60 protein-coding genes and 3 pseudogenes (1 of these 63 only partly in view) are annotated in these 56,646 nt (G+C 40.2%); 8 read left to right on the top strand and 55 right to left on the bottom strand.

Going from position 1 to position 56,646, the window contains the following annotated elements; translation table 11 throughout:
* From HMPREF9189_RS03350 to HMPREF9189_RS03165, 37 genes and pseudogenes are all read right to left on the bottom strand, one after another.
* Positions 1-29: the start of a single-stranded DNA-binding protein gene (locus tag HMPREF9189_RS03350; RefSeq protein WP_000282437.1), read on the bottom strand. 367 nt of this gene lie to the left of the window's left edge; 29 of the gene's 396 nt are visible here — the first part of the coding sequence; its start codon is at positions 27-29; its stop codon lies off the left edge, out of view.
* Between the two features lie 77 nt (positions 30-106).
* Complete coding sequence (locus HMPREF9189_RS03345) at positions 107-868, bottom strand: SDR family NAD(P)-dependent oxidoreductase (protein WP_001107780.1); 762 nt, start codon at positions 866-868, stop codon at positions 107-109.
* Positions 869-909: 41 nt separating this feature from the next.
* Positions 910-1,536: a YtpR family tRNA-binding protein gene (gene ytpR / locus HMPREF9189_RS03340; RefSeq protein ID WP_000578297.1), complete on the bottom strand. Its 627-nt coding sequence runs from the start codon at positions 1,534-1,536 to the stop codon at positions 910-912.
* Between the two features lie 15 nt (positions 1,537-1,551).
* Positions 1,552-1,869 carry a thioredoxin family protein gene (locus HMPREF9189_RS03335; protein WP_000615780.1) on the bottom strand — a complete coding sequence of 106 codons (318 nt, stop codon included), beginning with the start codon at positions 1,867-1,869 and terminating at the stop codon, positions 1,552-1,554.
* Positions 1,866-2,165, bottom strand: a complete 300-nt coding sequence (locus HMPREF9189_RS03330) for a DUF4651 domain-containing protein (protein ID WP_009755236.1) — start codon at positions 2,163-2,165, stop codon at positions 1,866-1,868. Before HMPREF9189_RS03330 ends, HMPREF9189_RS03335 begins: the two co-directional genes overlap by 4 nt.
* A 92-nt stretch (positions 2,166-2,257) precedes the next feature.
* Positions 2,258-3,517 carry an N-acetylmuramoyl-L-alanine amidase family protein gene (locus HMPREF9189_RS03325; RefSeq protein ID WP_000724448.1) on the bottom strand — a complete coding sequence of 420 codons (1,260 nt, stop codon included), beginning with the start codon at positions 3,515-3,517 and terminating at the stop codon, positions 2,258-2,260.
* Between the two features lie 119 nt (positions 3,518-3,636).
* Positions 3,637-5,244 carry a CTP synthase gene (locus tag HMPREF9189_RS03320; protein ID WP_000105259.1) on the bottom strand — a complete coding sequence of 536 codons (1,608 nt, stop codon included), beginning with the start codon at positions 5,242-5,244 and terminating at the stop codon, positions 3,637-3,639.
* 331 nt (positions 5,245-5,575) lie between these two features.
* Positions 5,576-6,166, bottom strand: a complete 591-nt coding sequence (rpoE, locus tag HMPREF9189_RS03315; protein WP_000418420.1) for a DNA-directed RNA polymerase subunit delta — start codon at positions 6,164-6,166, stop codon at positions 5,576-5,578.
* A 131-nt stretch (positions 6,167-6,297) separates the two neighbouring features.
* Entirely contained in the window at positions 6,298-7,875 is a 1,578-nt protein-coding gene (locus HMPREF9189_RS12370) for a hypothetical protein (protein ID WP_000263673.1), read from the bottom strand.
* Positions 7,876-8,046: 171 nt separating this feature from the next.
* Positions 8,047-9,279, bottom strand: coding sequence for a DNA cytosine methyltransferase (locus HMPREF9189_RS03305; protein WP_000185420.1), 1,233 nt, complete (start codon positions 9,277-9,279; stop codon positions 8,047-8,049).
* Between the two features lie 22 nt (positions 9,280-9,301).
* Complete coding sequence (locus HMPREF9189_RS03300) at positions 9,302-10,111, bottom strand: hypothetical protein (RefSeq protein WP_001005796.1); 810 nt, start codon at positions 10,109-10,111, stop codon at positions 9,302-9,304.
* Positions 10,108-11,283, bottom strand: a complete 1,176-nt coding sequence (locus HMPREF9189_RS03295; RefSeq protein ID WP_000244297.1) for a DUF3696 domain-containing protein — start codon at positions 11,281-11,283, stop codon at positions 10,108-10,110. Before HMPREF9189_RS03295 ends, HMPREF9189_RS03300 begins: the two co-directional genes overlap by 4 nt.
* A 1-nt stretch (position 11,284) precedes the next feature.
* Positions 11,285-13,516 (bottom strand): DUF262 domain-containing protein, encoded by a 2,232-nt coding sequence (locus tag HMPREF9189_RS03290; RefSeq protein WP_000213323.1) that lies wholly within the window; start codon positions 13,514-13,516, stop codon positions 11,285-11,287.
* Positions 13,517-13,575: 59 nt separating this feature from the next.
* On the bottom strand, positions 13,576-16,224 hold the full coding sequence (locus HMPREF9189_RS03285; RefSeq protein ID WP_000811702.1) for a valine--tRNA ligase: 2,649 nt from the start codon (positions 16,222-16,224) through the stop codon (positions 13,576-13,578).
* Between the two features lies 1 nt (position 16,225).
* Positions 16,226-17,116 carry a hypothetical protein gene (locus HMPREF9189_RS03280; RefSeq protein WP_000948434.1) on the bottom strand — a complete coding sequence of 297 codons (891 nt, stop codon included), beginning with the start codon at positions 17,114-17,116 and terminating at the stop codon, positions 16,226-16,228.
* Positions 17,109-17,678, bottom strand: a complete 570-nt coding sequence (locus HMPREF9189_RS03275; RefSeq protein WP_000196130.1) for a GNAT family N-acetyltransferase — start codon at positions 17,676-17,678, stop codon at positions 17,109-17,111. Before HMPREF9189_RS03275 ends, HMPREF9189_RS03280 begins: the two co-directional genes overlap by 8 nt.
* A gap of 280 nt (positions 17,679-17,958) precedes the next feature.
* Positions 17,959-18,354, bottom strand: a complete 396-nt coding sequence (locus tag HMPREF9189_RS03270) for a helix-hairpin-helix domain-containing protein (RefSeq protein ID WP_000038708.1) — start codon at positions 18,352-18,354, stop codon at positions 17,959-17,961.
* Positions 18,355-18,451: 97 nt separating this feature from the next.
* The gene (locus HMPREF9189_RS03265) at positions 18,452-18,706 is read right to left on the bottom strand and encodes a DUF1912 family protein (RefSeq protein WP_000119707.1); all 255 of its coding nucleotides are present in this window, start codon (positions 18,704-18,706) and stop codon (positions 18,452-18,454) included.
* Between the two features lie 9 nt (positions 18,707-18,715).
* Positions 18,716-20,050, bottom strand: a complete 1,335-nt coding sequence (locus HMPREF9189_RS03260) for a DUF438 domain-containing protein (protein WP_000752879.1) — start codon at positions 20,048-20,050, stop codon at positions 18,716-18,718.
* Complete coding sequence (locus HMPREF9189_RS03255; protein WP_000368739.1) at positions 20,050-20,283, bottom strand: DUF1858 domain-containing protein; 234 nt, start codon at positions 20,281-20,283, stop codon at positions 20,050-20,052. The genes HMPREF9189_RS03260 and HMPREF9189_RS03255 overlap by 1 nt, the downstream gene beginning before the upstream one ends.
* A gap of 265 nt (positions 20,284-20,548) precedes the next feature.
* On the bottom strand, positions 20,549-20,731 hold the full coding sequence (locus HMPREF9189_RS03245) for a hypothetical protein (RefSeq protein WP_000522921.1): 183 nt from the start codon (positions 20,729-20,731) through the stop codon (positions 20,549-20,551).
* A gap of 216 nt (positions 20,732-20,947) precedes the next feature.
* Positions 20,948-21,298, bottom strand: a complete 351-nt coding sequence (gene rbfA / locus HMPREF9189_RS03240; RefSeq protein WP_001273601.1) for a 30S ribosome-binding factor RbfA — start codon at positions 21,296-21,298, stop codon at positions 20,948-20,950.
* Positions 21,299-21,548: 250 nt separating this feature from the next.
* Positions 21,549-24,335, bottom strand: a complete 2,787-nt coding sequence (gene infB / locus HMPREF9189_RS03235) for a translation initiation factor IF-2 (RefSeq protein WP_000039180.1) — start codon at positions 24,333-24,335, stop codon at positions 21,549-21,551.
* 16 nt (positions 24,336-24,351) lie between these two features.
* On the bottom strand, positions 24,352-24,651 hold the full coding sequence (locus HMPREF9189_RS03230) for a YlxQ-related RNA-binding protein (protein ID WP_001041395.1): 300 nt from the start codon (positions 24,649-24,651) through the stop codon (positions 24,352-24,354).
* Entirely contained in the window at positions 24,644-24,937 is a 294-nt protein-coding gene (gene rnpM / locus HMPREF9189_RS03225) for an RNase P modulator RnpM (RefSeq protein WP_000857555.1), read from the bottom strand. Before rnpM ends, HMPREF9189_RS03230 begins: the two co-directional genes overlap by 8 nt.
* A gap of 21 nt (positions 24,938-24,958) precedes the next feature.
* Positions 24,959-26,095 (bottom strand): transcription termination factor NusA, encoded by a 1,137-nt coding sequence (gene nusA / locus HMPREF9189_RS03220; protein WP_000032282.1) that lies wholly within the window; start codon positions 26,093-26,095, stop codon positions 24,959-24,961.
* Between the two features lie 42 nt (positions 26,096-26,137).
* On the bottom strand, positions 26,138-26,617 hold the full coding sequence (rimP, locus tag HMPREF9189_RS03215) for a ribosome maturation factor RimP (RefSeq protein ID WP_000338696.1): 480 nt from the start codon (positions 26,615-26,617) through the stop codon (positions 26,138-26,140).
* A gap of 126 nt (positions 26,618-26,743) precedes the next feature.
* Complete coding sequence (gene trmB / locus HMPREF9189_RS03210; protein WP_001266089.1) at positions 26,744-27,379, bottom strand: tRNA (guanosine(46)-N7)-methyltransferase TrmB; 636 nt, start codon at positions 27,377-27,379, stop codon at positions 26,744-26,746.
* Positions 27,376-28,170 carry a cell cycle regulator CcrZ gene (ccrZ, locus tag HMPREF9189_RS03205; protein WP_000363024.1) on the bottom strand — a complete coding sequence of 265 codons (795 nt, stop codon included), beginning with the start codon at positions 28,168-28,170 and terminating at the stop codon, positions 27,376-27,378. Before ccrZ ends, trmB begins: the two co-directional genes overlap by 4 nt.
* 162 nt (positions 28,171-28,332) lie before the next feature.
* Positions 28,333-28,943: pseudogene (locus HMPREF9189_RS03200) on the bottom strand (lysostaphin resistance A-like protein).
* Positions 28,944-28,973: 30 nt separating this feature from the next.
* Positions 28,974-29,222, bottom strand: coding sequence for an immunity protein BlpZ (blpZ, locus tag HMPREF9189_RS03195; RefSeq protein ID WP_000276517.1), 249 nt, complete (start codon positions 29,220-29,222; stop codon positions 28,974-28,976).
* Between the two features lie 79 nt (positions 29,223-29,301).
* Entirely contained in the window at positions 29,302-29,520 is a 219-nt protein-coding gene (locus HMPREF9189_RS03190; RefSeq protein WP_000438252.1) for a hypothetical protein, read from the bottom strand.
* A gap of 5 nt (positions 29,521-29,525) precedes the next feature.
* Entirely contained in the window at positions 29,526-29,900 is a 375-nt protein-coding gene (locus HMPREF9189_RS03185; protein WP_001270580.1) for a hypothetical protein, read from the bottom strand.
* A 33-nt stretch (positions 29,901-29,933) separates the two neighbouring features.
* Positions 29,934-30,161 carry a Blp family class II bacteriocin gene (locus HMPREF9189_RS03180; protein WP_001093264.1) on the bottom strand — a complete coding sequence of 76 codons (228 nt, stop codon included), beginning with the start codon at positions 30,159-30,161 and terminating at the stop codon, positions 29,934-29,936.
* Between the two features lie 194 nt (positions 30,162-30,355).
* Positions 30,356-30,760, bottom strand: coding sequence for a hypothetical protein (locus tag HMPREF9189_RS03175; RefSeq protein WP_000719141.1), 405 nt, complete (start codon positions 30,758-30,760; stop codon positions 30,356-30,358).
* Positions 30,761-30,788: 28 nt separating this feature from the next.
* Positions 30,789-31,109, bottom strand: a complete 321-nt coding sequence (locus tag HMPREF9189_RS03170; protein ID WP_000645118.1) for a hypothetical protein — start codon at positions 31,107-31,109, stop codon at positions 30,789-30,791.
* 14 nt (positions 31,110-31,123) lie between these two features.
* A complete protein-coding gene (locus HMPREF9189_RS03165) occupies positions 31,124-31,351 on the bottom strand; it encodes a bacteriocin class II family protein (RefSeq protein ID WP_001093265.1) in 228 nt (75 codons plus the stop codon).
* Between the two features lie 281 nt (positions 31,352-31,632).
* Between HMPREF9189_RS03165 and blpA the strand changes: the two genes are divergently transcribed.
* Genes blpA through blpC form a run of 3 tightly spaced genes read left to right on the top strand, consistent with a single transcriptional unit; the run spans position 31,633 to position 35,370 of the window.
* Entirely contained in the window at positions 31,633-33,786 is a 2,154-nt protein-coding gene (gene blpA, locus HMPREF9189_RS03160) for a peptide cleavage/export ABC transporter BlpA (RefSeq protein WP_000205155.1), read from the top strand.
* Between the two features lie 10 nt (positions 33,787-33,796).
* Positions 33,797-35,158 carry a bacteriocin secretion accessory protein gene (locus tag HMPREF9189_RS03155; protein ID WP_001069096.1) on the top strand — a complete coding sequence of 454 codons (1,362 nt, stop codon included), beginning with the start codon at positions 33,797-33,799 and terminating at the stop codon, positions 35,156-35,158.
* 56 nt (positions 35,159-35,214) lie between these two features.
* Positions 35,215-35,370 (top strand): quorum-sensing system pheromone BlpC, encoded by a 156-nt coding sequence (gene blpC, locus HMPREF9189_RS03150; RefSeq protein ID WP_000360258.1) that lies wholly within the window; start codon positions 35,215-35,217, stop codon positions 35,368-35,370.
* 42 nt (positions 35,371-35,412) lie between these two features.
* Here the strand turns inward: blpC and HMPREF9189_RS03145 are convergent, their stop codons facing one another.
* Genes HMPREF9189_RS03145 through HMPREF9189_RS03135 form a run of 3 tightly spaced genes read right to left on the bottom strand, consistent with a single transcriptional unit; the run spans position 35,413 to position 37,847 of the window.
* Entirely contained in the window at positions 35,413-36,753 is a 1,341-nt protein-coding gene (locus tag HMPREF9189_RS03145) for a sensor histidine kinase (RefSeq protein ID WP_001017631.1), read from the bottom strand.
* A 13-nt stretch (positions 36,754-36,766) separates the two neighbouring features.
* Positions 36,767-37,504: a LytTR family DNA-binding domain-containing protein gene (locus HMPREF9189_RS03140; RefSeq protein WP_001219130.1), complete on the bottom strand. Its 738-nt coding sequence runs from the start codon at positions 37,502-37,504 to the stop codon at positions 36,767-36,769.
* A gap of 4 nt (positions 37,505-37,508) precedes the next feature.
* Complete coding sequence (locus tag HMPREF9189_RS03135; RefSeq protein WP_001106571.1) at positions 37,509-37,847, bottom strand: LytTR family DNA-binding domain-containing protein; 339 nt, start codon at positions 37,845-37,847, stop codon at positions 37,509-37,511.
* Between the two features lie 278 nt (positions 37,848-38,125).
* Between HMPREF9189_RS03135 and HMPREF9189_RS03130 the strand changes: the two genes are divergently transcribed.
* A complete protein-coding gene (locus tag HMPREF9189_RS03130; protein ID WP_000132577.1) occupies positions 38,126-38,455 on the top strand; it encodes a hypothetical protein in 330 nt (109 codons plus the stop codon).
* A gap of 59 nt (positions 38,456-38,514) precedes the next feature.
* Here HMPREF9189_RS03130 and HMPREF9189_RS03125 read toward each other — a convergent pair whose 3' ends face one another.
* Together HMPREF9189_RS03125 and HMPREF9189_RS03120 are read right to left on the bottom strand one after the other, a co-directional pair.
* On the bottom strand, positions 38,515-39,564 hold the full coding sequence (locus tag HMPREF9189_RS03125; protein WP_000653803.1) for an ABC transporter permease: 1,050 nt from the start codon (positions 39,562-39,564) through the stop codon (positions 38,515-38,517).
* The gene (locus HMPREF9189_RS03120) at positions 39,561-40,292 is read right to left on the bottom strand and encodes an ABC transporter ATP-binding protein (protein ID WP_000889936.1); all 732 of its coding nucleotides are present in this window, start codon (positions 40,290-40,292) and stop codon (positions 39,561-39,563) included. The genes HMPREF9189_RS03125 and HMPREF9189_RS03120 overlap by 4 nt, the downstream gene beginning before the upstream one ends.
* A gap of 67 nt (positions 40,293-40,359) precedes the next feature.
* On the opposite strand from HMPREF9189_RS03120, the gene HMPREF9189_RS03115 reads away from it, so the two are divergent.
* The 3 genes from HMPREF9189_RS03115 (at position 40,360) to HMPREF9189_RS03105 (ending at position 41,781) form a co-directional block, all read left to right on the top strand.
* The gene (locus HMPREF9189_RS03115) at positions 40,360-40,770 is read left to right on the top strand and encodes an HIT family protein (protein ID WP_001278312.1); all 411 of its coding nucleotides are present in this window, start codon (positions 40,360-40,362) and stop codon (positions 40,768-40,770) included.
* 9 nt (positions 40,771-40,779) lie between these two features.
* Positions 40,780-41,058, top strand: a complete 279-nt coding sequence (locus HMPREF9189_RS03110; RefSeq protein ID WP_000777742.1) for a hypothetical protein — start codon at positions 40,780-40,782, stop codon at positions 41,056-41,058.
* A 63-nt stretch (positions 41,059-41,121) separates the two neighbouring features.
* Positions 41,122-41,781 carry a hypothetical protein gene (locus HMPREF9189_RS03105; RefSeq protein WP_000865426.1) on the top strand — a complete coding sequence of 220 codons (660 nt, stop codon included), beginning with the start codon at positions 41,122-41,124 and terminating at the stop codon, positions 41,779-41,781.
* 79 nt (positions 41,782-41,860) lie between these two features.
* Here the strand turns inward: HMPREF9189_RS03105 and dnaJ are convergent, their stop codons facing one another.
* The 12 genes and pseudogenes from dnaJ to HMPREF9189_RS12475 all read right to left on the bottom strand — a co-directional run bounded on the left by dnaJ (position 41,861) and on the right by HMPREF9189_RS12475 (position 54,193).
* On the bottom strand, positions 41,861-42,997 hold the full coding sequence (dnaJ, locus tag HMPREF9189_RS03100) for a molecular chaperone DnaJ (protein ID WP_001066318.1): 1,137 nt from the start codon (positions 42,995-42,997) through the stop codon (positions 41,861-41,863).
* 196 nt (positions 42,998-43,193) lie between these two features.
* Positions 43,194-43,826 (bottom strand): DJ-1/PfpI family protein, encoded by a 633-nt coding sequence (locus tag HMPREF9189_RS03095; RefSeq protein ID WP_000756338.1) that lies wholly within the window; start codon positions 43,824-43,826, stop codon positions 43,194-43,196.
* Between the two features lie 215 nt (positions 43,827-44,041).
* Positions 44,042-45,868: a molecular chaperone DnaK gene (gene dnaK, locus HMPREF9189_RS03090; RefSeq protein WP_000034656.1), complete on the bottom strand. Its 1,827-nt coding sequence runs from the start codon at positions 45,866-45,868 to the stop codon at positions 44,042-44,044.
* Positions 45,869-46,123: 255 nt separating this feature from the next.
* Positions 46,124-46,627 carry a nucleotide exchange factor GrpE gene (gene grpE, locus HMPREF9189_RS03085; RefSeq protein WP_000046055.1) on the bottom strand — a complete coding sequence of 168 codons (504 nt, stop codon included), beginning with the start codon at positions 46,625-46,627 and terminating at the stop codon, positions 46,124-46,126.
* Positions 46,628-46,653: 26 nt separating this feature from the next.
* Positions 46,654-47,688 carry a heat-inducible transcriptional repressor HrcA gene (gene hrcA, locus HMPREF9189_RS03080; protein ID WP_000255783.1) on the bottom strand — a complete coding sequence of 345 codons (1,035 nt, stop codon included), beginning with the start codon at positions 47,686-47,688 and terminating at the stop codon, positions 46,654-46,656.
* A gap of 160 nt (positions 47,689-47,848) precedes the next feature.
* The gene (locus HMPREF9189_RS03075) at positions 47,849-48,361 is read right to left on the bottom strand and encodes a DUF2812 domain-containing protein (protein WP_001086359.1); all 513 of its coding nucleotides are present in this window, start codon (positions 48,359-48,361) and stop codon (positions 47,849-47,851) included.
* 34 nt (positions 48,362-48,395) lie between these two features.
* Positions 48,396-48,971 (bottom strand): DUF2812 domain-containing protein, encoded by a 576-nt coding sequence (locus HMPREF9189_RS03070; protein WP_000412257.1) that lies wholly within the window; start codon positions 48,969-48,971, stop codon positions 48,396-48,398.
* Positions 48,971-49,291, bottom strand: coding sequence for a PadR family transcriptional regulator (locus HMPREF9189_RS03065; RefSeq protein WP_000423981.1), 321 nt, complete (start codon positions 49,289-49,291; stop codon positions 48,971-48,973). The genes HMPREF9189_RS03070 and HMPREF9189_RS03065 overlap by 1 nt, the downstream gene beginning before the upstream one ends.
* Before the next feature lie 310 nt (positions 49,292-49,601).
* The gene (locus tag HMPREF9189_RS03060; RefSeq protein WP_000932116.1) at positions 49,602-51,347 is read right to left on the bottom strand and encodes an ABC transporter ATP-binding protein; all 1,746 of its coding nucleotides are present in this window, start codon (positions 51,345-51,347) and stop codon (positions 49,602-49,604) included.
* Entirely contained in the window at positions 51,340-53,106 is a 1,767-nt protein-coding gene (locus HMPREF9189_RS03055) for an ABC transporter ATP-binding protein (protein ID WP_000730543.1), read from the bottom strand. Before HMPREF9189_RS03055 ends, HMPREF9189_RS03060 begins: the two co-directional genes overlap by 8 nt.
* Before the next feature lie 18 nt (positions 53,107-53,124).
* Positions 53,125-53,736, bottom strand: a complete 612-nt coding sequence (locus HMPREF9189_RS03050; protein WP_000712306.1) for a TetR/AcrR family transcriptional regulator — start codon at positions 53,734-53,736, stop codon at positions 53,125-53,127.
* Between the two features lie 254 nt (positions 53,737-53,990).
* Positions 53,991-54,193, bottom strand: a pseudogene (locus HMPREF9189_RS12475) (hypothetical protein).
* A 5-nt stretch (positions 54,194-54,198) separates the two neighbouring features.
* Here HMPREF9189_RS12475 and HMPREF9189_RS12210 point away from each other — a divergent pair.
* Positions 54,199-55,728 (top strand): annotated as a pseudogene (locus tag HMPREF9189_RS12210) (IS1182 family transposase).
* Positions 55,729-55,732: 4 nt separating this feature from the next.
* Here the strand turns inward: HMPREF9189_RS12210 and HMPREF9189_RS03030 are convergent.
* Positions 55,733-56,646: MucBP domain-containing protein (locus HMPREF9189_RS03030; protein WP_000296063.1), on the bottom strand; the 914-nt coding region annotated here is incomplete at its 5' end.

The following is a 56,646-nucleotide window of genomic DNA, read 5'->3' as shown; positions in this document are numbered from 1 at the left end:
CGCCCAATAAGAATAACTTTATTATACATATTTTCTTCCTCCTACTTATCTATTCGCAAGGAATCAAAAAAAGTTACAGAAATTTGTAACTTTTCGAGAAAATTTTTTATTTTTTATGAACCATGAAACCTGTCGCCTGTTGATTGGCCATAATGGTCATATCTGTAATCTGCACACGACGGGGCTGACTGGTCACATAGACAACAGTGTCTGCGATGTCTTGTGCTTGCAGAGCTTCAATTCCCTGATAGACGGTGGCAGCACGCTCTTTGTCACCATGAAAACGAACTGTAGAGAAATCTGTTTCGACAATCCCTGGCTGAATGGTGGTCACCTTGATATCCGTTGCGATGGTATCAATTCGCAGGCCATCTGAAAAAGTCTTAACTGCTGCCTTAGTGGCTGAGTAAACAGCTGCCCCAGCATAGGCATAAATTCCTGCAGTTGAGCCCATATTGATGATATGACCTTGATTGGCTTTTACCATTGCTGGCAAGAAAGAACGAGTGACTGCCATCAACCCCTTGACATTGGTATCCAACATGGTCAGCATATCCAGCTCTTCATAGTCTTGATAGGGAGCTAAGCCAAGAGCCAGCCCGGCGTTATTGACCAAGATATCAATCTGACCTATCATTTCTAGAATATCGGAACAAACAGTCTTTACCATGGTCATATCCGTCACATCCAGTGAAAAGGTCCAAACTGTTTGATTTGGAAAGACTTCTGCAAACTCCGCCTTAAGAGCTTCTAGTCTGTCTGTCCGTCGTCCTGTTAGAACGACATTCTCCCCCTGCTCCAGATAAGCACGCGCAATCGCTTCACCGATTCCTGAGGTCGCCCCTGTAATCACTACATTTTTTGCCATCTTATTTCCTTCTATCTGGTGTATCAGATACTGACAACCTCCTAGGTAGTCCAGTGTTTAGCTGGGTCGAATGGAGTTCCGACAACTTGATCTTCTGATAATTCAATAACACCACGTTTTTGCGGAGCATTTGGCAAATGCAATTCACGAGGGCTACACATCATACCAAAACTCTTTTCGCCACGAAGTTCGCCTGGGAAAATGAGATTACCTTTTGGCATCATGGCACCTGGAAGAGCTACAATGGTTTTCAACCCGACACGCGCATTGGGAGCACCTGCAACAATTTGTACCGTCTTGTCACTCGATACTGCTACTTGGCAGATATTGAGGTGGTCACTATCTGGATGGGCTACCATCTCGACAATTTCACCGACAACAAACTTAGGTTCTTTGTCATTGATAATCTCTTCTGCAAAGCCTTCCGCCTGCAACTCTTGGTTCAAACGAGCTACTTGCTCATCTGTCAAAAAGACTTGACCACGCTCTGCAATTTCAAACAAACTTGAAAGGTCGAAAATATTCCAAGCCACTGTTTCCCCATTTTCTTTGAGGAAAACACGGGCAATATTGCCTTTGCGCTCCACGTCCAACTTGGCATCTCCGCTGTTTTTCACTATAACCATAAGGACATCGCCAACATGCTCTTTATTATATGTAAAAATCATTCTTTCCTTTTTCTCCTATTTCAGTACTGCTAAAAAGTCGTTAATTTGTTCCTTGCTTTTACGGTCACGGTTGACAAAACGGCCGATTTCCTTGTCCTTTTCTAGCACAACAAGGCTAGGAATTCCGTAAACATCCCACAACTTGGCAAGATCCAGATACTGGTCTCGGTCCACTCGAATAAAGGTGAACTCTGGATTAGTCTCCTCAATCTCTGGCAAGGATGGATAGATATAACGACAATCGCCACACCAGTCTGCCACAAAAAGAAAAACTTTCTTGCCATCTTTTTCTACTAAAGATGCCAATTCTTCTAAACTTGCTGGTTGTATCATAAGACTTCCTCCTCATAGACTAGGTCTTCATTTTCATAGACAAAAGTATAGTGACGACCATCCTCGAAAATGACTCCTCCGACGAGTCGCTCTAGACTACTTTCGTATACTTGAACATAGAGAGTCGCAATCTCACCCATATCTGAGAAAAGATCCCGCACGATAGCGGTCAACTCTTCTTGAGTCTTCATGAGTTTGTGGTTATCTGCTGCTTTTTTGGCACCCAAAGCAAGGGCACTTAGACCAGCCACAGTCAAGCCAGTCATCCATAATTTCTTAGCTTTCATACCTTTCATTGTAACACAAAAAGTGCTCTAGGACAAATAGGGAAGCAGTATATGGCAAGGAAAATCCCCTTCCCTCAATGAGGAAAGAGGACATCTTATCCTTATTGCCAAGCGCCTGAACTGCCCACATAATAGCCATCAGGTGTGTAGGTATTGCGAAGCATTTTACCAGATGAGTCTAAGTAGTACCACTTGCCTTGGACTTGAATCCATTCGTTACTTGCCATAACTCCTGAGCCTTTAAGATAGTACCAAGTATCACCATAGTAGAACCAGTCATCTCTCAAGAGAGCGCCTGAATCGGTTAGGTAATACCAGTCACCTCGGTAGAAGAACCATGTGCTCTTTTTCATGACACCTGATGATTCAAAATAATACCATTTACCTTGGATATACACCCATTCTTGGCTTGCCATAGCTCCTGACGATTTTACAAAATACCAGTTGCCTTGGTCATAAATCCATTCGTTACTCGCCATGGCTCCTGAAGATTTGAGATAGTACCAACGATTATTGTAAAATTTCCACTCATTACTCATCATAATGCCAGAATCTTTGAAATAGTACCAAATATCTTCACTGCAGATCCAACCACCATGAATCATGCCACCAGCCCCATCCATGAAATACCAATATCCTTGGTATTTTAACCAGTCATTTTTAACTAGCTCGCCTTGTTTTTGGTAGTACCAGATTGAGTCTGATTTGAACCAGCCTGCAGTTTCAAAAATTGGATAAAAACTTAGCAAACTAGTTCCGCTGTATGGTCGAGTTATTTCTCCGGGTTTCTCAAGCTTCACACTATCATATTGACTTCCTCTCCATGCTACGACCTTCTTACCCTTAGAAGTATCAGGCAGGGTTGCTGTATAAGTCTTTGTTTTATAATCCCACTTGGTATCTAAATAAGTGTACTGGTCTTTTTCCTCCTCAAGGCGATAATAACTACTCTTTCCTCCGTGATAAATATCGTCCATTACTTTTGTAGACCAAGTCTTGACTTCATCTCCACTCTTGGCCTCCACCTTGATATCCCCGCTATAGCCATAAGGAACGTAGAAATTCAAGTAACGTCCTTCCTCTCCGACCATGGATTTTTCCTTTTCTTCACCTAGGAAATTTGTCGTTTGATCCTGACCGTTTAGACTGATCGTCCATTCGATTTTTTCAGTTTTTGGCAAATCCAAGACCTGAATATCTACTTCATGACCATTGTTAAAACGAGCTACCTTGCCATTTTCATAGATAATACCACCCTTAATAGGCCAAACCTCTTTCAGTTCAAACGCTTGACCAGTTTGGGGGAGAGCTAGTAGGGCTAGACCTGCTAGAGACAAACCAAATAGTGTGATTTTTTTCATTGTAAATCCTCCTCAGATGTTGTTACGTTAATTATATCACTATGTTTTTTGTTTGCAAATCTTATCCTAAATATGCAAGCAAAAAACCTCTGAGATTGTTCTCAAAGGTTCTGATTTTACTAATTACTATTCTCAACTGCTGCAGTCACAAAGGCAGTGTAGAGTTCTTCTGGACGGTTTGGACGGCTTGACAGTTCAGGGTGATACTGACAAGCCACAAAGAATTTATTTTCAGGAATCTCCACTATTTCTACCAAACGATTATCAGGAGAAACTCCTGAAAAGACAAAGCCTGCTGCCTCAAACTGTTCACGAAAGGCGTTGTTAAACTCATAACGGTGACGGTGACGGCGTTGCACCACTTCTTGATTGTGATAAGCAGCCGCTGCCTTAGAACCACGTTTCAACTTAGATGGATAAAGTCCCAAACGAAGGGTTCCACCCATATCCTCAACATCAACCTGGTCACGCATGATATCAATGATAGGGTATTTTGTATCTGGTGCAAGTTCTGCAGAATTGGCACCTTCAAGCCCTAAAACGTGACGAGCAAATTCGATACAAGTCAACTGCATTCCCAAGCAGACTCCCAACATTGGAACATCATTCTCACGTGCATAGCGAATGACTTGGATTTTCCCTTCCGTACCACGTTGACCAAAACCGCCTGGTACGATGATCCCGTCTGCATCAGACAAAAGCTCTGCTACATTCTCTGCTGTCACATCATTGGCATTGACCCAATTAATCTTCACTTCTGCGTCGTTGGCATACCCAGAGTGTTTCAATGCTTCGACCACTGAGATATAAGCATCTTGCAACTCAACATACTTACCGACAAGGGAAATCTTGACTTGCTTCTTGAGGTTCATGACCTTGTCCACCATGGCTGACCATTCTGTCATATCCGCTGCTGGTGCGTCTAATTTCAAATGGTCACAAACAATTTGGTCCATGCCTTGTGCCTGCAAGTTCAGTGGAATTTGGTAAAGATGTTCAACATCCAATGATTCGATGACAGCTTCTGGTGCTACGTCACAGAACTGGGCTAGTTTGTTTTTAATTCCTTGACCAGCTGGTTTTTCTGTACGAATGACCAACATATTTGGCTGGATTCCCAAACCGCGCAATTCTTTTACAGAATGCTGAGTCGGCTTAGTCTTCATTTCACCAGCAACCTTTAGATAAGGAAGCAAGGTTGTGTGGATATACATAACATTATCTGCACCCACATCTGCCTTCATCTGACGAAGGGCCTCTAGAAATGGCAAGGACTCGATATCTCCAACGGTTCCACCAACCTCTGTGATAATGACATCAGAGTCGGTCGTTAGAGCGGCACGCTTGATTTTTTCCTTCAAAGCATCTGTGATATGAGGAATAACTTGAACAGTTGCCCCAAGGTACTCGCCACGGCGTTCCTTACGAAGAACTTCACTGTAAATTTTACCAGTTGTCACGTTTGAATATTTGTTGAGGTTGATATCGATGAAACGTTCATAGTGACCCAAGTCCAAATCTGTCTCAGCCCCATCATCTGTCACAAAGACTTCTCCGTGCTGGTAAGGACTCATGGTTCCCGGATCGATATTGATATAAGGGTCAAACTTCTGAATAGTCACTTTTAGACCACGATTTTTCAAGAGACGACCCAGACTTGCTGCCACAATCCCTTTCCCAATAGACGACACCACACCACCAGTTACAAAAATATATTTCGTAGACATAGATTCCTCTTTCTAAAATGCTCAAGGCCTTGTTAACTACGAGGGGAGATCGAAAACAAGACCCTTATGGATAACGACTTTTCAAGAAAACTTCCTGAAAAAAACAAAAATAGCCCCCTAGTAACTAGGGAGCCCCGACCTCTAAAAGAGGTGCCCGAACAATATGATACCTTAAAGCAGAACATTTGTCAACTCGAATTGGTAAAACCTGAAAATAAGAAGATTGCTTTCAGAAAACCAACTAAAGAGTCGCATCCAAACGGATGTATCACTCAACTACTTTGCCCAAGCAACAAAAAAGGAGATCAGGCAATCTCCTCTGTGAAGTCTTTTACTCTTCTTCACTTGTTTCAGCGTCATCGTCTGAAAACTCGTCGTCTTCTTCGTTGAGATCCACGTCTTCACCCAAGTCATCAGGAGCGATTTCGTTGATTTCTGCATCGTAAGCTTCCACTTCATTTTTCTCATCATCTGGATTTTCATCATCGTATGAAAGAGCTGGATCTGCTTCGTATGCATCTTCGTCTTCTGGATCATCTGCATTGTAGTCAATGGCATCTGAATCACCATCCATGAAGGCATTGACACGCTGCTTCTTAGCTTTTGGTGCTACTTCATCGTCGTCACTTTCTTCAAGAGCGATGATTTCTTCGTCGATTTCGTCTACACCATACCATGAACGAAGACCCCATTTGTTGTCCCCAAGAGAGATGAAGCTACCGTCAAAGTTCAACTCTGTGTAGAACAAAGGCAAAGCTTCGCGGATATCGCTGTTTGATGTTCCAAGGTAGTTTTGAATTTCGTTTACAAGATCGCTAAAATGCATCTCATGATCGCGACCACGAAGTTCCAAGATAGCACGCGCCACCTCAATCATAGATAGTTCACTTTTTTCTTGCCCAGCAAATACTTCTAATTCCAAAGCGTTTCTCCTCATTTTTACTACTATCGCCAGAGCGAACAGACTCTGACCTCATTTTATCATGTACTCTTTATTGTACGATAATTTTGCGGAATAGTCAAAGGTTAAATGGGAGAAAGTGACAGGACTTTTTATTTCTTTGCTACCCAGCCGATGGTGTCGCTAGGTGGGTTTTCGGTATCAATCCAGATAAATTCAATACCAATTTCACCATTTTTAAATTTGGTCAATCGTATGCCATTGATTTCCAGCTCATTGAGTCGTTGACCTGTCAAGACTTCTCGTTCCTTCAACTGGAAAACGCCACGCAAAATCCAATTCCCAAGAATTTCTTGCTTATCAGTGGATTGAATCGCCTTGCCAGCTTCTTGGTTGATATAGGCATTGATAACATCTCCAGAAGATAAGAAGCGTAGCTTAAAGGTTCTTTCCTCTTTCGGTAGAGCTAGTTTTTTAGTGCCGGGTTCAAAAGTCCCAAATCCAGGACCAAAGAAATCAGGTCTTTCATCATGGAAATTTTTGGAGTCAGGCAGAGGAATGTATACTTCGCTAACTGGACGATAAACCAGCTGTTCAATTTCTTTAATGAGTTTTTTATTTCCAGTATTATGAACAAAGTGAATCAAATCCTCACGAATAGCCTTCATCTGAACTTTTTCTTCCTTGCTAGTCCACTTTTTCAAGAGGATTTCTTCTAAAGAAAAGGTCACAAAGGCTAATTCTTCTGGAGCCAGACAGTCCTTAAATTTATCCTGAATCTTTAAAATCCGTGGCAGACGATCTTTTTTGGCTAATTTTGAACCACCGTTAAAGGCATTGAAACCTGAGTTTTCTTCCACATTGCCATGTTTGTCTGTGATAACCCAAGACACTGTTTCTAAGATATCGGATTGTTCCTTTTCAGCTGTTAGTAAATGAAGATTTTCAAAGAGAGAAAAAGGATCTTCGATATAATGGACGTCCCAAGTATCTACCACAATGTCTTTATTGTTAAAAGTCATGTGGAGCTGGCTGTCAGCTGCTGTATACTTGTAGTGGTGTTGCCCATCTGTAAAACGGAAATTGGTTGGATTGTTTTTGGTGGTTGATCCTTCAATGACCAGATTATCAATATCGACTGGTAAATAAGTCGTTTCACCGACAAAAATCTTAGGATTTTCTCCCTTTGGTGTTGGCATCAAAACATGATAAACAGCTTCAACATTGACCGAATCCGAGCTGAAACCCTTAATTTGTGCCTTAGAGGATTCAATTCTCTGGTTTCTCAAAGTCGAAATCTTTCGTGCCAACTCCTCATAGCGTTGATAGTTTTCCTTGTCTGCTGCTTCTTTATCTACTGAAATATCTGCATGAAACTTGATATCACCCAACAATTCCGTCCAAGATTGAGAATCTTTCTTAAACTGGGCAATTTTTTGGTCTCCTGAATTGATTCCAAAAGACTTGATCCCCACTAGGTATTTATGATTTTCATCGACAACGACGGAAGCATCATAGGAAGTATTGGCGATATCTTCTCCAACCGCATTAAAAGCCTTCTGGAAAACAGTTTCCTGAAATTTAGAGTTAACAATCGGAGCAACATAATTCTCTGTTTGTTCCTCTTCTTCGGATTCAGACTTTTGAGAGAAAGCTTGGCTCAAACTAGCGAAGTTGGTAATTAAGATTTTGTATTTTTCTTTTTGTTCAGATTTTAGATGTTCCCACATGAATTATGCCTCACGTACCTATATTATATTTGTAAAAAGACTAGCTTAAGCACTAGTTCCCACTTATATATTTCGGAAAAACTATCAAAAATACTCTAATTTATCAAATTGCCACGATTTTCGGACAATGTAATAAGCTCTTCATCCGAAACAACAAAACACAAATATTTATTATCTATTTATGGATAGCATATAAAACTCTTTACTTTTTTTATTACGAATCAATGATCTATACTGTTTAGAAGAAATAACCTCAAGATTATCTCTGTATTCAGTATAGATTTTTTCGTATGCCTCAGCTTCATTCCGTACAAAATCTTTGACATACGACTCACCTTCAAACTGACCATTCATCTTAATGTAGATAATTGCAATTTTTCCCGAACGATGAAGCTGAGATTGCCCCTTGCTTTTATTCAAGGCCTTGGCAACATTTTCCGCGATACGTTTAATCACGGGAACAACCACACTGTTTCCAGCTTGCTTGTAGAGCTGACCATTGGAAACCCCTTCTGGGATTTTAAAGGACTTAGGATAACCTTGAACATTAAAGGTTTCTTTGGGAGTCAACTTGCGAATCTCGCCACTATCTGTCAGAATCAATGGAACGTTATGTCCACCTGTTCCCATATTGGCTGTCAAGGTAGGTACGACACCGTTTTTATTTTCACGGACATACTGACGGCGCCACTGGTAAACCGTATCTTGACTGGTGACTTCAAACTTTAACTGGTCGTAGAAATTCTGTTTTCCTTCACGGTAGTAGTAGACCTCGTCTAGCTTATCGCCGAAGTTAATCACATCCTGAAGAGTCGTAGTCAGCTTGATTTCCTCTGGGAACTCAAACAAGTCATAAGCTTCCTTGGTATCAAAACCAACAATGTAGATCCGCTCACGGTTTTGTGGGATATTTCCGTAGTCCTTCCCGTTAAGAACCTTCCACTTGATGAAGTAGTTGTTCTCCGTCAAGGCTTCGCGAATAACCTTGAAGGTATTGCCATGGTCATGACCGACCATGTTCTTGACGTTTTCGATAAAAATGGCACGAGGTTTACGTCCTTCAATCATGCGAAGCAACTCAAAGAAAAGATCGCCACGATCATCATCAAAGCCCTTGCGATAACCCGCAATACTAAAGGCCTGGCAAGGGAAACCTCCCATAATAATATCCACGCGCTCAACCGGAATATCCTCTGGTTGAACATCATGAATATCACGGCCATCCAAATAGGTATCTGGATGGTTTAACTGATAAGTCTGACGCGCATACTTATCAAACTCATTGGCATACACCACTCTGAACTCGTTGGTCTGTTCAAATCCCAACTCAATTCCCCCAACACCTGAGAAGAAAGCTGCAATGTTGTACTTCTCAGAGCGGTTCGAACTTACAGAATTTGTCATGTAGTTACCTGCTTTCTAAAAACTAAATTATAATATTTATTGGAACTTGAAAGTCAAATTCAGGCTTTGTAATTAATTCGCATATCTCACTTGTTAAATTATATTTTGTATTATTCTTATAGTGTTTCCAATGATTTTTAACATTAGTCTCAATATCAAAAAATTGATCAATTAAATAGAACGAATAATCATCATCAATATGAAAATGAGGCAAATTTAACTTTTCACCTTCTTTTTTGTCATTGGTTTGAGTGTCCATTTGATCTATTCGATACTTTCCAGAATATTCTGTGTCACAATGCTTCGCTAAAGATTTGCACCTCCCATTGTATTTTTCGAAATAAACACTCTTAAATTGAATAATTTCATTATTGTATTCAGTATCCGTAAGAAAGCTTTCACATTTTTGCTGACTTATAAGATTAAAATACATTCCAGGGAAAGTCATAAAATTTTTTTGTATAAAATAATTGATTTTACCTGTATCTTCCCCACATTGTGAGATTAAATCCGAGAAGTATTGGATAGTTTTAGTTAACCTTTTTTGATTCTGTGGAGCTACAATAAGTTCATCATTATTCTTAAATTTTTTTATATAACCAAAAATTTGCATAATCTTAAGACTTAAATTTTTATCATTAAAACTAAAGCATTCTGATAAATCCGATTTAAAATTTCTAGAAAAAACAGGTAAAAGCATTTTATTTTCTAACAAATCTATTATTATTGATAATTCATTAGATACAGTATCTTTCGCAAAATTATACTTTATAAAAACAGGTATAAAGAACGAAATTTTTCTTTCAAGTTTACTATAATCACTTTCGTTCACGATTTTCCTAAACTTCCCCTTCCTAATCCATTTTCTTTAAAAACTTCTTTATAAAATCTAGAATTGTCAATCAAATATTGATCAAACAAACCATCTGGGTAATCTAAGATATTTCCTTCTGAATCTAATTGAACCTCTTTAATGACTACAGTGTTCAAAGTACCGTGTTCAACAGATTTTATTTCCTCTATTTTAAAGAAATTAACTATACAATTATCCTTTCTAAATTTAAAGTACTTTGCAACATTAAAAATATGATCACTATGAGTTTCAATAAATATTTGCCGTTCTTCATTTGATATCCATCTATAAAAATACATGAGTCGTGATTGAAGACTAGGATGCAAATGAATTTCTGGGTTTTCTATTATTACTATATAATCTTTAGGTGTAGCCATTAACGCAATCAATTGGAATAATATAAACGTTATACCTGTCCCTACATGCTGAGGTTCAAACTCATATCCATCTTTTTGATAAATCAACTGCAATAATTGGGAACTCATTTGTCTTATTTCAACAGTATATCCAGTCAATTCTTGAAACCACATGTTAACAATATTTAAAAAAGCCCCATTCTCATTGGTATAATCAACATATTTTTTTCCTTGTAAACTCAGCTTAATCTGTTCTTCTGGATCGTTTTCAAAAAAATAAAGATTTTCAAATTCTGTGAAAACAGGATTATCCTTAGTAAATAAGCTCATGTTGTCTTTTATAAAAGATTTATCATCTTTTCTTTCAAATAGTAGTGATATTAATCCTGTGCCATCGGCATCAAATAGTTTCTCATTCCTATTTTTGGGATAACTATCTTGTATGCCAATCCTCTCAGCTGCTAAATATATAAGATTAAACTCATCTTCGTTAATTTTACTTGGGTTTATATCATTTATCGACAAATTAAAATCTCTATCATCAAATTTATAAATAAAATTTATTTCATTTGAACTCAGTTGTTTATTTTTTAAATTAGATATATCACCCAATTTTTTTAAATGTCCATTAAAAAAATTCACATCTCTTAACTGACCTAAAATCAATAAGCTTTCAATAAATGATGTTTTCCCACTTGAGTTTGTACCGGCTAAAACATTTAATTTCGAGCAATTAATAGTTGTTTCGACTGCATATGATTTATAATTATTTATAGTCACCGAACGTAAAACCATTTTATTCTCCTAGCTTTAAATTAATTTCTTTTATTTTTGAAGAAATAAAGTTAAGTCTCCAAATTATTCTATCTTTCTGATCTCGTAAGTATAAAATATTATCAATAAAATCATTACTTTTTAATATAGATTCATAAACCTCCAAGAATAATTTTTCATTCTCTTCAATAATTGATATATCAAATTGTGAAAGAATCAACATCCAAGTTTCAAAAATATTCATATTTACAACAGAGTAACCGGTCCGACTGAATGGTCTAGTTGATGAAATCTCAAACAATTTTAGTGCTAAGAGTAATCTAGTTTGATACAAATCAAAATATTCTTCAATTTTTTGATTTGTTTGTATATTAAGAAACTTCATCACTAAATCTAAAAAATTATCCATTCCGTCATATTGCTCTTCAAAATTATATATACCATTGAAGTCTAAATTATTCTGAACTAAGTAAAATGCAAAAAATCTAATGGCCAAATACTGATCTTTCTTTCTCTTAAGTGGCACAATCTCTAACTCCTTAGTATTAGAGATTTTATTTAATAAGTAGGTTGATTTCCCAACATTGGAAGCATTTCTTATCTCTTGTTGATTTAACGCCATCCCTCCACGATTCACTCTCATGAAAATCAAATTTTGTATACTGGGTATAAGAGTAGAATTGACTACATAACATGATAAGCTAAAATCTTCGATTTTTGTTTTGACTATTGTTTCAAGGTCATTAAAATATACCTCCTTATTCTCTTTATTCTTAGACAAAAATGAATATTCTTTCGGTAAAGATAATTCTCCATTTAAAAAATCTAATATAGCCTTCAATCGTTGCTTTCCATCAACTACTAAAAAATTACCATTTTTATCAGTAGAAAAATAAAATGTTGGTAAGGGAATACCTAAAATAATACTATCAATTAATTGACGTTGTTTTAGCTTTCCCCAAACATATTCTCGCTGAAAATTAGGCTCAAGTATCAACGCACCTACTAAATTTGAATAATCATTTTGATATTCATTTATATCATTGTCTGTTTTAACATCATTTTTATAGTCACAAAAACGGTTATATAGTTTTTTAATATCTGTTATACTTAGAGGGCGAGAAGAGACGGATATTTTTTTTTCTTGTTCAATTAAAGAGGATTTCATCAAGCTATCCTTAGCTTCGTCAAATTCAACTTGATTAGCTATTAATTTTACATGTATATCTGATATTTCTCCATAAGTATCAGAGGTAATATCTAGTTTATTAACTTTATCTATTAAATCAGAACTACCTTCATAATCAAGCTCGAGAGTATCTATTATATTATTTTCTTCATGTTCACCCCCTGTCAATAATTTAGGTACTTTATCTAAATGTTTGAAATTCTCATCGCCAATCAAAAGTTTTATGCTATGTTCATAATCAGGAAAAAGGTCACAAATAGCACTAAAGATAGAAAGCGCACCTTTTGTTGAAACACGATTAATAGCTTGATTAGGAGTTCCTTTGAGACTAGGACCAATATTAAATTCATTTGAAGTATCTGGATAATAATATAGATCTGATGGTGTTATTTCTGTAGGTAGCTTAATTAAAACTCTAGCACTTATTTCATAATTTTTAGATGAATTTTCCACATAAATATTTTCTACCTGACCAATAGCTGTCAGTCCATTTTCCCATTTCTTCCATTTCTCATTATCTCCTCCTAGGGATAGGAATAAAAAATCACCGACTTTAAGTTTTTGACTATTTGATGTTTTAGGATTGTATCGGTTCAGATTATCGATTCGAACATTATAATCAATTATTTCGGTAGTAGCATCTAAATTGTAGAGAGAGGTTGAAGTTTCTTCTTTTTTAGTTTTGATACTATAAAGATATACTTCTTTGCCTCCTATACAAAGGAAATATGAATTCTTGTCTAATTCTTTATATATCTCAGACACCTTATTTTGAAGTTCACTTAATGAAAAACCTTCATATTCCTTATAAATCTCCCAAAGATTCTTATTTGAAGTCTCTAAATTCCTTTGATAGAATCCTTTTCTACCATTATCAAAATAAGGATCAAATGAATCAGTCCATTGTCGGATTGTGTTAGCTTTAATTCCTGTTAACATTTCAAGTTCACGATATTTACTAATAATTTTTCTTCTTCTTTTATCGTCGCTATGCAATTTTGAGAAATACAAACAAATGATTTGAACCTTCTTCTTCAAATCAGTATTATCATTTCGAGTAGTCATATAACTATACTTTCTATCTAATGTAGTAGGAAACACGGCATTCAACCGTGTTTCTGTGTTTATTTCACCAACTTCTTCATCTCATCAATACGTGCTACGGTCGCGTCGTATTTAGCTTGGTAGTCGGCTTGTTTGTCGCGTTCTTTTTGGACGACTTCTGGTTTGGCATTGGCTACGAAGCGTTCGTTAGAAAGCTTCTTACCAACCATATCCAATTCTTTTTGCCATTTAGCCAGTTCCTTGTCGAGACGAGCCAGTTCTTCCTCGACATTGAGGAGGTCAGCCAGTGGCAAGTAGATTTCTGCTCCTGTGATGACGCTTGACATAGCGAGTTCAGGTGCAGGGATGGTTGACGCGATTTCCAAGTGTTCTGGATTTGTGAAGCGTTTGATGTAGTTGACATTGCTGTTAAAGAAGGCTTCCAAGTCGCTATCACTTGTCTTAACAAGGATGGTGATTGGCTTGCTTGGTGCAACGTTTACTTCTGCACGGGCATTACGAACGGCGCGGATCAAGTCTTTGAGGCTTTCCACTCCTGTATGAGCCGCGAGGTCTTCAAATGCTGGATTAACAGTTGGGTATGCTGCTGTGACGATAGATCCTTCTGAGATTTGTCCAAAGATTTCCTCTGTCACGAATGGCATGATTGGGTGGAGGAGACGAAGGATCTTGTCCAAAGTGTAAAGGAGAACAGAACGTGTGATGAATTTCTCTTCTTCGTTATCACTATAGAGGACTTCCTTGGTTAATTCAACGTACCAATCCGCAAACTCGTCCCAGATGAAGTTGTAGAGGATGTGTCCAGCCACACCAAATTCAAACTTGTCAAAGTTTTCAGTGACTTTTCCGATAGTTTCATTGAGGTTGTGGAGAATCCAGCGGTCAGTGACATTTCCAGCTTCCTTGTTGACAACTTTTTCGACATTGGCAGTTGCCTGCTCGAGAGTCAAACATTCATTGTTCATGAGGATGTAGCGAGAGATGTTCCAGATCTTGTTAATGAAGTTCCATGAAGCATCCATTTTCTCATAAGAGAAGCGCACGTCTTGCCCTGGTGCAGAACCGTTTGAAAGGAACCAACGAAGGGCATCGGCACCGTATTTCTCGATGACATCCATTGGGTCAATCCCGTTACCGAGAGATTTTGACATCTTGCGTCCTTGCTCGTCACGAATGAGACCGTGGATAAGCACGTTTTGGAATGGCTGACGACCAGTGAATTCCAAGGATTGGAAGATCATACGAGACACCCAGAAGAAGATGATGTCGTAACCTGTTACCAAGGTTGAAGTTGGGAAGTAACGTTTGAAGTCTTCTGAGTCGACATCCGGCCAGCCCATGGTAGAGAATGGCCAAAGGGCAGAACTGAACCAAGTATCCAAAACATCTTCGTCCTGAGTCCATCCGTCGCCTTTTGGAGCTTCCTCACCGACGTACATTTCACCCTCAGCATTGTACCAAGCAGGGATTTGGTGACCCCACCAGAGCTGACGAGAGATTACCCAGTCGTGGACATTTTCCATCCATTGGAGGAAGGTATCGTTGAAACGAGGTGGGTAGAAGTCAACCTTGTCCTCTGTGTCCTGGTTGGCAATGGCATTCTTAGCCAATTGGTCCATCTTGACGAACCACTGAGTTGACAAGCGTGGCTCAACTACGACACCTGTACGCTCTGAGTGACCAACACTGTGGATACGTTTTTCGATTTTAACAAGGGCACCGATTTCTTCCAACTTGGCTACGACTGCCTTACGTGCTTCAAAACGATCCATGCCGGCAAATTCGAAGGCAAGCTCGTTCATAGTTCCGTCGTCGTTCATGACGCTGACTTGTGGCAAGTTATGACGTTGACCAACTAAGAAGTCGTTTGGATCGTGGGCAGGTGTGATTTTTACGACACCAGTCCCAAACTCAGGATCTGCGTGTTCGTCCCCAACGATTGGGATTAATTTATTAGCGATTGGAAGGATGACGTTTTGACCAATCAAGTCCTTGTAGCGTGGGTCTTCTGGATTGACCGCAACGGCAACGTCCCCAAACATGGTCTCAGGACGAGTTGTCGCAACTTCAAGAGCGCGTGAGCCGTCTTCCAGCATGTAGTTCATGTGGTAGAAGGCACCTTCGACATCCTTGTGGATCACCTCGATATCAGAAAGGGCTGTGCGAGCTGCTGGGTCCCAGTTGATGATAAACTCACCACGGTAGATCCAGCCTTTCTTGTAAAGGTCCACAAAGACCTTACGAACGGCTTTTGACAAACCTTCGTCAAGAGTGAAACGCTCGCGAGAGTAGTCTACAGAGAGACCCATCTTTCCCCATTGTTCCTTGATGGTAGTGGCATATTCGTCTTTCCATTCCCAGACTTTCTCTAGGAATTTTTCACGACCGAGATCGTAACGACTAATGCCCTCACCACGCAAGCGCTCCTCAACCTTAGCCTGAGTGGCAATCCCAGCGTGGTCCATACCTGGAAGCCAAAGCGTATCAAAACCTTGCATGCGTTTTTGACGGATGATAATATCCTGCAAAGTCGTATCCCAAGCGTGACCAAGGTGGAGTTTACCAGTTACGTTTGGTGGTGGAATCACGATTGAATAAGGCTTAGCCTTTTGATCTCCTGAAGGCTTGAAAACATCCGCATCAAGCCATTTTTGGTAACGACCAGCCTCAACCTCGGCTGGATTGTATTTAGGTGAAAGTTGTTTCATTTTAATTCTCCTTCAAATTAATATACGGGTCTATCACAGATTCAAAAAAATTTTCACTCCCAATTATCGAATAGTCTATAATTTCAAACGGTACTGTAAAATCTTTAACATGATCTGTATAGAAAGAACATGGAAATAAATTTTCAAAAGTGATTACCATAGAATTAAACTTCTTTTTATAATAATCATCATAGGACTTGTGATGCTCCTCAGGAACATACCAATTTTTGAATTTTTCGTTAAATTCAGGTTTAAAATAATTAATTAATTTTGCTTCAACTAGATTGATGTGACTAGTTTCATCAGGAAAATCTAATATTTCTTCCGCAGATATTGTAGCAAACTTACCAGAATCCATAGTAGTAGCAATTTTAACTTCACTTGTTGATAACAGAAGTACTTTAATATCATATATGATTCTAGAGTCAATTATCTGCGATAAAATATTTTGAAGGGTAGAATGACTTTTCAATCTATCTTGAGCAAATCTATTAAAATCATTACCTTTTGCTTGTCCAATATATAGTATCTCAAAAGCTGGTATAAAATTTCTATTATTTAACATAATATTTGTTGCAGAATATTTTTCTGTTCCATTTATAGTTAAAAAAAGCGAATCTCTTGAAATTTCAAGTTTATTAATTTTAAGCAAGTTGCCCTTTTTATCCGCAAATCGGAAAGTATTAGAATACTTGGTTCCATCTTCACTTATAACTGTATATTTTACTTTTGTTCTATCAAAAAAACAACTCCTAACTTTTTTAAAATACCATCTAGGTACACCTAAAATAAAATATAAGTGAGGATTGAAATTTGCAGAATAATTTTTAATATCAGAAACTTGAATTAAATCATAATTATTAATAGTAACGATTGAATGACCACTAAGCATTACTTAAATCCTCCCACTCCCTCTTGAGCAGTCCATACCTCAAATCATCACAGCGATTGCCTTGAGCATCTTTGCGGTCCCTTATGCGAGCTTCGAGGGTGAATCCAAGTTTTTCTGCGACTCGTTGACTTTGGACATTGTAGCCAAAGCAAGATAGTTCTATCTTGTGAAGACCCAAATCTTTAAAACCTAGGTCAATCAAGGCACGCGTCGCTTCTGGCACATAGCCTCGACCCCAATAGTCTGGGTGCAAGGTATAGCCAATCTCAAGAACATCATCTTCATGGCGGTGATTGAAGTCAACAGAACCAATGACTTTATCGGTTCCCTTGACGACAATTCCATAGCTAGCTGGGAGATTGTCCTTTTCATTGCGCTCAGGAAGGATATGGTCTAGGTAATAAATCTCATCTTCCAAAGTCTTGACGGGCGGAAAGCCTGCTGGATAGGCGACCTCTGGGAGACTAGCGTAGGCATGGATATCCTCGGCATCAGCCACTGTGCGAACTCGCAAGACAAGTCGCTTAGTCTCTATTCGTTCTGGTAATGCTGCTCTTGTCATCCTTCTCCCTCGCTTTCCATAAAAAAATGCCCCTGCCATCTACATGACAGGGACGAATGTGTTTATCCGCGGTACCACCCAATTTCGGGCAGCGCCCGCAACTCTTGTCTTTGAAGGATATACAAAGACACTTTTATTTCATTTTTCTTCATCAGCAACCAGTTTTGACACATTTGTGGACTTCTCAGCTCCGCCACTTTCTGTAAAATGTGGGATTCAAAACACCTCTAATGGCTTTATTGTAACAAGTTTTTCACGGAAATGCAAGGCTCAAGAAAGATTACTTGAAACTGATTCCGTGTTCTTTTAATTTCTTAATCGTAGCTGGGCCGATTCCCTTCAAGGCAAGGAGTTCTTTTTCAGTCCAGTTTTTGAAGTCAGAAGCTGACTTGATGCCTTCATCATAGAAAGTCTTAGCGCGATCTACTGAGAGACCACCCAAAGTAGCTGCGAAATCTTCTACTGAATTCGCCACTTTTTGAGCTTGTTCCTTGGTCGCTTCTACTGCTTGTTCCACTTTTTTAGAGACAACTTTTCCTGCTTGGCTGGTAGATTTTTCTGCATGTTTCACGACTTTTTTGGTCTCTTCTACAACCTTGGTCACTGTAGTCGAGAATGCACCTGAACGACGAAGGCTATTTCGCAATTGTTTTTTACGTTGGAGTTTCTTTGACATGATAAAATCCTTTCAATAAAAAATCCCTGCTCTGACAAGGATTTAATAAAGATATTCTATCAAGATTTTGGCAAAAAATCAAGAAAGTATCTGTATTTTAATAGTTTCGCTCACCAAACAAGCCCTCTGGCAGATCATGAAATCCCTTGCCTGCTTTGAAGTTTTCAAACTTACCCAGCAAGAACTGGTAGGCATCCAAGCGACTTTCGTAGCGAATCATGGCATCTTTGGCACGCTCGTCCTGGTCTTCTTCGTAAACTTTTTGACTTTCCTTATGCGCCATGTCGTTGATCATGATCTGGGTATTGACCCAGGCTTCAAATTCCTTCATAAATTCTTGTTCGTAACTCATTGATTCTCCTTATTCTAATCCACGGAAGAAGTCCGTATCAATCTCTCGGTAGGGCTGGATATCCTGAACATACTCCAACACGCCTTGGAATTCCCCGTTTTCATCGTGTACCGCAGCATAGGTGATGTGGACAAACTTACCTCGCGACTCAGACTTGAACCACATTTCATACTTGTCCTTGACCCCTTCACGAAGACCTTGCATGATGGCTTTGACTTTCTCCAGATATTTTGGAGGGTGACATAACTCGACATTGCGCCCAACTTGGGACGGAGTCCGTTTGAAAATCATCTCATCAGCTGGCGTATTGTCATTGTAATACTGAAAAATATCGTCTTTATTGACAAAGGTAATCTCCATGGGAAGGTGATTGAGGATGAGGTTGGCCTGCTCGACCGAGAGATAGCCATTGCCAAAAGCCTGTTGACTATGGCGGTCCAGCACTGCTTCCTTTTCCTTAGGGGTAAAGGTAATGGTAAACTGGCCTTCTGGTGTATCGATAACTTGCTGCACTTGGCCTTCAGCCCTGTCTAGTTGCACGGGCTCCTCTGCACTCTTTTCCTCAACAAAACTCTGGCGTTCTGGCACCCATTTCTCAGACGGACGGATGATGGCGTAGCCATAGGCTTCACTCTCCTCCGCAATCTGAATCCAGTCATCCTGAGTGAAGGACTCGAGGAGAATCATGAGAAGGATGGACTCTTCCTTGAAAATCATGCTCTCAAACTCTGTCGCAAAAGCTTCAAAATCTTCTTTTACACTGCTAATCGACACTTCTGGTAGTGACTTGGCTGTCGTTAGAGCTGTTTGAAAGAGTTCTCTAATCTGGTCATCCACTCCCCACATAACTTTTGGAGGTGAATCGTGTCCATAGCGCTCCATGATAGGAAAGAAGAGTTCTTCCTTGCGCTGATAGTGGATGTCAAATTGCCCCAAAAGCCCCATTTGACGGACCAAGCCCTTGCGCATTTCTGCCAGCATTTCCTCGTCTTCCATAGACTCATAGGTATCTAACAGTCTCCGAATGCGAATCAAGGTAGCACGGAGAGCCAGATTTTCATCCTTGAAGACACGAACGGGGTGGCCAGGATGCTCAGTATCCTCTACTTCGACACCCCTAACAGCGTTTTTAAAAAGATTGGCATGGACATCACAGAGCTCCATAACATCTTCAAAAGTAACACCTGAGTCTGAGTTCATCAACTCGTGCTCCATGAGGGAAATTTCGATGGCTGACACACCTGTAAAGGTCGCATCAAAACGCTCCTGAACTGACTCAGGAGAGGCGCCATTGTGCAATTCTAACAAAATATCCCGTAGGATATGAATCCGTTCATCTGCCATTAGTCTAATCCAATCACTTCGTAGCCATTCGCTTCCAGTGTGCGAACAATCTTGTCCATAGGTGTTCCTTCGAGCTTCGAACCCTGTTTGAGCGATACCTTGCGACCGACGGTATTGCGCATCAAGGGATTGGCAAGTGGTTTAAAACCTAGCTCCACTAGAATTTCTAAGACTTCTGGATGCTTGTCCACCACTTCTGCAACGGGAATTGACACATCGATGATATTATCCATGACGACCTCCATTGTATATTCTAAAATGATTTTACTGCTTATATTATACCACAAGGAAAGAGATTAAAAAACTAGCAGTGGAGTTCCTGCTAGTTCTCTGCGACTTGAATTACGGCCTAAATAAGTTTAAAGAGCCAATCCAATATCTTAAATACTATCTTGTAAAACAGCAATTGGACTGCAAAAGAGATGATCATCCAAAAGAATTTCACAATACCAATAATCGGTTTGATAAAAAGAATAGCAAGAATTGCCCAAAAAAATTTCATTTTCTATCCTCTGGCTTGATGAGCCACCGAGCTGTATCCATTAGTTTGTCTGCAATAAAGAGTTTCCCCAGACCGACAACGGCATGGTCATCTTTCTTTATCGTTTTCATCACTTTTAAACCTTGCATCGTAAAAAAGTAATTCCCGTAAGTTTTAGCTAATATTTTTATGAGACCCATATTATCTTCCCTCGTTTAAATACATTTTCAAAATGTTGACGATAGCAGTCTTGCTGGCTATTGCTGAAAAATCGTTTTATCTCACTCTTTTCATTTCCTATAATATCATACAAGCTAAATTTTATAAAGCTTTTTAATAATGTTTAACTCTAAGGAGATTCCTCCAGCATGCTGTATAGTCATTTACCTATCAAAAAAGAGGGTTCCCCCTCCTTCTTAGTTCTTATCCAGATTGCGTAGCATCTCGTCAATCTTGTTTCCATACTCGATGGACTCGTCTTTGACGAAGGTCAAATCTGGGATTTTGTACAATTTCAAATTGCGACCAAGTTCACGTTTGATAGTACCAGTTGCTTTTTCAAGCCCGATTTGAGCTTTTTGGTTATCCGAAGCAAGGTTACTCAAAATGGTGTAGTAAACTTTGGCAACGGATAGGTCACCCAGCATCTGAACATCTGTGATGGTCACACCTTGGACACGCGGATCACGGACTTTCTTTTGCAAAATCTCATTGACTTCACGCTTGATTTCCATGCCCACACGATCCGTACGGAAATGATTTGCCATGATATTCCTTTCTCTACTTTGAACCAAAAGCTAGGCCAGCAGACCTAGCTATTTTTAAACTTATTGATTTTCAGTTCAAATTGAAACGAAGTTCAATTTGAACTCATTCGCTTCTTTCGCCGTGGTGAAAGTGATGGAACTGATTTATCAGTCCCATCACAGGGGATTTTTGAGACCCTAGGCTCAAAAATAAGCAATGAAACCATCGGTTTGCTTGCGTCCCTCCCCACCTAAGAAAGGAGCAAAAATCTTATCTCTTGATTTCTTCCATGATATAAGCTTCAATCACATCATCCATCTTGATATCATTGTAGCCCTCAATCATCAATCCACCTTCACGACCGTTCGTAACTTCTTTCACGTCGTCTTTGTAGTGTTTCAAGCTTGCAAGTTCACCATCATAGATAACAACACCATCACGAATAACACGGACTTTAGAGTCACGGGTAACTTTACCACTCGTAACCATGAATCCACCGATAGTTCCCACTTTAGAAACCTTGAAGGTTTCACGGATAACTGCTTCACCAATAACTTTTTCTTCAAATTCTGGATCAAGCATTCCTTTCATGGCTTCTTCCATCTCTTCGATGACCTTGTAGATAATGCTGTGGAGACGGATTTCTACATCATCTTCTTCTGCTTGTTGACGCGCTTGTGGTGTAGGGCGCACATTGAAACCGATGATAAAGGCATTTGAAGCTTCCGCAAGAGTCACATCAGATTCGTTGATAGCACCGACCGCTGAGTGGACGATGGTCACTTTAACACCCTCCACATCGATCTTCTGAAGTGAGGCAGAAAGGGCTTCAACAGAACCTTGTACGTCGGCCTTGATGATGACGTTAACAGACTTAAGTTCACCAGCTTTAAGCGTATCAAAGAGGTTTTCAAGGCTGACACGTTGGGTAACTTGACGTTGTTTCATAAGGGCACGTTTGGCACGTTCTTCACCTGCTGCACGCGCAGATTTTTCATCTTCGTAAACAGCAAAGTGGTCACCCGCCATTGGCGCTTCATTCAAACCTGTGATAGAAACTGGTGTTGATGGGCCTGCAACCTTAACACGACGGCCGAGGTCATTGGTCATGGCACGGACACGTCCGAAAGTATTTCCGACAACGATTGGATCTTGAACGTTCAAAGTACCTTGTTGGACAAGGAGGGTCGCAACTGCACCTTTTCCTTTATCCAAACGAGCTTCAATAACAGTACCAATGGCACGAACTGTTGGATCTGCTTTGAGTTCTTGGATTTCAGCCACAAGTAGAACCGTTTCCAAGAGTTCATCGATATTTTGGTTGAATTTAGCTGAGATTTCTACAAACTCAGAATCTCCACCCCAGGCAGTTGACATGACACCGTGTTCTGCCAATTCACCGATAACACGTTCTGGATTAGCACCTGGTTTATCAATCTTGTTGATGGCTACGATGATTGGAACGTTCGCTGCTTTTGAGTGGTTGATGGCTTCGATAGTTTGAGGCATAACCCCGTCGTCTGCCGCTACAACCAAGATGGTAATGTCGGTAACAGAGGCACCACGCGCACGCATAGATGTAAAGGCCGCGTGTCCTGGTGTATCAAGGAAGGTAATCTTCTTGCCATTTTCCACAATTTGGTAGGCACCGATATGCTGAGTGATACCACCCGCTTCACCCGTCGCAACACGAGAATTACGAAGGGTATCCAAAAGGGTTGTCTTACCATGGTCAACGTGTCCCATGATGGTTACAACTGGTGGACGCTCAACCAATTCATCTTCATTGAGGTAACCATCTTCGACAAAGAAACGTTCGATGTCTGCATTGTCCACTTCAACCTTTTGTTTGGCTTCGATACCGTAATCCACCATGAGGAGTTCGATGGTTTCTCCATCCAAAGATTGGTTTTGTGTGGCCATAATTCCCATCATGAAAAGCTTCTTAACGATTTCAGCTGGTTCACGTTTGATACGTTTTGCGATTTCCGCAACAGTCATACCATCTGTATATTCGAATTCTGTTGGCAATTCATGGAACTTGCGCTCTGTAACAGGTTTTGGAGCCTGGTTACGGTTGTTCTTGTTATTGCCTTTTTTGTTCTTCTTATTGTTATTCCAGTTACTATTTCTTTGATTTCTCACTTGATTTTGACTACTTCGATTCTTTTGTTGTTTTCTAGGACCATCTTCTTCGTGATCATAATCGTCACGTTCTTTGTCTGGTCGAGCTTGTTTTTTACGACGTGTATCCACTGGCGCTTCTTTAACTACAGGAGCTACTGTTACGGCTGGCTGCGTTTGTTCAGCTAGCTTAGCAGCTTCTTCAAAGATTTCCTCTGGCTCCTTGCGTTTATTAGCTTGAGCCAAGGCTTCTTTGGCAGCTTGCGATTGTTTGAAGCGCTCCTCGCTTGAGCGTGCGTACTCTGCATTTTGCTCTGCTTTTAGGGCTGCTGCACGGGCTTTAAAGTCAACACGTGGTCCAGCTGGTTTTGGCTGGAAGTCTTGTTGCTGACGGCGATTATTGCCACGATTCCCTTGACCTTGTGGTTTTTTCCCTTGGTCGTTAAAACGGCGATTGTCGCGGTTCCCTTGACCAGGTTTACCACCATTACGGCCGTCGTTTTTCTGACGGTTGCCGTTTTGTTGTTGGTCACGGTTGTTGCCCTTGTTTTGTTTGCGTCGCTCTGCCTGCTCTTTGGCACGCGCCTCACGCTCCGCCTTGAAGTTTCGACTTTGTGGTCTCGCTGCCACTACTTTTTCTTCCTTAGGAGCTGCGGGTGTAGCTGGTTTGCTCTCTTCCTTTGCGACAGCTGGTTTAGCTGATGCAGGCTTTTCAACTTTCTTTTCTACACTTGCTTTTGGTGCTACAGGTTTTACTTCTGCCTTAGGAGCAGGTGCAGGCTTAAAGCTCGCTACGATTTGCTCAGCAGCAGCAGCTTCCACGCTCGATGAGTGGCTTTTCACATCCAAACCTAACTCTTTTGCACGCGCTACAACTTCTTTACTTTCTTTTCCAAGTTCTTTTGCGATTTCGTACAATCTTTTCTTAGACAAATCATGTCCTCCTCTTCTATTCCATAAGAGACCTCATTTTCTTTGTAAATCCAGCATCTGTCACAGCCAAAACCTTTCTCGGTTTCCCGACTGCTATGCTTAATTCCAGTGTTGAAAACACGGTTATAACTTCTACTTGATAATAGTCACTTTTATCTTGAATCTTCTTGGTTAGATTGGGGCCAGCATCATGGGCTAGAAAGACTAGCTTGGCTTTCTGGTCTTGAATGGCCTTGACCACCAATTCCTCACCTGATATGATTCGACCTGCTCGTTGAGCAAGTCCCAAGAGATTGCTTATCTTTTGCTTATTCAAGTCCTAACTCTCTTCTTTTTACTTTGTGATCAACATAAGCGATCAACTCGTCATAAAAGCTTTCTTCCACTTCCATGTTAAAGCTACGGTTAAAGACTTTCTTCTTTTTTGCCTCTAGGGCTTCTGCATTGTCTAGCTTGATATAAGCGCCACGGCCATTGGCCTTGCCTGTCGGATCGATAAAGATCTCTCCTTCTTTGTTCTTGACAATGCGGAGCAAATCACGCTTATCAATCACTTCGTTGGATACAACAGACTTGCGCAAAGGGATTTTTCTTGTTTTCATCTTTCCCTCCTCTAGCAGCTTTTATTCTTCGATCAATTCATCCGCAGCTGCGTAATCCACTTGACCTACTTCTTCCATAGCTTCAAACTCACTGGCAGACTTGATATCGATACGGTAACCCGTCAAATGAGCTGCCAAGCGAACGTTTTGTCCACGACGACCGATGGCAAGAGAAAGCTTGTTATCAGGCACAACGACCAAGGCACGTTTGCTGTCGTTTTCATCAAAGATAACTTGGTCAACCTCTGCCGGTGCGATGGCATTGTAGATAAATTCAGCTGGATCCGCTACCCACTCGATAACGTCGATGTTTTCTTCGACAGGAATCATACGGTCACTCTTGGCATCGTAACGAGCTGGGTGGAATTTGCTGGTGATTTTCTTGATGTTAGCACCACCACGTCCAACGATTGTCCCGATAGCGTCCACGTTTGGATTGTGGCTACGAACGGCAACCTTGGTACGGTCACCTGCTTCACGAGCTACGCTCATGATTTCAACCGTTCCATCGTACACTTCTGGAATTTCTTGCTCCATCAAGCGTTTGATCATTTCTGGATGGCTACGGCTAACAAAGACGTTAACTCCACGAGGGTTGTCTTCGACTTTGTAAACATAGACTTCGATACGGTCGTGGGAAGCAAAAACTTCTCCAGGGATTTGGTCTTGTTTTGATAATTGGGCTTCGATGCTGCCAAGGTTGACGTAAATAAAGCGGTTGTCAAATCGTTCTACCGTACCAGACATGATTTCTTGTTCATGTTCCTTGTAAGTATTATAGGTGATGGCACGTGTTTGCTTGCGCATTTTTTCCATGATGGTTTGTTTAGCAGATTGAGCTGCTACACGACCAAACTCAGCTGGTGCTTCTTCAAACTTGATTTTGTCTCCAAGTTCATAGGCTGAATTGATGGCAAGAGCATCTTTCAAGCTGATTTCCAAACGGCTATCAAATACTTCATCAACAACCTCACGAACAGTGTAAACTGTAAAGTCTCCTGTTTTTTCATTGAAGTCGATGGCTACGCTGTCTGATTGACCATAGCGTCTGCGATAAGCGGAACGAAGCGACTCTACTACTGCGTCGATGATGTCTTCTTTTTTGATTCCCTTGTCTTCTTCCAAAATGCGGAAGGCCTCTAGCATTTCTTTACTCATGTTTTCTTCACTTTTGAATCCTCAAAAGCTATCCTTTCTTTTCTATAATTTTACTGCTAAACGTGCTTTTGATACTAAACTGTATGGAATTTGGACGGTTTTCTTACGTGTCTTGTCCATATACTCCATAGTCAACTCATCCCCTTCAAAGGACACTAAGGTCCCTTCAAAGACTTTTTGCTTATCGATGGCTTGGTAGAGCCCGACATGGATGTATTTCCCAACAGCTCCAGCGACAGCATCCTTGGTTTTCAAAGGACGTTCCAAGCCTGGACTGGTGATTTCTAGGAAATATTGTTCCGGGAAGGGATCAGGCTTGATGGTGTCTAGGACAGGACTGATGATTTCTGTCAAGTCTGCCGTGTCGTTCAAGGTAATTCCTTCAGGTTTATCTACAAAAATACTGAGAATCATGTCACTGCCAATCTTTCCATACTCGATATCCACGAGTTCGAAAGGCGCTTGGATGACAGGTTCTACAACTTCTCTGACTAATTCTACGATTGTTGCGATTGCGTCCACCTCCTCATAAGCAAGAGGCGAAGATATTTCCCCGCCTCTCTTTCTCATATTCTTACTATCAGTATAGCACGTTTGTCAATTTATGTAAAGCATTAGCACTCAAACAGCTGGTTTTCAAGCTATTTCTTAAAATTCTGCTTCAACTCGGTAGATCACTTGACCTTTGTTGGAGAATTTTTGCTCATATTCCGTCATGACATTGCCTTCAAAATCACTGGCATGCAAGTCCAGCCAAACACCATTGAGTTTCATCCCATACTGAGAAAAGCTCACTAGACTGTACTCAAACAAGCCACGGTTATCTGTCTTGAAATGGATTTCCCCATTCTCAGGCAAGATGCGATTGAAGGTATCCAAGAAACTCTTGTAAGTCAAACGACGTTTTTCATGGCGTTTTTTAGGCCAGGGATCTGAAAAGTTTAGGTAGAGACGATCAATCTCACCGTCTTCAAAGTAGTCAGTCAAATCTGAACCATCTACCCACAACAACTTGATATTGGGGACTCCAACTTCTAATACCTTATCCAAAGCATAACTCAATACCGACTTTTGGATGTCAATCCCGATATAGTTGATGTCAGGGTTTTGTTTGGCCATTCCTGATACGAAGGCCCCTTTTCCACTTCCAACCTCAACATGAATCGGATGATCATTTCCAAACAAGTCTCGCCATTTCCCTTTTGCTTCTAAGGGATTGAGGACCACATACTGAGGATTGGCCTCTAGTAATTCTGTCGCCCCTTTACGATTTCTAACTCTCATCTCTTCTTTCCATACTTGTCACGGAAGACACGCAAGGCATAAATCTCCCGGTTTACATTGTCTAAATCTTGATTTTCACAGTATTTGGCAATCTGATTCAAGTAAGAATACTGACCATACCAATACAATTTATCTAACACTGTTTGATTGTACTTATAGCCATAGTCTCTCAACCATTGGCGCCACTGATAATCTGGAATGTAGTGGCATAGCAAATGCGCCACATCAAACATACGATCCGTCAGGCGAACCGAATCCCAATCCACTAGATAAACGAGTCCACTCTCTGTCTCAATCCAATTACTATGGCGAAGATCCCCATGCACAATCGTTGCATGGTCTTCTCTAAAACCTGGAACCGTCTTATCTAGCTCCGCAATCACACTGTTCAAATAGTGATTCTGTTGCAAGATTTCTGGTACTTCTTGTTGCCAAGAACGTAGCAAATCAACTGGTGTTTCCATGGTATATCCCAAACGGCTCAACTGCTTCATCAAGGGACGCGAGCGGTGAAGACGGTTCAAGATATTGATAATCTGCTTGCGATTCATATCGTAAGGGGTCAAGATTTTGCCCGTCAGCCATTCCTGAGCACACATATCACTGCCATCTGGCAAACGACGAGTCCATAGTAATTGAGGAGCGATTTGTTCTCTGGCTAGGCCAGGTAGGATTGGAGAGGTGTTCATTTTTACAAAGACGCGCTTCCCATCAGGGTAGCTTCCCATATAAGCCTTGCCGCTCTTCCCAGGGATAGGGGTCAGCGTTAGCTCATTATCACCCAAGTCCATTTCTTTCCTCCGTATAAAGTTTCCTTACTATTCTACTAGTTTTTGGTCTATTCGTCAACCGCTCCACAACTGATTCTCAAAGAAATGCATCTCAATTGGCTCAGGCTATCATTATAGCTTAAAAAAGGCAAGCACCGTCTTCTGCTTACCTTTTCATGATTTTTAGAAATAAGTTAAAAGTGGCAAACTGTTGTAAAACATATGGACTAGAGTAGAAACCCATAAATTTTGGCTCTTTTTATAAGCAAAGCCCAGCAACAAGCCCCCAAGTAGATAATAGAAAAACGAAGGCACATCATAAGGTCCATGCATAAAAGAAAAGAGAGAGGAAGTCAGCACAAGCCCTAGCCAAGAATTTTCAAAAACCGCACCTTGAAGAATTCCTCTAAACATAAATTCCTCCTGGATAGGTGCCAAAACTGTGGCACTGACAATAAAGGAAAGCGAAAGTCCTTTACTCGTTTCCTCAAGGTGTTGAGCCGAGGCACCAGAAGCAACTGAGAAAAAAGCATGATAGCCTATATTTACCAGCATAGTGAGAAAAAAGATTCCAATAAAGAGCAAGAGTTGTTTCTTGCTTAAAATCCCAAAAGAAATCATATCAAACCATTTCGCATAGCCAAAACTAAGGAAAAGCAAGAGACTCTTTACAGCAATGAATGTGTACTGGTGTTGAAAATAATCTCCTTGATTGATGGAATAACCCGCTGCACCAAGGATTGCAAATACTAAAAATCCAAAAACAAGGCGTGGCACTTATTGAAAATGGCCATAAAGCTATCCTCCTCAACAAACAAACTTCCCTACAAGTCATCCTTGAGCTCTAGTCTTTCCAAAACAAACCATTTTAGTAACCAAAATCCGACAACATAGCCAGCCCCCAAAAATATAACTATAAAAGCTAGCATGGGATTTAGGAAATTAAAGACCACCGCAGACACAAAGGTTAGCACAAAAACATTAAAGGCAATGGTGTCGGAAGCCAAGACTAGAATATAGGGTGTCAACCAGTCTAAGGTTTTTGAATATGGGAAAAATAAGTGTTTATACATGATATATTCCTATACAGTATAGAGAGTATAAACTCAAAGAAATACCCAGATTAATAACTCTCTATACTAACTCAATCCTCTAATGTGGCCATAAAACTGAAGCTGCTGCCCCACCAGCTGCGCAAATCAAATAAATCTGAGGAGTTGGGAAAGGGATTGTCTGCATACAAAGCGAAATCCCCTCAACTGCACCACCTACTCCACTTAAAAATGCATCTGCAAGTTGTTTATCACCAGCTGTTATCGTTGTTAGTTTTTCATCGGATAAAATGAAGAAATTATTGACTGATTGTTCCATTCTTTTCACACTTTCTTTATTAAATTAATTTGGCTAGTAGATAAAAGATAGATTAAGGCATTAAAGATAATGAAAATATGTCCGTAAAATAAAATCAACTTCGCATCCAAACCAAGATACAGTTTGACCATCACAAAGATAAGCAAAAGGATTTGAAACCATAACGTTTTTCCAAAAATAAATTTAAAGCGATTTCGAATTTCTACTTCCTTGATTTTTACCGTTACTCCTTTATTAGCAAGAAGGAAAACTCCTACTTCGAACAAGCCACTGTAGAGAACAATCCACCCAATCGATACATTAGAGATTTGCAAAAATGTCCCTAAAAGAATATCCAAAATACTAGTCAAGAAAATAACAACAAATAATCTATATCTCATATAAATCTCCTCCTTACTACTATCTTTAAAAGTTTAACTTGCCCTCAAAGCTCCCCAAACTGCTGTACAGAACTGTGCTCCTAAAATCCCTCCAGCAAGAGTTCCCACAACTGGGATAACACTCCCCAGAGCTGCACCTCCTATTGTACAAACTCCCAATGCTTGAACAACTTCTCCAGCCCCTACTTTATCTCCACCTTCAACGCAAGCGAGCATATCAGTATCCATAATCTCAAATTGTGACATCATTTTTGTATTCATGATAAATACTCCTTTTTTATTTTTAATTTTTAATTTTTGTCCTGTTGCAACCTTGACAAGTTTAGTATATCATTGTTTTTTAAAATTTTTCATCCAAATCTTGAATTGTCATCGAAACGTCTTGAATTGCAAAAACTTCATTATAAAAGGGTGAGTATTTCGAAAATACTCACCCTTTTATACTTCATTAACCTCTACTTTTTATAATACTTCAAACCCCAAATAAGCAAAAGCATGATAAGCAAGCATAGAACCGCGCCAATATAAGCGATTAGTTGTTGGTAAGATTCTCCTGCTGTGATACCTCTATACAAACAGATAATAGACATAAAGCCTGTCAAGCCGATGAACATGAGTTGATTGGTTCTAGGACTAACCAAATCATCATCTTCAAACTCTCTTATCTTCATTTCCCTAGTGAGATAAACAGTAGCCAAAATAGAAGCTAAGTTAATAACCACTAAAAGAAATTGGAAAACCAAGGAAAAATTTAAAAATTGACGAGATAGAAATAGATAAGTAGAGACAAGCAAGGGCAACTGCCCTAGGAACAATCTCGCAAGGAAGATGATCCGTTTTTTTAAAAATATTTTTTTCATTGCTTTCTCCATTACAATTAAATGACATCTAATCATTTTCTAAAATTTGATAACTTTTGTGAAATGTTTTAGCAGAAACAACTCTATGATTGGTGATATCTATATAATCACCTGGATAACCAAGAACATACATTCCATAACCAGCGAATCCTCCTCCAACTGTTCCAACTAGACCAAACTTGATATTCGTTGCGAGAGAAGTGTTGAGACCTGCCATTAGAATGCGCACATGATTATCCAACCAAACCATATAATTTTTTTGAAAAGCTTCCTCTACCCAACTTGGTTTAGGAGTTGCTTGACCAATTTCCCAAACATCAACAATTTGATTCCCATATTTTGCCTTCATAGCTTCAATCCTTTTTAAATACCATTACATGAGTTTGGAGTTCCCCCTATACCATAAGGACCACATGGTTTTGAAAAATGTATAATAGGCCACTTACCATTTAATTGATCCAAAGTTGGAGAAGGTGCTAGCCCACCCAATAAACCAGCAATCATATCTCCCCAACCTCCGAAACCTCCTTCAACTTTCGCAAGCATATCAGTATCCATAATCTCAAATTGTGACATCATTTTTGTATTCATGACAAATACTCCTTTTTTATTTTTAATTTTTGTCCTGTTGCAACCTTGACAAGTTTAGCATATCATTGTTTGTTAAAGTTTTTCATCCAAATCTTGAATTGTCATCGAAACGTCTTGAATTAGCTTTTCATTTGAAACCACCTCTAAATTTTTTAAAAAAAGATAATTTCTAATCACTTTTTTACCATTCAGGAAGTTTCAATGACAATTCAAGATTTTATAAAATATGAACTTAGTATCATGGTATAATAAATTCATATTCTATATGAAAGGATTTGCCAATGACTTCTTATAAACGTACATTTGTTCCTCAAATAGATGCTAGAGACTGTGGTGTCGCTGCCTTAGCCTCGATTGCCAAATTCTATGGTTCAGATTTTTCTCTAGCTCACTTGAGAGAACTTGCAAAGACCAATAAAGAAGGGACGACTGCTCTTGGCATTGTAAAAGCCGCTGATGAAATGGGCTTTGAAACAAGGCCTGTTCAAGCAGATAAAACGCTCTTTGACATGAGCGATGTCCCCTATCCATTTATCGTTCACGTTAACAAAGAAGGGAAACTCCAACATTACTATGTTGTCTATCAAACAAAGAAAGACTATCTGATTATTGGTGATCCTGATCCTTCTGTAAAAATCACCAAAATGTCAAAAGAACGCTTTTTCTCTGAATGGACTGGAGTAGCTATTTTTCTAGCTCCCAAACCCAGCTATCAACCCCATAAAGATAAAAAGAATGGTCTACTGAGCTTCCTCCCTCTGATTTTCAAACAAAAATCTCTCATTGCTTACATTGTTCTCTCAAGCTTATTAGTCACTATTATCAATATCGGTGGTTCTTATTATCTCCAAGGAATCTTAGATGAATACATCCCAAATCAGATGAAATCAACTTTAGGAATTATCTCAATTGGTCTAATTATCACCTATATCCTCCAACAAGCCATGAGCTTCTCCAGAGATTATCTCCTAACTGTTCTGAGTCAGAGATTAAGCATTGATGTAATTTTGGCCTATATTCGTCATATCTTTGAACTTCCTATGTCTTTCTTTACGACACGTCGTACAGGAGAAATCATTTCACGCTTCACAGATGCCAACTCTATTATAGATGCCTTAGCTTCTACCATTCTCTCTCTTTTTCTTGATGTTTCCATTCTGATTCTTGTAGGGAGCGTCTTACTGGCACAAAACCCTAATCTCTTCCTTCTTTCTCTTATTTCCGTTCCTATATACATGTTCATCATCTTTTCTTTTATGAAACCTTTTGAAAAAATGAACCACGATGTCATGCAAAGCAATTCTATGGTTAGTTCTGCCATTATCGAAGATATCAACGGGATCGAAACCATCAAGTCACTCACAAGTGAAGAAAATCGCTACCAAAATATTGACAGTGAATTTGTCGATTATTTGGAAAAATCCTTTAAACTTACTAAATATTCTATTTTACAAACTAATTTAAAGCAAGGAACAAAGTTAGTTCTTAATATCTTTATCCTATGGTTTGGTGCTCAATTAGTCATGTCGAGTAAGATTTCTATCGGTCAGCTGATTACCTTTAATACACTTCTTTCTTACTTTACAACTCCTATGGAAAATATTATCAACCTACAAACTAAACTCCAATCTGCGAAGGTTGCTAATAACCGCTTGAACGAGGTCTATTTAGTCGAATCTGAATTTCAAGTTCAAGAAAATCCTGTTCATTCAAATTTTTTGATGGGCGATATTGAATTTGATGACCTTTCTTATAAGTATGGTTTTGGACGAGATACCTTAACGGATATTAATCTAACGATTAAACAAGGAGATAAGGTTAGCCTGGTTGGAGTTAGTGGTTCTGGTAAAACAACTCTAGCCAAAATGATTGTCAATTTCTTTGACCCTTACAAAGGACAGATTACCATCAATCATCAGGATATTAAAAATATTGATAAAAAAATCTTGCGACGTCATATTAATTACCTGCCCCAACAAGCCTATATCTTTAATGGCTCTATCTTGGAAAACTTGACCTTGGGCGGTAATAATATGATTAGCCAAGAAGATATTCTAAAAGCTTGCGAATTAGCTGAAATCCGTCAAGATATTGAAAGAATGCCTATGGGCTATCAAACTCAGCTCTCTGATGGAGCTGGTTTATCAGGAGGACAAAAGCAACGAATCGCTCTCGCTCGTGCTCTCCTAACTAAAGCTCCTGTTTTAATACTAGATGAAGCTACTAGCGGTCTTGATGTCTTGACCGAGAAAAAGGTTATAGATAATCTTATGTCCCTAACTGATAAAACCATTCTTTTTGTAGCCCATCGTCTCAGTATAGCCGAACGAACCAACCGTGTCATTGTTCTTGACCAGGGTAAAATCATTGAAGTTGGGAGTCATAAAGAGTTAATACAGGCGCAAGGCTTCTACCATCATCTGTTCAATAAATAAGGAGAATGTTATGAATCCTAATCTTTTTAGAAGCGTCGAGTTTTATCAGAGACGTTACCATAACTATGCGACAGTATTAATCATACCACTTTCATTACTGTTTACTTTCATCTTGATTTTCTCCCTTGTTGCCACAAAAGAAATTACTGTTACTTCCCAAGGAGAAATCACCCCTACAAGTGTCATTGCATCCATTCAGTCAACAAGTGACAATCCTATCCTTGCTAATCATTTAGTGGCAAATCAAGTAGTTGAAAAAGGAGACTTACTCATCAAATACTCTGAAACAATGGAAGAAAGTCAGAAAACTGCCTTAGAAACTCAATTACAAAGACTTGAGAAGCAAAAAGAAGGACTTGGAATTTTGAAACAAAGCTTAGAAAAAGCGACTGATCTTTTTTCTGGCGAGGATGAGTTTGGCTACCATAATACCTTTATGAATTTTACTAAACAATCCCATGATATTGAACTGGGTATCACAAAGACTAACACTGAGGTTTCAAATCAAGCTAATCTTGCCAATAGCAGTTCATCAGCCATCGAACAAGAAATTACAAAAGTGCAACAACAAATTGGAGAATATCAGGAGCTGAGAGATGCTATCATAAATAAAAGGGCACGCTTACCAACCAGCAATCCACACCAGTCAATTTTGAATCGTTATCTTGTAGCCTCACAAGGACAAACACAGGGAACTGCAGAGGAGCCATTTTTATCTCAAATCAATCAAAGTATTGCAAATCTTGAATCATCTATCGCAAGCCTCAAAATTCAGCAAGCTGGTATCGGAAGTGTAGCAACTTATGATAATAGTTTAGAAACCAAAATTGAAGTACTCCGCACTCAGTTTTTACAAACAGCTTCTCAGCAACAACTAACCGTGGAGAATCAATTAACAGAATTAAAAGTACAACTAGATCAAGCGACACAGCGTTTGGAAAACAATACCTTAACCGCTCCAAGTAAAGGTATCATTCATCTGAACAGCGAATTTGAAGGTAAAAATAGAATTCCAACTGGTACAGAAATTGCTCAAATATTCCCTATTATAACAGATACAAGAGAAGTACTAATCACTTACTACGTATCATCTGACCATCTCCCCTTACTAGATAAAGGACAAACTGTAAGATTAAAACTTGAGAAGATTGGAAATCACGGCATTACCATCATCGGTCAACTTCAGAGCATTGATCAAACTCCCACCAGAACAGAGCAAGGCAATCTCTTTAAATTAACCGCTCTTGCAAAACTATCTAATGAGGATAGTAAACTCATCCAATATGGCCTACAAGGTCGCGTCACTAGTGTAACTGCAAAGAAAACATATTTTGATTATTTCAAAGATAAAATTTTAACACATTCTGATTAATTTTCAGATAACACTCTAGAACTATTTATTATCTTATCAAAAAGGAGAATCGTAACATGGATAAGAATCAAAACCTAACTTCATTTCAAGAACTAACAACTACTGAACTCAACCAGATTACAGGTGGAGGATGGTGGGAAAATTTCTTATATAGCGTTAATAGATATTCTCATAACATCACACAAGGACTTCATCAGCCAATACAACTATAAAAAAATAAGATCGAGATACAAGAACTCTCGGTCTTATTTTCATCATTCTGTATGCATCATAGTAAGTATCTGACGAAAGACTTGATTTTGACAGATAGTATTGAGACTAGCATTGGGATAACTTTCCACTATCTTCATAACGGTATAAAGACCAACTCCTCTCTCCTCCCCTTTAGAACTAACTCCAAAAGAGAAGATTTCAGAAACATCTATGTCCTCTTCTTTGATGGAGTTTTCAATGATAAAGGTCTCCTGTGCCCCATTTTTAAAAAGGGCGATTGAAACATGAGGTTGACTGGCCTCTTCACTAGCTTCAATAGCATTGTCACAAAGGATAGACACAATGGTTAGAAAATCAAGTAGACTCATCCCCTCAACTTGAATCTCCTCAGGAACTTCGACATTAAAGACAATATCCTTTTCTCTGACTTTTATAAATTTTCCTGCGAGGAGACTTTTGAGGGCACGATCCCGAATATTCACCAATCTACCAAGGTCATATTTGTTGTCCTGCAATTTTTCACTAGAATCCTTCAAGACGGAGTCGTAGATCTCTTTTATCTGCTCCATATCCTCCTCTTCAATACCTAGGCGTAAGCTGGTCAAGAGGTTGGTATAATCATGACGAAAGCTCCGAACTTCCTTATAAAGTTCCTCTATATGCCGACTATACCGTTCAATATCTCTATAGCGCAAGGTCTGCTCTTGGTTCAGTTTCTCCTGAAGTTTTTCCTTCAAATAGGTATCCAGCTTCTTGATAACCCCCATAAAAAAGAGCATGTAAAACACTAGGATCAGATGGCGAACAATCTTTGATTGAATGCTTTGTTCATATTCAAAGAAAGACAGAGTTTCCATAACTAGATAGTAGGTTCCCATTATCCAGTTAATTTTAGTCAGAGACTTTTGAAAACCTTTATCTAGAATCTCCCTTCTCAAACTAGTAAAATCATAGTCCAACCATTTCAAAAAGACTAGAGAAATGAAGAAATTGAAAATCATTATACATAACCAAATAAATGAATAACTGTCATATACTTGCCCTTGTCCCAAAAATGGAAGAACAAAATAAGAAACACCTCTATAAAAGAGATTCACCAATATCATTGGAAAGAGACCATAAAAGAAAAGGAGTTTTTTAGGAAGCCCTCTTAACAATAAGAAAGATAACCCTATGCCAAACAAAGGTTCTATAAAATATGACAAATATTCACTCACAGCTAAAAATTGAAAAGTCGCAAAAATGGCCCCTAGGAGAAATTTCAGAAGAAAGGCCTTAAAAATCCTCTCGAAAGTAAGATCAATTCCATCTACCTTAAAGAAAATGACAATTTCTAGCCCATTAGTAATAAGTGTATACAATAATATCCAAGCAATATTCATAAATTCTCCTAGCTCAATGCAAATTATTGATAGCCTCAGAAACTTCCCTAACCTTATAACGCGCGATTAGACAACTTCCACCATTGGGAAAGAAAAGCAGTTTTTCTTTCTTATCCAAATGCACCACATTTGCAGGATTGATGAGAAAAGAACGATGACACTGCAAGAGACGAGGCTCCTGCTTGAGAACCTCCTCTAGGCTCGCCGTAAATTCCAGTCTATCCGTCTTGGTATAGAGAATAACACGATGGGCTCTAGGAGACGTTTCGAGATAGTAAACCTCTTTAAAAGGATACTGGAATTGAGCAAATTTTGATTTAAAGTAAAAGCAATCTTCCGCCAGGCTTTTGCTGTCTTGACTATCGGCATAGAGAAGAGCTGTCTCGATACGAGACTCAAACTCCTCCGCCGACAAGGACTTATCAATGTAGTCCAAAGCAGACACTTGGCAGCGAAAGGACAGGGGCATAAACTCCGAGTGAGTCGTCACAAAGACGATCAGGGCATAAGGATCTCGATCCCGAATCTTTCTTGCCACTTCTAGGCCTTTCATCTCCTCATTTCGAATCTCAATGTCCAAAAAGAATAGCTGATGTGCTCCCTTCTCATGCATCTCTGCCAGAAGTTGGTCTGGCTTGCCAAAGACTTCAAAAGAGCTGGGAATGATATGATGTTCTTTCAAGAGTTTCTCAATCGTCGTTTCAATCCTAGTCTGTTGGGAGAAATCATCTTCTAAAACAAATATTCTCATCTTCTTACTCTCCTTGTTTCAACCATCTTTGGCGAATATCTCTATAGCGACGTCTGGCATACTGAACAGCATATCGACCTTCTTCTCCAAGAAAAAGAGTCTTTCTTTGGATATCCATGGATTTTAGCCGTTCAAGGTTAACCAGACAATTTCGATGACATCTCGTCAAGGTTTCTCCATATTGTTTCTCAAGATTGCTTAAATTTTGAAATAGATCAAAGCTAGCGTTTTCTGTAACAATCTGCACGGTATGGGCTTTGCTTGGATGCGTTTGGATATAGTAGATATCCTCTATGTTTAATTTGAAAATTTCTTTCTCTTTTTGGATGATAATGTAGTTCATGGATAAAACCTCCTAAAAAGAGGATAGCATAAATCTAGAAACTATTTTTCACCAAATCCTAAACGGTTCTCAAAAATTCCTAAAGTGTCGAATCATTCGCAAAATGGCTATGATAATCTTACAATTATTTTATCATAAAATCCTGCAATAACCATTCAGGAAATTTCAATGACAATTAAAGATTTGAAGATAAAAAAAGAATTAAAAGTGATAAGCTATGATTATAGAAAGACAATCACTTGAAACAGCTTTAGAACCATCACAAAGGAGGCATTCTCATGACAGATACAGACCCTATTAAAAGAGCTCATACTTTGATTACTGACTTAAACAAAGCCTACCAAGTCTGCAAACAGGCAACAGCTGACGATGTCCGCTTTCAGGAGCAGCTGGACAATATCCTTGACTTTCTCTCTAAAACTGAGACAGTGGATAATCGATTCTTGATTGAACTGGAAAAATTTTACCAGACTTCCAGTCTTCTCATGGGACTCAGCGCTCTCAATCCAGATGCTCCTACTCGCGCCGCTTGGCGGGCCTATGACCGTTTCCACTTTGACCAAGTCAAAACCAAGCTAAGTCTCTACGGACCAACTATTATCTTGTAGAAAATAAAAGAAGCTGAGACAGACTGAACTCAACTTCTTTTTGTATTGTTTAAGCAATGTTAGTCTTGCATCTGACGTTTTACCTGATAAGGCAAATACAAGACTTGTAAAACCAGTCCAGCTCCAAGCAGGGCTAGAAGGGCTAGTTTTTCTTGGAGGGTAATCAAACCAACTATCAGTTGAACTAATAAAACAAAACCTGTCAATCCTCGGATAACTGCCTGTAGTCCTTTCTCTTTCTCCCCTTTTTCTAATGGAAAGAGCTGGGTCAAGTATTGGTAGTCAAAGGCGTGATAGAGGGCTAGCAATTGGAAGAGCAAGAGGTAGTTAAATAGAACCACCACTGCTGTCGCTATCCAAGCTTGCTCGATAAAGACTAGAGCTAGCAAGGATAGGAGCAAGAGGCGCAAACTGAGAGCAAAGAGATCTCCATTTCGCAGGTAAGAACGAAGGTAGAGGTTTTGCCAGATCTTGCCAGGTACCTTTTGAACAGCCTTTAGGATAAAGTCCAGATAGGCCCGACGCTTGACACTATTTGAAACGCCCTTGACCTGAGTAAAGAGAGCAAAGAAACGAAGCAAGACTTGCTTGCGCTTGCTTTCTTGGGCAATCACATAGTCCCAGTCCAGTCCAGTTTCAGTGAAAAATTTGCTGGCTTTTTGACGAAAGACTAGGTATTTCCCAGCTCCTAATAAAAGCACATAGGCAAGAAAGACTGGCAAGCCATAGCCCATGGCTAAAAATAAGGGCGCAAATAAAAGCAAGAAAAGGGTTTGGACAAAGAGCCAAAAGACCAGTGAGCGTACCGTCTGCTCTTTGAGATGGGACTTAACCTCTTCTTCACTGACTAAGAGAAAGAGCTTGTCAGGTGCCTCCATACAAGTGGCAATCCCTCCCCAAGCCAAAAGCAAGGTAGATACAATTCCCAAAAACAAGAGGATGGGCCAATGATTTTCAGGAAAATCTTGCAAGAGTTGACTGTACTGGTAGGCTAAAAAACCGATGAGAACCAGCAGGAATAAGACAAAGTGGTCATTGAGAACATAACGCAGATAACCGACACACTCCTTACGAAAAGCCTGCTTTCTCCTTAAAAACAAGTCTTTCATAGGTCCCCCTCTTTAGTTAGAGCCAAGTAAATGTCGTTCAAGCTAGCCTCGGGCATATCAAAAGCCTCGCGGAGTTGCTGGAGGTTCCCCTGAGCCCGCACCTCTCCCTTGTGGAGGATAACAAAGGCGTCACACATCTTTTCCGCCGAATCCAGCACATGGGTACTCATGAGGATGGACTTGCCTTTTTGCTTTTCTACTTCCAAAAGCTGAATCAAGTCAGAAATGGCCAGCGGATCGAGCCCAAGGAAAGGCTCATCAACGATGAAAAGACTCGGATCTACGACAAAAGCACAGATAATCATGACCTTCTGCTTCATCCCTTTGGAGAAATGAACAGGAAACCAGTCTAATTTTTGATCCAGACGAAACATCTTTAGCAAAGGTTCTACTCGCTCAAAAGCGACTTTTTGCTCAATACCATAGGCCATGGCAACCGTCTCGATATGCTCTCTGAGGGTCAATTCCTCATACAAGCTAGGCGTTTCTGGGATGTAGCCAATCTGTTTGCGGTAGTTGGTCGCATCCTCTCGCAGGGTCAAACCATTAATCTTAATTTCCCCACTATAAGGCGTCAAAAGACCGATAATCTCATTGATAGTCGTTGATTTTCCAGCACCGTTAAGACCAATCAAACCAACCAACTGCCCACTTTCAACTGTAAAGGACACATCTTTCAAGACAGGGACGTGAACATAGCCTCCTGTCAGGTTTTTAATTTCTAACATATTTTCTCCGAATCTGGTATAATGTAGCTATATTATATCAAAATTCAATACAGTAGAGGTGGATTTTATGTCAGATTGCATTTTTTGTAAGATCATCGCAGGGGAGATTCCTGCTTCAAAAGTATACGAGGATGAGCAAGTTCTTGCCTTTCTTGATATCTCTCAAGTAACGCCTGGACACACGTTAGTCGTACCAAAAGAACATTATCGCAATCTTTTGGAGATGGATGCAGCAAGTGCCAGCCAACTCTTTGCCCAAGTGCCACTAGTAGCTCAAAAAGTTATGAAAGCTACCAAAGCTGCTGGTATGAATATCATCGCCAACTGCGAGGAAGTCGCGGGTCAAACGGTCTTTCATACACACGTGCACCTCGTACCTCGCTACAGTGCAGAAGATGACCTTAAGATTGACTTTATCGCCCACGAACCAGACTTTGACAAACTCGCCCAAGTCGCTGAAACCATTAAAAATGCTTAAGGAGTTGCCATGAAACTATCCAATCTATTGCTATTTGCAGGAGCTGCAGCTGGAAGTTATTTTGTCGTGAAAAATCGCCAAGCCATTCAGGATGAAGTGCTAGATACAACTGACCGCGTCGAAGCTATCAAAGATGATTTGGATATCATCCAAAACAGCCTACAAATCATCGACCAACAAAAATCCCTTATCAAGGAATACCAAAAAGATTTAACCTATAAATTCAAAGTCTTGGAAAAGGATTTTCAAACTAGAATGGCGGTCCTCCAAGAAGAAAAACAAGAATAAGAGAGCCTCCAAGTTTCCTTAAATCCTTTTTGGGTTACTAGATTCGAACAGAAAAGGGAGGGAATGAAAGTGAAACAGTTTTTAAAAGTTCTAGCGAAGGTCATCGCGATCCCTTGTGGCTGTCTCTGCCTTCTGACGGCTCTAGCATTTCTACTACTGATGAATCTTTTCAAGGCCTCACCGAGTGACATCCAAAAAGGAAATGAATCCTTAAAACAAATATTTATCTCTCTTGACATGCCTCCTGAGAAAGTAGAATCAAATGGAAGGTATCAATTCGAGGGTGGAGGCTTAAATTTCTATGTTACTTTCTCAGATGAGGTTATCAATAGTCACCCCGTCCTAAAAGAAAGTCCAAAACTCACCAAAAACCGACTGGAAGTCTATGTCCTACAGGCAGGGGATATTTCATACTATAAGGTAGGAGACAACTTGTTCAATCATGGTTTAATACAATTTTTAGAAAAGGAAAGTGAGAAGTATTTCCAAGAAAAAGGAAAGAAATCAAATTCTTCTTACACAATTCTAAATTGGAAAGATCAGGAAAATCTTAAAAAGGGAATTGCATTCTATGAAAAAGCTTTGACCTTAGTGGATATTCAAGATAACTCGGCAATCAAACACATTGATACTATTACCATTAAGCCTGGCAAGGAAGCGGAAATCAAGCAACTCATTCAGGAGATGGATGCAGCTGGCTTGCTCACTCAAAAGTATAAATAGTAGACTAACTGGAGAATGATTTCTCGATACTAAATTTCCCAAGATTATACAAAAAAAGAGCCAATCGGCTCTTTTTACTTTATTCTCCTTCAAAGGCATCTTTTATATGGTCAAAGAAGCCTTTTTTCTTTGGATTGACTTTCAAGTCACCTGCAGCTGCGAATTCCTTCAAAGCTGCTTTTTGGCGGTCGTTTAAGCCTGTCGGAGTCACGACATTGACTGTAACATATTGATCACCAACGGCACCTCCACGAAGGCTCGGTGCTCCCTTGCCACGTAGACGGAATTTCTTGCCTGTCTGAGTTCCTTCTGGGATGACCAATTCAACATCGCCATGCACGGTTGGAATTTCCACAGTATCTCCAAGGGCTGCTTGGACAAAGTTGAGGTTCAGATTGTAGAAGATAGTCGTTCCTTCACGTTCAAACTTATCACTAGCTTCAACTGAAACCACCACGTACAAGTCTCCGTAAGGTCCACCGTTAAAGCCTGCTTCACCTTGACCCGCTAGGCGGATTTGTTGACCTGTTTCCACACCAGCAGGAATCTTCACATGTACGCTATGAGCTTGTTTTTCATGGCCTGTTCCGTGACAAGTTGTACATGGATCTTTGATTTCCTTTCCGCGACCATGACAGACATCACAGGTTACTTGGCGACGCATCATACCAAGAGGAGTCTGCGTATCGACGTTAATGACACCAGCACCATGACAGCGTCCACATGTGACTGGACTTGTCCCTGGCTTAGCACCAGATCCATTACATGTACGACAGCTGGCTTCACGGTTGTACTTAACTTCCTTTTCTGTTCCGAAGATAGCTTCTTCAAAGGTCAAGTTCACACGATACTGGAGATCATCCCCTTGACGAGGAGCGTTTGGATTGCGCGAAGCTCCGCCTCCACCGAAGAAACTTGAGAAAATATCCTCAAAACCACCGAAGCCACTTGCTCCGTCAAAGCCACCGAAACCGCCAGCACCACCAAAGCCACCGTTGGCACCCGCAGCCCCATATTGGTCGTAGGCTGCACGCTTTTGGTCGTCACTCAAAGTCTCATAGGCTTCTTGAACTTCCTTGTATTTTTCCTCAGCACCAGGCTCCTTGTTGATATCTGGGTGATATTTTTTAGAAAGCTTACGATAAGCCTTTTTGATCTCGTCTGCCGAAGCGTTTTTTGACACCCCCAGACGATCATAAAATTCAGTATTGTTCATACAAGATACCAAGACCGTAAAATTCGACTGAAAAATAGGAAATCTGACGCTGGAGCGATGCTCCTAGACAGATTTCTCTTTTTTCCAAGAATTTAGGTCGGGTTCAATTCCTTTCTTTTATATTGAATCAGAATTTCTGGAACCCATGTTCAGTTACGAACACCCTTATTCCTTTCTATAGTTTATAAGTAAATCATTAGAGTGTATTTTCTATACTCTGCTTCACTTCATCAAACTCTTTATCCGATAGAGTAAAAATCAAGTCCTCTTCTGAATATTCGTTCTGTTCTTTAAAATAGTTGTCAGTATTTTCTGCCAAACCTAGACCAAGTATCACTTTTCTTGCAAACTCTTGATGTGCAAAGCCAATAGCAGTAATGATATTTTTATCTTGCAGGACAGCTTTTGCTTTGAAATTTTCCTGAGGAAGAAATTCAAAATAGTCAAAGAAGTTTTGCCAAATCCCACCAGTAAATTTCGTGTCATTCAACAAGCCAGCTTTCGCTAACAAAATGGGCGCAGAAGAAATTGCTGTAATTAAGATATCCTGCTCACCGAGTTCTCTCAAAAAAGAATTTAATTTTTCATCCTGTAGAGCAGGCCCTATATTTACCATTCCTGGTAAAATGATACAAGAATACTCTTCTATACAGATTTGATCCAATGTTTTTGTAGGTTGACAAGGTAAGCCATCCTCAGATATAACTATCGAATAATCTGAAGCAACATAATCAATCGTGATGTCAAAAGGCAGAGCTAAAGTACTTGTTAAAGCGGTTATCTCATAAAGAGAAAAATTAGGATAAATGATACAAAGTACTTTTTTCATACGCAACATCCTCTATTTTACCGAAAAACAGAGGCTGGGTTGCAACCTCTGGATTTCTTCTTATCATTACGACGTTCGAGTTTTAAAAATCAAACTAGTAATGCTAAATCGAGCACTCCCTAACCTCTTGGTGAAAAAGACAAATCTTCCTAGAAACTAAAGTTTCTGCGTCAGATTTCCTATTTTCACTGTGAGGTTTTAAAGGGCTTTGCATCTTATTTTTCCGTAAACTCTCCGTCTACGACGTCATCGTCAGCCTTGCTTGAGCTTGCATTTTCAGCGCCTTGACTTTCTGTGTGTGCATGTTGTGATGCAGCTTGTTCATAGAGTTTCACTGCAAGGGCTTGAGCTTTTTCGTTCAATGTTTCGAGTTTTGCCTTCATATCATCCAAGTTGTTGTCTTCTTGCGCTTTCTTAAGGTCATCAAGGGCAGCTTGTGCAGCATCGCGTTCTGCGTCAAAGCCTTTACCTTCAGTTTCCTTGATTGTCTTTTCAGTCGCAAAGATGGCTTGGTCAACTTCGTTACGAAGATCTACTTCTTCCTTACGTTTCTTATCTGCTTCAGCGTTTGCTTCTGCATCTTTCATCATGCGGTCGATTTCTTCATCAGTCAAACCTGAGTTTGATTGGATAACAATAGTTTGTTCTTTTTGAGTTCCAAGATCTTTTGCCTTAACAGATACGATACCGTTCTTGTCGATGTCAAATGTTACTTCGATTTGTGGGATACCACGAGGTGCAGCTGGGATATCAGTCAATTGGAAGCGTCCAAGAGTCTTGTTATCTGCTGCCATTGGGCGTTCACCTTGAAGAACGTGGATATCAACGGCTGGTTGGTTGTCTGCTGCAGTTGAGAAGACTTGTGATTTGGATGTTGGAATCGTTGTGTTGCGGTCGATCAGTTTTGTGAAGACGCCACCCATTGTTTCGATACCAAGTGACAACGGTGTTACGTCAAGAAGGACAACGTCTTTGACATCACCAGTAATGACACCACCTTGGATCGCAGCACCCATAGCAACAACTTCATCAGGGTTTACTGATTTATTTGGTTCTTTACCAGTTTCAGCCTTAACAGCTTCTACAACGGCTGGGATACGAGTTGAACCACCAACAAGGATAACTTCGTCGATTTCTGACAAGCTCAAACCTGCATCTGAAAGGGCTTGACGAACTGGGACTTTTGTACGTTCTACAAGGTCACGAGTCAAGTCATCGAATTTCGCACGAGTCAAAGTCATTTCCAAGTGAAGAGGTCCAGCTTCACCAGCAGTGATGAATGGCAAGCTGATTTGAGTTGAAGTTACACCAGAAAGGTCTTTCTTCGCTTTTTCAGCCGCATCTTTCAAACGTTGAAGAGCCATCTTGTCAGTAGACAAGTCAATACCATTTTCTTTCTTGAATTCTGCAATCATGTGATTGATGATTTTTTGGTCAAAGTCGTCACCACCGAGTTTGTTATCCCCTGCAGTCGCCAATACATCGAAGACACCGTCACCCAATTCAAGGATAGATACGTCGAATGTACCACCACCAAGGTCAAATACCAAGATTTTTTCTTCTTTGTCAGTCTTGTCCAAACCATAAGCAAGAGCTGCTGCAGTTGGTTCGTTGACAATACGTTCTACTTCAAGACCAGCGATTTTACCAGCGTCTTTTGTAGCTTGGCGTTGTGCATCATTGAAGTAAGCAGGTACTGTGATAACAGCTTTAGTTACTTTTTCACCAAGGTAATCTTCAGCGTAACCTTTCAAGTATTGAAGGATCATAGCTGAGATTTCTTGTGGAGTATATTCTTTTCCGTTAGCAGAAACTTTTTCAGAAGTTCCCATCTTAGATTTGATAGAGATAACTGTATCTGGGTTTGTAACTGCTTGACGTTTTGCGGCATCACCAACGATGATTTCACCGTTTTTGAATGAAACTACAGATGGAGTTGTGCGGTTTCCTTCTGGATTTGCGATGATTTTGCTTTCAGTTCCTTCAAGAACTGCTACTGCTGAGTTTGTTGTACCTAAGTCAATACCGATAATTTTAGACATGTGTTTTTCTCCTTAAATTTTATATTCTATTTTTCTTTTTGATACTCTTCTTAGATGGCGGCGCTGTCAGAGCTTGACTTCGTCAATCTCTTTGACTAAACTTTGAGCCTAAGGTCTTAAAGTTTGCGTAAATAACGCCACGGCGAAGAGTATCGCCTTTGGTTCGCTTCGCTCACTATTGCAAAGCTGAACTACTTTTTTATCTTTCTTTCATAGTTTATTGTCATTTCGGACAAAATTTTTAAACTCTATTGCCTAGTTATAGACTACCACCATGGCTGGGCGTAGAATGCGGTCATGGAGTTTGTAGCCTTTTTGAAAGACTTGGGCGATGGTATCTGCTGGATGTTCATCGTCTGCTGGGAGAGTTTGGATGGCCATGTGATAGTTATGGTCAAATTCGCCGTCAGCTGCGATTTCTTCGATTCCTTCTTCTTTCAAAGCGTGAATCAAGCTCTCTTGCACCATCTCCAATCCTTTTTTGACGTCGTCTGTCAAACCTTCAACTGCTAGTGCACGTTCTAAGTTGTCAAGCGACGGTAAGATTGCTTTTGCTAGGTCCTGGCTACGGTAACGTTGCAAGTTTTGACGCTCTTCATTCGCACGACGTTGAATATTCTGCATTTCTGCATGAGCGCGAAGGTATTTGTTTTCGAACTCATCCGCACGTTCATTTGCCAAGTCCAACTCAGACTTCTCAGGAGTTGTTTCCACAACTTCCTCTTCTTTCATTTCTTCGATTTTTTTATCTTGGGCCATTTTCGCCTCCTTTAATAATTACAATTTTAATTTACTTCGTAATGATTACTGCTGAGATAGCGATAAAAATCTGTCAACTTCATGGTCAAAACACGATTGACCACATTGACTTGGTTGACCAATTGCTGGTAATCCAGGTTGACTGGACCGATAATCGCTAGAATTCCAAAACCTCGATAAGGAATGAGGAATTTACTGCTAATCACCGCCAAGTTTGCTAGACAAGACTCCTGACTGTCCGCAACACGGACATTTTGCATCTGATCTTCATGCAGACCCTCACGAATCTCCAAAGCCACCTTTTGCGGTTGGTCAAAGAACTGATAGGCCGCTAGATTGGCAAAATTCAAGAGATTGACCTTGCCCGACACTACAATGTTTTCGTTGAACATTTCTTTAAAAATGTGTTCAAAGAGATCCATGACATTGTCTGTTGTTGTAAAGTAACGCTGGATAATCTGTGGGATCTCCGTCCGAATCTTGTAGTGAATATCTAGAACAGTGTGTTCCAAGAAACGTTCCTGAATGATGCTCTTCAGTTTCAGCAAGTCTTCCTGCAAGAAATTCCTTGGAATCAAAAACTGACTGGTAACCGTTCGAGACTCGTCTAGGGTGAAAACTGCAAGAGCAGTGTGTTGTCCTAGAACGACAATATCGAAAGCCGTCAGGCGCTGTCTACTTGGTTCAACATCTAGAGCCACTACCGTACAGCCACTCAAGTCTGTTAGTAAATTAGCAGCCTCTTGCAGAATATCCTCCAGTTTGAAGAATTCCTGATCAAAGGCTTTGACAATCTCGTATACCTCATTTTCAGCCAGTCTGTCAAAATCCAGTGAGTGTTTCACATAGTACTGAAACCCCGCGACACTTGGCATCCGACCACTTGAAGTATGAGCTTTCTCAAGCAAACCTTGCTTTTCTAGAGCCGCCATGTCATTACGAATGGTTGCACTGCTAGAGCTGATAGACTCTTGTAGCGCCTTGGATCCGACAGGTTCGTGCGTTTTGGTAAAGATGTCAATAATCAGATTTAAAATATCCTGCTGACGCTCTGTAACCATCTCATCACTCCTCTCTGTCTGATCAATTAGCACTCGATACACCCAAGTGCTAACTCATGATTCTATTATACACCCTTAGAAGAGAATGTCAAGACAAAAACTTAAAAAATTAGCACTCTTTTGTCAAGAGTGCTAAAAATCAGTCTAAAGACCTAGAATCTTACTTCTCATCTGCTTGGTATTTCCTTTTAAGTCTGTAATATCCATAGATCAGATAAGAAATTAAACAAGCGTATAACAAGAAAATAATAAAGAAAGACCGAGACAAATTTTCTCGATACAAACTCATGCAAACAACAAGACCACCTGAAAAAGTGGCTATACAGGAACGAAGTCTAGACCGCATAACTTCCCATCTGAGACCATTACTCATATAGACTTTCTCCTCTGAAAGTATATCAGAAGTTGGTTTACGAAGAATTGAACAAAAACCTGTTTCTATCAATTCCCAACCGCTATTTCTAAAATCTTGTAGTTCATGCTTATACTTTTTAAGAAATCTAGAATCATAGATATGGTAGATGACATCGTCAGGTTGGCATTGTTCAAAATAGAAAAAACCAAAACGGTTAGTTCTATATCTCCAACCTTTCAAGTGCATCTCATGTAAATATTCTTCCTCCTTGTCCAAATCAACAATGGTGAAAATCCTAAATTGTACTTTGCTATTCATTGTCTTACCTCCAGATTAGAAAACAGGTATTGCTTCATTTATCAGATAATTCTTTCCACTTTTGAAACAATCTCCAAAAAATATAAGAAATCTGAATCGCAAAAACGATCAATAAAACCCAATCTATTATGAAAATCAAAAATACTTCCCAACTGAAATAACCTTTTCCAGTGAGTAACTTTGAGAAAACCAATAGCAGAGCTGAAAATAGAAGCAAAATAGGGAACATTCGCATTATTAAAATCCGCTTGATCATAGCTAACTTCCCGGTCGCATCATTATAAATTTCAAACTCTGCATCCGACTCAATGTTAGAAAGAACCTTTCTAAAGTAGGAAAAACCATTAAAGTCTGTAATATGCTCCCATCCACAATCTTTAAACAGTTGTAAATAGGAAGCTCTCTCTGATTTTTTCATGGGATAAAAATCCAACTGATAAGACACTTGCTCAGGGTGACACTTTTCAAAGGTATACTTAACTGCAAACAATAAGATAGAATAGCTTACTTTCCTAAGTTTCCAGCCCTTAGCATGCATTTTTCTAAGATATAAAGCCTCTCTATCATAATCCGCAATGGTAAAAATTCGGTAAACAATTTTCTTTTCCATCAACCTTCCTCCCGACTGTTTCTGTAGAGCCGCTCAATACGTTTCAATTCAATCTCCAAAACCTTTCGTCCCAAATCTGTTATCTGATAGATTTTCCGTTTTTCCTCTTCGCGGACAAAGGAAATCAAACCATCCTTTTCCATCTTTGACAAGGTACCATACATAGTTCCAGGACTAATCGAAACTTGCGAATCTGTCATCTCCTTGACCTTTTGTGTGATACCATATCCATGGTTCTCCTTCTGTAGACAAAACAAGATATAAAAACCTGTTTCCGTCATTGGAAGGTAAACACGCCTGATTTTATCTGTTAATTCCATTTAATCACACCTCCTATTTAATTCGATATATCGCACCTCGTTATATAAACTATATCACAGTTCGATATAAAACACAAGAAAAAAGATCTGGGACAAAAGTCTCTTTGCCACAAAAAAGCAACGGCACAAAACCGTTGCTTTTTTTGGAGATAAGGGACTATTGTCCCAGCCTCCTCAATTGTTTTTGGATCGTCGAGCAAGACGCAGTGGTTGAGTGGGCTCTACTACGCTGATTTCATCAGCTTTTACAGCCCTACTCAACTGTGCGGAGGTGGGACGACGCAAATCTCCTGTTAGCAAAGATATTTCTTTAACTTTCCGTATCTATCCTCCAGCTGGTAGCTGTTTTTCTTTCTTGGATAAACTTACTATAGATACCTTGTTTGGCTAGTAAGTCTTGATGTTTTCCTTGCTCGACAATGCGGCCTTGATCCAACACTAGAATCTGGTCTGCATGCTCAACCGTCTTGAGTCGGTGGGCAATCATGATAATGGTCTTATCTCGAGTCAGAGCCCGAATAGCCTGCATGAGGGCTTCTTCGTTTTCTGGGTCAACATTGGCTGTTGCTTCATCCAGAATGATAATAGGCGCATCCTTGATAATAGCCCGTGCGATGGAAATGCGCTGACGCTCACCTCCAGAAAGACTAGCACCTCCTTCACCGATCTTGGTATCATAGCCATCAGGCAGTGAGAGGATAAAGTCATGACAGGCAGCTTTCTTAGCAGCCTCTATCACTTCTTCCTGACTGGCCTCTGGCTTCCCAAAACGAATGTTATTGGCAATGGTATCCTCAAAGAGATAGACGCTTTGGAAGACAAAGCTGAAATTACGAATCAGGCTGTCATAGCTGTAATCTCTAACATCATGTCCGTCCAGACTGATACTGCCTTGATCCACATCCCAGAAGCGGGCGATGAGGTAGCAGAGCGTTGTTTTGCCAGAGCCAGAAGGTCCGACCAAGGCAGTTGTTGTTTTTTCGGGAATGGTGAGGGAAACCTGGTCAATAATTTTCTTATTTCCATAAGAGAAGCCAACATCTCTCAGCTCAATCTGGCTGCTCTTAGGTTCAATGTCCTGACCACTGATGTCCATCGGCTGGATAGCCAAGACTTGATTGACCATATCAACCGACAGATCAACAATGCGAAGGAGAGAAGAGAAAGAGCCAACGCCGTCTAGATTTTCATAAATCATAAAACCACTGACAATCATCATAATGGTTACCAGCAGTTCCATACTGCCATTGAGATAAAAATAGATAGAGAAAAGCCCCATAAAGAGACCGGTCAGCTTGGTCACTATGCCCTGGAGGGCAATGTAAGGTGAGGTCACGAGTGTCATTTTGGTATCTAGCTGACTCTTGCCTTCAATAGCCTTGGACAGCTTCTTAGCAGAACGGTTGACCAGATTGTAGTTCTTAACTTCAGCAATCCCTTGGCTATACTCCAAAACAACAGCTACTAGGTCCGTATCTGCCTGATACTTGTCATCAGAAACCTTACCAACTTGCCAACGCATGAGGGTATTAGGCAGGAGAAAGAGAATGAGACCCACCAAGAGAACCAGACCAACCCGCCAATCATATAGAAAGACCAAAATAGTGATGAGACCAGTCGTCAGAAAGCCCTGCACAGTCATCATAACCACTCTGGTAGCTACATCAGACAGTCCTTCCAGCGTATTAGTTGTAACACTGGTAATCTTGCCCAAGCTATTTTGATTAAAGTAACCCATGGGTAGATAGCGCATGTGCTCGGCAATTTCAATCCGCTTCTGAGCACAAGTGTGATAGCCCGCTTCCGTCTGCAGCATGGTGATTTTCAGGGTAATCCAAACGTTTAGCACAGTGGATACCAGCATGATTCCTAGAGCCAGCCAGAAGGTCTGCATAGAGAGATTCTTCTCAATCAGTCCCATAAGAACTAGGCCGATTGCTGGGATACGCAGAGCGATGATAAAGGACTTGATGATGCCCAGATAAATGGACTGATAAAATTTCTTACGGTCCTCTGCCGTACAAAAATCAAAGAATTTCTTCAGTATATTAAGCATGGGTCAGCCCTCCTTCCATCTCACCACTATCCCTGGTAGCAATATGGGTCCGCCACATGGAAGCATAAAGCGGACTAGCTGCCAGCAACTCTTCATGCCGACCCCTAGCTTCAATCCGACCATCATTGACCAGGACTATCTGGTCTGCACTCATAATCGTAGACAGCCTGTGGGCAATGACAATCAAGGTCCGTCCCTCAATCAGACGAGCTAGACTGGACTGAATCCGTGCTTCATTTTCCGGATCTGTATAAGCAGTCGCTTCATCCAAGATAAGAATCGGCGCATCCTTAAGCATGGCACGGGCGATGGCAATCCGCTGACGCTCCCCACCAGATAGATGACCACCGCCAGAGCCTACCTGAGTCTCAAAGCCATTTTCCAAGTTCATGATAAAGTCATAACAGCCACAGCGACGGGCAATCTCGATGACATCTTCATCAGAAGCTGCTGGATTTCCCATCCGGATATTTTCCATAATAGTCTCATCAAAGAGGTAATTATCCTGGGTCACGTAAGCAATCTGCCGGCTGTAATAGTCTAGCGGAAGCTGGCGAATGTCCAAGCCACCATAAGTAATCTGGCCAGAAGTGACATCCCAGAAAGAAGCTAGAAGCTTGGCAATTGTAGACTTACCTGAGCCAGATGGCCCAACTAAAGCATTGATGCTACCAGTCTTAATATCTAACGAAATTCCATGTAGCACCTCCTCTTCATTTGTATAACCAAAGCTGACATTCGTCATGACCAGATCCCTTCCTTTTGGAAGTTCTCGCAAATCCTGAGGTCTTTTCAAATCAGGCTTTTCCAAAATATCAATGACTTGGCCAAAAATAGTCCCGATTTTCCGTAAATCGTCCATGTAACTAGCCACTAAAATCAGAGGAGTCAGAAGACTGAGCGAAAGAATAATCATCAGAATGAAATTGCTGGCAGTCAAGCTACCTTGCAGATAGAAATAACAGCCAGCCGGCAGCAGAAAGAGCAAGCCTGATGGCAGAAATGCAGTCACAATGCCCATCTCCAGATTGAACTTGTGCATCCACTCAATAAAGCAATCTGCTCCTTCTCTAGCAGCCGTCACAAACTTATCGTAAGAAAATTTTTCCTTGCCAAAAACCTTGATAACCTCAATCCCATTGATGTATTCCACCGCTGTATCATTGAGTTTTTTGGTCTTGACCAGAGTATTTTGATAGTCAGTTTCGCTATTAGCAACCATTCGTATATATGCCAGCGCCACGACGGGAATAGTCAGGAGAGACAGCAAGGTCAGCCGCCAATCGATAACCAGCATGGCAATGAGAACAATAATCGGACCAAAAATCCCAGCAGTAAACTCTGGAATTAGGTGAGCCAAGGTCGTTTCGGTCGCATCCACCCTCTCAACGATAATGTTTTTATAGCTGCCTGATGACTGACTAAGCACTATACCTAAAGGCAACCTTGCTAGCTTATCTGTCAAGCGGTGCCGCATTTCTGCTAGAATCTTAAAAGTTGCCGTATGTGACAGCATGGTGGAAATACCGTGAAATCCCCAGTAGCCAATCCAAGCCAGAGCCACCCAAGCCGACTCTTGCAGGTAGAAATCCCAGTTTTTATTGCCAGCCAAGAGCTGATTAATCATTCCGCCAATAAAGAAATAAGGCAGAAATCCTGAAATCACAGAGGCAAAGGCAAAGATTAGACTGAGCACAAAATATATCTTATGAAGGGAAACAAAGTCCCAGATCCAAGCAAGAACAGATTTTTTCTTCATAGAATTTCCTTCTTTCTATCAAAAACCAAGCAAACCTCCCCAGTCAAACAAGTCCATGATGGAATGGCAAAATTCCAGCGCCTGCTCTTGGGGCCAGTCTTGAGCCAAGGGCTCAAATACAGCTGTGTAATAAGCTGTCATGCACGATCGCAGAAACTCGTGTTTGACCAAATGATTGATTTTCCCCTCTTTGTAAGCCAGCTCCAAATAACGATAAGTCTCGTTAGCAGCCAAATGAGGCAGACGCATCCTGAAGTCCGCTTGCGAAGAACCCTGAGATTTAAAGAGCAAGAGCTGCATAATATCCTTATACTTATAGAGAATCCGCATCAGGGACTGGAGATCCTCTAAGCGATGTGCCCACATGTCAGACAGGTGTCCCTCTTCTAGAAAAGCATAGTCACGTCGCTTCTGATCTTGTCCATACTGGTCTAAGGCTGTCAGAGTAGGCTCAAGCAGAGCAGTAAAGAGACTGTCCTTACTCTCATAGCGCTTATAAAGAGCCCCAGTCGTCAAGCCAGCAGCGCGACAAATTCTCCGCAGTGAAGCATCCTGATAGCCATAAACCAAGAACTCACTCCTTGCGCTTTCCAAGATTTTTTCGTTTAACTCATCTGTTTCTTTTTTCATGATTTTAATTCGATAACACCGTTATCGCCTTTCTTCTTTTATTATAAATTCTGACAATTTAACTGTCAAGGAAAAACAAAAAAAGGCCGAAAAATATTTTCATCGGTCTAGTTCTATACCTTATCCTCTTGTAAACATGACAAAAGAGAGTGGGACAGAAATCGGTAATTCGTTAGAATTCGATTTCGTCGTCCCGCCTCCGCACAGTTGAGTAGGGCTGTAAAAGCTGATGAAATCAGCGTAGTAGAGCCCACTCAACCACTGCGTCTTGCTCGACGATCCAAAAACAATTGAGGAGTCTGGGACAATAGTCCCTTTGCTACAAAAAAAGCAACGGATTTGCCGTTGCTTTTTGCATGATTGCGACAGTCTTGCTAAAATAGAATTGCTCAATAAACCATTTAGAAAGGCTATCCCACGCATATTCACTATAACACAAATCAAACGACTTTACCACTAGAAATCCATTCTTTCTTGCCACAAGATCATCTTGTCTTTACCATTGAAAAAGTGGTGAATGCCTTGGAGGATCGTCACTTCCAGGCTTTCTATCATACCTTCGGTCGCCCGTCTTATCACCCTAAAATGCTTGTAGCTACTCTACTATTTGCCTATTCACAAGGGATTTTCTCTGGACGAAAAATTGAAAAAATGATGATTGAAAATCTCGCTATGCAATACCTAACAGGACAGTTGCTTGTCAGCTACCGCACCATCAATCGATTTCGAGTCGCTAAAGGGATGGAAGAACTCATTCGTGATCTTTTCATCGACCTCAATCTTCGTTTAAAAATGGAAGAGTTAGTGACCTTAGATTGTCTGTTTATTGACGGGACTAAGATTGAAGCCAACGCCAACAAGTATAGTTTTGTTTGGAAGAAAGCGACAGACAAGTTTTCCGCCAAAACTTCAAGAACAGATACAGGTCTATTTTCAAGAAGAAATCACTCCCCTGATCCATCAAGCTATCGAACTGGATACACAAGAGCCTATCTCCTCAGAGCAGTTGCTTGCATTCGCTCAAATCCTTGAAGAAGAATTGGAAAAACGGAACCAAGACATGGAGGAGACATCCGTTAAAGGGAAGGATGAACGTAAAACCCAGCGTCGTAAACTCAAGAAAGTTTTGCGTAAAGTCAAGGAGGATTTTTCAGTACGTGCTAAAAATTTGAGAGCTATCAGGAGACATTTGAAGGTCGTAACAGCTTTTCCAAAACAGATCCAGATGCCACTTTTATGCGGATGAAGGAGGATCATATGAGAAATGGACAACTCAAGGCTGCTTATAATCTTCAAATCGCTACTGAAAATCAATTTGTGCTTCACTATGATGTCTTCTCAAATCCGACAGACACCAAGACTCTTCTCCCCTTACTTGAAACCTATCCGCATGACCTAAAGACAGTTGTCGCAGATGCTGGATATGGAAGTGAAGAGAACCTTCTTCGTTTAGATGAAAAGGAGGTGAAGCATCTGATTAAATATGCCATGTTTGATCAGGAACAGAAGAAAGGGTATAAACAGTCGGCTAGAAACTTAGCGAATTGGCACTATGATAACAAGGAGGATAGCTATATACATCCTGATGGCTGGTGCTATCGTTTTCATCATATCAAACATCAGAAAACACAGACGGACTTTCAACAGGAAATCAAGGTTTATTCCGCTGATGAACCTGAAATAGCCCCTCCAAAGGGACTATATATCAACGAACGTTATCAACACTTGAAAGCTAAAGAATGTCAGGCGCTTTTATCTCCTGAAGGTAGACAGATTTTCGCTCAACGCAAGATTGATGTGGAACCTGTCTTTGGGCAGATAAAGGCTTGTTTGGGTTACAAGAGATGTAATCTAAGAGGCAAACGTCAAGTAAGAATTGACATGGGATTGGTACTTATGGCCAATAACCTCCTAAAAAACCCAACTAATCGCTTGATTAGTTGGGTTTTCATTTATGAAATTGAATTCCTTTGTTTAATCTTTAATGATTAAAACATTAGTCTTCTTTTTTCTTGCGTGCCACAAGACCAAATCCGCTCAATACTCCAAGAAGTCCAAGAGCTGCTAGGCTAGAGTGATCTTCTGTACCAGTATTAGGTAATTCTTTGGTTGCTTTAGTCGGTTTTTGTTGAGGGGCAGTAACAACTTTTTCGTAGACATGTTCAGTGTCGCCGTTTGGAAGTTTCTTAGTCTCTACGAAGCGGTAGCCTGGAATGTCTTTCTTAGGTTGTTCGCCATCTTCACTTGGATATCCTGGAATGTCGTTGCCTTCCTTATCCTTGTGACTGGTCTTAACTTTTTCGTAGACATGTTCAGTGTCGCCGTTTGGAAGTTTCTTAGTCTCTACGAAGCGATAACCTGGAATGTCTTTCTTAGGTTGTTCGCCGTCTTCTGTTGGATAGTTTGGAATCTCGTTTCCTTCTTTATCCTTGAATGATGTCTTAACTTTTTCGTAGATGTGCTCTGTATCTCCATTTGGAAGTTTCTTAGTCTCTACGAAGCGGTAGCCTGGGATATCTTTCTTAGGTTGTTCCCCATCTTCTGTTGGATAGTTTGGAATTTCATTTCCGTCTTTATCCTTATGACTTGTCTTAACTTTTTCGTAGATGTGCTCTGTATCTCCATTTGGAAGTTTCTTAGTCTCTACGAAGCGGTAACCTGGAATATCTTTCTTAGGTTGTTCCCCATCTTCACTTGGATATCCTGGAATGTCGTTTCCTTCCTTATCCTTGTGACTGGTCTTCACTTTTTCGTAGACATGTTCAGTGTCGCCGTTTGGAAGTTTCTTAGTCTCTACGAAGCGGTAACCTGGAATGTCTTTCTTAGGTTGTTCGCCATCTTCGCTTGGAATTAATGTATTCCCCTTAGTATCTACAAAAGAAGTAATTGGACGTACAGTTGGAGCTGGGG

The sequence above is a fragment of the Streptococcus sp. oral taxon 071 str. 73H25AP genome, assembly GCF_000146755.1.
In the GTDB taxonomy this organism is placed as follows: Bacteria; Bacillota; Bacilli; order Lactobacillales; family Streptococcaceae; genus Streptococcus; species Streptococcus oralis_T.
This window is presented reverse-complemented; position numbering and strand designations above follow the sequence as displayed.

What these genes read in the sequence shown, in the direction of transcription:
- HMPREF9189_RS03260 (WP_000752879.1), bottom strand. Translation starts at nt 20,050, where the DNA reads ATGGCAGATGAACGGATTCATATCCTACGGGATATTTTGTTAGAATTG.
- HMPREF9189_RS03075 (WP_001086359.1), bottom strand. Translation starts at nt 48,361, where the DNA reads ATGAATAGCAAAGTACAATTTAGGATTTTCACCATTGTTGATTTGGAC.
- HMPREF9189_RS03135 (WP_001106571.1), bottom strand. Translation starts at nt 37,847, where the DNA reads ATGAACTACATTATCATCCAAAAAGAGAAAGAAATTTTCAAATTAAAC.
- HMPREF9189_RS03335 (WP_000615780.1), bottom strand. Translation starts at nt 1,869, where the DNA reads ATGATACAACCAGCAAGTTTAGAAGAATTGGCATCTTTAGTAGAAAAA.
- HMPREF9189_RS03325 (WP_000724448.1), bottom strand. Translation starts at nt 3,517, where the DNA reads ATGAAAAAAATCACACTATTTGGTTTGTCTCTAGCAGGTCTAGCCCTA.
- HMPREF9189_RS03320 (WP_000105259.1), bottom strand. Translation starts at nt 5,244, where the DNA reads ATGTCTACGAAATATATTTTTGTAACTGGTGGTGTGGTGTCGTCTATT.
- HMPREF9189_RS03065 (WP_000423981.1), bottom strand. Translation starts at nt 49,291, where the DNA reads ATGGAATTAACAGATAAAATCAGGCGTGTTTACCTTCCAATGACGGAA.
- HMPREF9189_RS03110 (WP_000777742.1), top strand. Translation starts at nt 40,780, where the DNA reads ATGAAACTATCCAATCTATTGCTATTTGCAGGAGCTGCAGCTGGAAGT.
- HMPREF9189_RS03275 (WP_000196130.1), bottom strand. Translation starts at nt 17,678, where the DNA reads ATGACAAGAGCAGCATTACCAGAACGAATAGAGACTAAGCGACTTGTC.
- rbfA (WP_001273601.1), bottom strand. Translation starts at nt 21,298, where the DNA reads ATGGCAAATCATTTCCGTACGGATCGTGTGGGCATGGAAATCAAGCGT.
- blpZ (WP_000276517.1), bottom strand. Translation starts at nt 29,222, where the DNA reads ATGTATAAACACTTATTTTTCCCATATTCAAAAACCTTAGACTGGTTG.
- HMPREF9189_RS03055 (WP_000730543.1), bottom strand. Translation starts at nt 53,106, where the DNA reads ATGAAGAAAAAATCTGTTCTTGCTTGGATCTGGGACTTTGTTTCCCTT.
- dnaK (WP_000034656.1), bottom strand. Translation starts at nt 45,868, where the DNA reads ATGTCTAAAATTATCGGTATTGACTTAGGTACAACAAACTCAGCAGTA.
- HMPREF9189_RS03105 (WP_000865426.1), top strand. Translation starts at nt 41,122, where the DNA reads ATGAAAGTGAAACAGTTTTTAAAAGTTCTAGCGAAGGTCATCGCGATC.
- blpC (WP_000360258.1), top strand. Translation starts at nt 35,215, where the DNA reads ATGGATAAGAATCAAAACCTAACTTCATTTCAAGAACTAACAACTACT.
- HMPREF9189_RS03345 (WP_001107780.1), bottom strand. Translation starts at nt 868, where the DNA reads ATGGCAAAAAATGTAGTGATTACAGGGGCGACCTCAGGAATCGGTGAA.
- dnaJ (WP_001066318.1), bottom strand. Translation starts at nt 42,997, where the DNA reads ATGAACAATACTGAATTTTATGATCGTCTGGGGGTGTCAAAAAACGCT.
- ccrZ (WP_000363024.1), bottom strand. Translation starts at nt 28,170, where the DNA reads ATGGACTTGGGTGATAATGAGCTAACGCTGACCCCTATCCCTGGGAAG.
- HMPREF9189_RS03330 (WP_009755236.1), bottom strand. Translation starts at nt 2,165, where the DNA reads ATGAAAGGTATGAAAGCTAAGAAATTATGGATGACTGGCTTGACTGTG.
- HMPREF9189_RS03295 (WP_000244297.1), bottom strand. Translation starts at nt 11,283, where the DNA reads ATGGTTTTACGTTCGGTGACTATAAATAATTATAAATCATATGCAGTC.
- HMPREF9189_RS03070 (WP_000412257.1), bottom strand. Translation starts at nt 48,971, where the DNA reads ATGGAAAAGAAAATTGTTTACCGAATTTTTACCATTGCGGATTATGAT.
- HMPREF9189_RS03145 (WP_001017631.1), bottom strand. Translation starts at nt 36,753, where the DNA reads ATGAATATTGCTTGGATATTATTGTATACACTTATTACTAATGGGCTA.
- HMPREF9189_RS03130 (WP_000132577.1), top strand. Translation starts at nt 38,126, where the DNA reads ATGACAGATACAGACCCTATTAAAAGAGCTCATACTTTGATTACTGAC.
- HMPREF9189_RS03265 (WP_000119707.1), bottom strand. Translation starts at nt 18,706, where the DNA reads ATGAGTTACGAACAAGAATTTATGAAGGAATTTGAAGCCTGGGTCAAT.
- HMPREF9189_RS03175 (WP_000719141.1), bottom strand. Translation starts at nt 30,760, where the DNA reads ATGAAAAAAATATTTTTAAAAAAACGGATCATCTTCCTTGCGAGATTG.
- HMPREF9189_RS03115 (WP_001278312.1), top strand. Translation starts at nt 40,360, where the DNA reads ATGTCAGATTGCATTTTTTGTAAGATCATCGCAGGGGAGATTCCTGCT.
- HMPREF9189_RS03185 (WP_001270580.1), bottom strand. Translation starts at nt 29,900, where the DNA reads ATGAGATATAGATTATTTGTTGTTATTTTCTTGACTAGTATTTTGGAT.
- HMPREF9189_RS03095 (WP_000756338.1), bottom strand. Translation starts at nt 43,826, where the DNA reads ATGAAAAAAGTACTTTGTATCATTTATCCTAATTTTTCTCTTTATGAG.
- HMPREF9189_RS03180 (WP_001093264.1), bottom strand. Translation starts at nt 30,161, where the DNA reads ATGAATACAAAAATGATGTCACAATTTGAGATTATGGATACTGATATG.
- trmB (WP_001266089.1), bottom strand. Translation starts at nt 27,379, where the DNA reads ATGAGAGTTAGAAATCGTAAAGGGGCGACAGAATTACTAGAGGCCAAT.
- HMPREF9189_RS03165 (WP_001093265.1), bottom strand. Translation starts at nt 31,351, where the DNA reads ATGAATACAAAAATGATGTCACAATTTGAGATTATGGATACTGATATG.
- HMPREF9189_RS03060 (WP_000932116.1), bottom strand. Translation starts at nt 51,347, where the DNA reads ATGCTTAATATACTGAAGAAATTCTTTGATTTTTGTACGGCAGAGGAC.
- HMPREF9189_RS03255 (WP_000368739.1), bottom strand. Translation starts at nt 20,283, where the DNA reads ATGGATAATATCATCGATGTGTCAATTCCCGTTGCAGAAGTGGTGGAC.
- blpA (WP_000205155.1), top strand. Translation starts at nt 31,633, where the DNA reads ATGACTTCTTATAAACGTACATTTGTTCCTCAAATAGATGCTAGAGAC.
- HMPREF9189_RS03285 (WP_000811702.1), bottom strand. Translation starts at nt 16,224, where the DNA reads ATGAAACAACTTTCACCTAAATACAATCCAGCCGAGGTTGAGGCTGGT.
- HMPREF9189_RS03125 (WP_000653803.1), bottom strand. Translation starts at nt 39,564, where the DNA reads ATGAAAGACTTGTTTTTAAGGAGAAAGCAGGCTTTTCGTAAGGAGTGT.
- hrcA (WP_000255783.1), bottom strand. Translation starts at nt 47,688, where the DNA reads ATGGTTACAGAGCGTCAGCAGGATATTTTAAATCTGATTATTGACATC.
- HMPREF9189_RS03140 (WP_001219130.1), bottom strand. Translation starts at nt 37,504, where the DNA reads ATGAGAATATTTGTTTTAGAAGATGATTTCTCCCAACAGACTAGGATT.
- HMPREF9189_RS03170 (WP_000645118.1), bottom strand. Translation starts at nt 31,109, where the DNA reads ATGAAGGCAAAATATGGGAATCAAATTGTTGATGTTTGGGAAATTGGT.
- rnpM (WP_000857555.1), bottom strand. Translation starts at nt 24,937, where the DNA reads ATGAAAACAAGAAAAATCCCTTTGCGCAAGTCTGTTGTATCCAACGAA.
- HMPREF9189_RS03290 (WP_000213323.1), bottom strand. Translation starts at nt 13,516, where the DNA reads ATGACTACTCGAAATGATAATACTGATTTGAAGAAGAAGGTTCAAATC.
- HMPREF9189_RS03305 (WP_000185420.1), bottom strand. Translation starts at nt 9,279, where the DNA reads ATGACAAATTCTGTAAGTTCGAACCGCTCTGAGAAGTACAACATTGCA.
- HMPREF9189_RS03245 (WP_000522921.1), bottom strand. Translation starts at nt 20,731, where the DNA reads ATGGGTCTCATAAAAATATTAGCTAAAACTTACGGGAATTACTTTTTT.
- ytpR (WP_000578297.1), bottom strand. Translation starts at nt 1,536, where the DNA reads ATGATTTTTACATATAATAAAGAGCATGTTGGCGATGTCCTTATGGTT.
- HMPREF9189_RS03190 (WP_000438252.1), bottom strand. Translation starts at nt 29,520, where the DNA reads ATGGAACAATCAGTCAATAATTTCTTCATTTTATCCGATGAAAAACTA.
- nusA (WP_000032282.1), bottom strand. Translation starts at nt 26,095, where the DNA reads ATGAGTAAAGAAATGCTAGAGGCCTTCCGCATTTTGGAAGAAGACAAG.
- HMPREF9189_RS12370 (WP_000263673.1), bottom strand. Translation starts at nt 7,875, where the DNA reads ATGTGGGAACATCTAAAATCTGAACAAAAAGAAAAATACAAAATCTTA.
- grpE (WP_000046055.1), bottom strand. Translation starts at nt 46,627, where the DNA reads ATGGCCCAAGATAAAAAAATCGAAGAAATGAAAGAAGAGGAAGTTGTG.
- HMPREF9189_RS03050 (WP_000712306.1), bottom strand. Translation starts at nt 53,736, where the DNA reads ATGAAAAAAGAAACAGATGAGTTAAACGAAAAAATCTTGGAAAGCGCA.
- HMPREF9189_RS03280 (WP_000948434.1), bottom strand. Translation starts at nt 17,116, where the DNA reads ATGCTTAGTGGTCATTCAATCGTTACTATTAATAATTATGATTTAATT.
- HMPREF9189_RS03270 (WP_000038708.1), bottom strand. Translation starts at nt 18,354, where the DNA reads ATGTCAAAGAAACTCCAACGTAAAAAACAATTGCGAAATAGCCTTCGT.
- HMPREF9189_RS03155 (WP_001069096.1), top strand. Translation starts at nt 33,797, where the DNA reads ATGAATCCTAATCTTTTTAGAAGCGTCGAGTTTTATCAGAGACGTTAC.
- HMPREF9189_RS03120 (WP_000889936.1), bottom strand. Translation starts at nt 40,292, where the DNA reads ATGTTAGAAATTAAAAACCTGACAGGAGGCTATGTTCACGTCCCTGTC.